The following is a 57,671-nucleotide window of genomic DNA, read 5'->3' as shown; positions in this document are numbered from 1 at the left end:
TAATTGGCTGTCAATTCCAACCAACTCCTTTTTGTCGCGCATTAGCCTTAAAAAATCGGAAGCGGAAATCGGGTCTAAACCTTTATATTTCCTATGCTCGTTAACAACGGTTTTCATGAAGTTTACCATGCTAACTCCAGGGATTTCAACAGGATACTGAAAGCTAAGGAAAATTCCCTCGCGGCTTCTTATTTCGGGAGCCATCTCTAACAGGTTTTTGCTTTTATATCTGATTTCACCTTGTGTTACCTGAAAACGGTCGTTACCGGTTAATACTGCTGATAGTGTGCTTTTGCCTGAGCCGTTTGGACCCATTATTGCATGAACTTCGCCAGCTTTGACTGATAGGTTTATTCCTTTCAATATCTCTTTTCCATCGATACTAGCGTGTAGATCCTTTATTTGGAGCATAATATTATCTGTTTTATATTTATCAATTATTAAATTATCCGACACTTCCCTCTAAGCTTATTTGTAATAGTTTTTGCGCCTCTACTGCAAACTCCATTGGCAGTTTATTTAATACTTCGCGTGCATATCCGTTGACTATCAGTCCTATGGCTACCTCGGTGTCAATGCCACGTTGGTTACAATAAAAGAGCTGGTCTTCGCCAATCTTTGATGTCGTTGCCTCATGCTCAACTATTGATGTATCGTTCTGAATATCAATATATGGGAAAGTGTGTGCGCCACATTTGTCTCCGAGTAGTAGCGAGTCGCATTGGCTGAAATTTCGGGAATTGTCGGCTTTTTTGGAGACTTTTACTAATCCTCGGTAACTGTTTTGGCTCTTCCCTGCCGAAATTCCTTTTGAAACTATTGTGCTTTTGGTGTTTCGCCCAAGGTGAATCATTTTTGTTCCTGTGTCGGCTTGTTGAAAATTGTTTGTTACAGCAACTGAGTAAAACTCGCCTACGCTGTTGTCGCCTTTTAAAATGCAACTGGGATATTTCCAAGTTATTGCCGAGCCTGTTTCCACTTGCGTCCACGATATTTTCGATGATTCGCCACGACATATACCACGTTTTGTAACGAAATTGTAAATACCACCTACTCCGTTTTTATCACCCGGATACCAATTCTGAACGGTGGAGTATTTAACCGAAGCTCTTTCCTCAGCAAATATCTCTACTATTGCGGCGTGTAGCTGGTTTTCGTCTCGCATAGGAGCGGTGCAACCCTCAAGATAGCTAACGTATGAGTCGTCGTCGGCAATAATCAGTGTGCGCTCGAACTGACCTGTGTTTATGGCGTTTATTCTAAAATAGGTGCTTAGCTCCATTGGACAGCGAACCCCTTTTGGAATATAGACAAACGAGCCGTCGCTAAATACCGCCGAATTGAGTGCTGCAAAGTAGTTGTCGTGCGGAGGAACAACTTTTCCCAAATATTTTTTAACCAAATCGGGATGCTGCTGAACAGCTTCGCTAAATGAACAGAAGATAATCCCCTTTTCGGCAAGAGTTGTTTTAAATGTGGTTTTTACCGATATGCTGTCCATTACGGCGTCAACAGCTACTCCTGCAAATATTTTCTGCTCTTCAAGTGGAATCCCTAATTTATTGAAAGTCTCTATAAGAACAGGGTCAACTTCGTCTAACGATTCATATTTTGCTTGTTGTTTTGGTGCAGCATAGTATATAATATCTTGAAAATCAATCTCCGGGATATCTAAATGTGCCCAATCGGGACATTTCATAGTTAAAAATTTATGATAGGCTTTTAGGCGAAACTCCAACATCCATTCGGGTTCGTTCTTAATCTTTGATATTTGTCGAACAGTCTCTTCTGAAAGTCCTTTTGGAATTGTTTTAGTCTCAATTTCAGTGGTAAAGCCGTATTTATATTCCGATTGTGTTAGGTTGTCTATTATTTTGTCGTTATCGGTAACCATTATTCTGTTTTTTGCTATTCTTTTTCTTTAACAACTATTTTGTTGTATTGTTCAGAGGGTGTTTTGGAATAGCGATTAGTTGATATGTATTTTAATAGTGAGTGCAAAGCTAATTAAAAAAAAGATAGAATGGCATGCCACTCTATCTTTATATTGTTTTTTGGAGGGAATAACGTGTTCGTGTAGTGTGAGTACTTAGATGAGTTGGCAAAAAAAACAATTAGTACTTTATAATTTTTTGAAAATATGTTTTATTAGTTTTTGTATCTATTGCCACTATAGCATATATTCCTGTTGGCAAATCTTTTATATCCAACTCATAATTAATTCCACCCTGTATATTTGCTGTATGTACAAGAGTCCCTGTTATAGTTTGAACAGTAATTGTACCTGTAAATCCATTGACAAAACTTAGTGTCACTTTATCAGTAGCAGGGTTAGGGTAAACAACAAATTTTTCTGTTTCCCTAATTTCCGGTTCAAGTCCTACGAAACCGTCAGGGTCTGTTTTTACAAGAAACATATACCAACGAACATTTTCAGGATCATTGCAATTGAGACAGCCTGAGGTAAAAAAGACTACACCTCCATCGTCGGCTTCGGCAACACTTTTGTATGCCAGCTCGCGAGAGATGGTGTGAGGGGCATAACCTCTCCGCCAAACCATATTGCCGTCTCTATCAGCTTTTACTAACCAAACTGTATGAAAGAAAAGATTTGATATCTCACCAGCCAATATAAAGCCACCATCGCTTGATGATGTAGTTGCCTTAAATACAATTGCATCTACCCCTGTCATCAGGTAATCAGTATACTCGTGTGCCCAAAGCGAATCCATATTATCGTCGTATCTGATAAGGTATTTGGGACTCTCGTTAATATTTGCCCAGTAGTTGCCTGGTATTCGATAATATCCAAACTCTTTGTGTGGGAATATCATTGAGTAAGAGGAGTGTTTTTTTTCTTGAATAGGATTAAAGTCATAATCACTAAAAAAATTTCTTGGTTTACCGTTACCTTGTGGTTGAGGAGGATAACTTATAAACAGTTGATTTCCATTTACATTTTCGGTTGAAAAGTCCATACCCCCCCCTATACAACATCTGTGTAAGGTATCTATCTTTACTAATTCCCCCCCCCATCAACAATTAGAGGATATGAATAATAATTAGTAGAATCTTCGTACATAACTCTAAAATAGTATCCATATCGTTCAGGTGTTCCAAAACTAAAAGCTTTGTAACTCGAAAAAAAATTCGCTGTTGGCCACATTGAGTGATCTGGCACATAATGAAAATGTTTGTTTCCATCGCTATACATCTTAAAAAGTTCACCTTCTCCCGTAACCATAAAGCCTCCGTCTTGTGTTTTTATAAAGTCTCTGGGGAATCTGGGAGCATCGGGGTGTTCTCTGTACCAAAGCAGTTCTCCGGTTTTGGAGTATTTATAAAAGGTGAATACCCAAGTTTCAGAGTCGGGAGATAAGCCACTTCTAGCATATAGAATATAGCCATCTTCAACCTCTAACATATATCTTACTCTTCCGTAATGTGGTAGTTGTACTACCCAAAAGTCGCCTTTGGTTTGAGGTGTGTCTGTTTGGGAGTTAGTAGAAAATTGGCTAAAGAGGTCTGTGCATGTTAGTAACAAACATGTTGTTAGTAGTGAAAGTATATGTAGATTTTTCATTTCTGATTTTTTAGTGGTTTTGAAATACTATAAATAGCATTACGTTTGCAATGTTATGTTTTATTTTTTTTAATAAAGTTACTTTTTGGTGAAGAAGCTGTAATTTTTTCATAATTTAATAATTTTATCTATCAATGAATGATTGTTATTTAAATATACCGTAAGGAAATAAACACCTTTGCTTAAGAAATTCAAGTTAAGTGTATTGTCACTTGGAAAATCTTCATGTAGTAGTATTTTCCCATCAATACTGCTTATTGTTACTTTAGTTGGCTTTTCATATTGTGGTAGCTGTATTGAAATCCAATCTTTAAAAGGATTAGGATATACATTCAACTTATTATTAAAGTGCTCTTTTTGAGGAATACCTATTATTGAATCACCATTGTTTGTTGTGTAAATATAGTTTTCAGCTGCTATCCAACCCTTTTTGGTAGAGACCATACAAATATCTAAAAATGGACTTAGATAATGGTAGCTATCCGTAGCAGGATTGTATCCATCGTAAGAATAGTTATAAAATTGCAGAAACCAAATTGAACCCCCATCTTTTGTTACAAAAACATAACTTTCAATTCCTTCTATATTATCAAAATCATCATATATTGTACGGTTACAAATAATCCACCCTAAAGTGTCATTAATAAACTGAATATCTCTCAATTTTTCCCTTACTTCATATTTGTAATCCGGAAAAGGGAGTTTTTTTTCATTCCATGTATATCCCCCATCAACAGTTTGACTTAAAAAAATACTGTCTGAAGGCGAAAGTCTCCCAAGTGCCCAGCCATTTTGTTCATTTACAAAATAAATTTTATCAATATAACAGCCCTCTGGCCAACTAAAAATACTATCCCATTCACTTCCTCCATTATCTGTTTTCCATACACTGCGTTTACTATCTCCTTGGGCTGAAACTTTAGCCCAACCTGTATTGCTATTTAGAAAATGAACGGACACATGTGTTGGTGTAATAGAATCACTAACAACTTGTACGGTCCAATTCTCGCCGCAATCATCAGTATGAAGTATTTCTCCCCCATAAACTTGAGCCCATCCATTGTATTCATCTACAAACTGTAAATTATATATAAGTTTATTTGTAGGAGTCTGAATATCACGCCATGTTTGCCCACCATTAACGGTTTTTCTAATAATACCATCCCAGGTTGACAAAAAGCCAATATCTTGGCTGACAAAGAAAACATCAATGCCACTGGTGGCACCTGGTAGCAGATACCAGTTTTTTCCTCCGTTAGTTGTATATAAACACTCATAAGCTCCTTCTATTAATCCCCCTGTTGTCCAACCGTGTGTTTCATTTACAAAGTGAATTCTACCAGCACCAGCATACATGTTTAAGTTTAACTGTAGTTCCCATTGTGCGTTTGCGTGTCCTATTGTGAAAAATAGGAGAAGTAGTAATGTGTGTAGTTTTGTTTTCATAGTATTTTGAGTTTATTTAATTATGTCCAGTTGCCATTACAGTGTATTGAAAAAATCAACTGTAATTGACAGCGATGTTATACCAATTGTAAATACCGATGTTGCAGATACATAGTCCAAGCAAACGGTAGTGAAGTTTGGATTATAGTAGATGTTCAATCGGTATAAACAACAAAACTGACAAAAAACCAAAAGTTTTCTGTTAAACTAATTTCCCCATTAAAACCAAGCTAATGACAACGTTATATTGTCATTATATCTTTCTCTTTTTGAACTAAAAGTGCGTCAATTTTTTCTATAAACTTGTCTGTAATCTCTTGGACTTCAGTTTCGGCACTTTTGGCAATATCTTCCGACAATCCCTCTTTTTGTAGTTTTTTTATCTCTTCGTTGGTGTCACGGCGAGTATTACGAATACTTATGCGTGCAGTTTCCCCTTCGTTTTTTACTTGTTTAACAAGGTCGCGGCGGCGTTCTTCAGTTAATGGAGGAACATTTATTATTACAACTTCGCCATTGTTTGTGGGGTTAAAGCCCAAATTGGCTGTTAAAATTGCCTTGTCAATCACTGCAACCATGTTTCTTTCAAAGGGTTGAACTCTTATTGTTCTAGCATCGGGTGTATTTATTGTTGATATTCTATTTAGCGGAGTAGGAGTTCCATAATAGTCAATCAACACTCCGTCTAAGATTGCGGGATTAGCACGTCCTGCACGTATTTTTGCCAAATTTCTATCAAGGTGATCAATTGTAGCATTCATGCGCTCTTTGGCATCTTCGAGATATAGTTCTAATTCTTCGTTCATAATTATTCTGTTTTTAGGTCAAACTCAGATTTTTCAAAAGTGCGTTAAAATTATAAAAAAACAGAGGATTTGACTAATAATATTGTGTTATTTTAGATTTATTGCTTTTTATAGCGTGTGGTTAAGTAGGGTTCCTGAGTCAATTAGTTTTTTGAAATGTCTGTTTCCCAAAACAGTTTCAACTATTTCTAAATGTTGGATTCTGTGACAATCAGTGCCTACGAAACTGCACAGGTTTTTGTCAATAAACATGTAGGACATTTTTTGAATATCGGGCCCATAGTATCCAGATATGCTGTTAAGGTTTACCTGAAACAGTATGCCTCTGCTGTGTAGCTCCTCGTAAAACCCGAAGTTGTTGAACCAATAAGCATATCTTTCGGGATGAGCTAAAACAGGTTTATATTGCTCTAACTGAAGTTCAAACAATATTTCAGGCAATTTGTCCGGTGGATTAAAAAACGAAACTTCAACAAGAATATAGTTTTTTCCAAAGGTTAGAAAAGGGAATTTGTTTTTTATGTTTTGAACAAACTCAAAATCAATATAGTATTCAGCTGCGACTTCTATTGTCAGGGGAATATTGTTTTTTGCAGCTGCTCTTTTTAAAATATTTAATCCCGCATTTATTGTTGAATTGTCATTCCGAAAATAGTCGCTGTTCACATGCGGAGTAGTTATAACTTTGTTAAATCCTAAATCAGCAAGTTTTTGCAGCATCACTATACTCTCTTCAAGAGAGGTTGAACCATCGTCGATACCAGATATTAGGTGTGAATGAAGGTCCACACCCAATACGCTAAAATCTTGGTAGCTTTTGTTTTTAGTGTTACTGCGAAACAGCATTTTGTTTTATCTAAGATGATATTGTTTTTTATAATATTCTTGATATTCGCCCGAAATAATTGCGTTTAGCCACTCTTCGTTTGCTAAATACCAATCGACAGTTTTTTCCAATCCTTTTTCAAAATCGACTGATGGCGCCCAACCCAACTCATTCATAATTTTCGAGGAGTCTATTGCATACCGCAAATCGTGTCCGGCTCGGTCTTTAACAAACGTAATGAGCTTTTTGCTTGTACCTTCGGGGCGTCCAAGTTTTTTATCCATAATAGAGCATAGCAGATGAATTAGATCAATATTTTTCCACTCATTTTCACCACCAATATTGTAGGTTTCACCGATTCTGCCTTTATGGAAAATTAAATCAATAGCCACTGCGTGATCTTCGACATATAGCCAGTCGCGCACGTTTTCGCCTTTCCCATATATAGGCACTGAACGATTTTGTTTGATATTGTTAATTGCAAGAGGAATAAGCTTTTCAGGGAATTGATTTGCACCGTAATTGTTTGAACAGTTGCTTATTACTATTGGCAATCCATAAGTATCGTGATATGCTCTTACCAAGTGGTCTGACGAGGCTTTCGATGCCGAATAGGGGCTGTGTGGATCATAGGGTGTTGTTTCAACAAATTTGCCAGTATTGCCGAGAGCTCCGTAAACTTCATCTGTTGATACATGGTAGAACAGTTTGTTTTCGTAGTTTTCTCGCCACTCTTCGCGTGCAGCATTTAAAAGAACTACGGTACCTACAATATTTGTCATAATAAATGACATGGGATTTGCAATTGAACGGTCAACATGCGATTCGGCAGCAAGGTGTATTACACCGTCAAAATGGTATTTTTTGAAAAGTTTTGTAACAAAATCACTATCACAAATATCACCTTTTTCAAAAGTATAATTACTTGATTTTTCAATATCCTTAAGGTTTTCGAGATTTCCAGCGTAGGTTAAATTGTCGAGATTTACGATGGAATAATTCGGGTAATTCTTAACAAATCGGCGAACTACATGCGAGCCTATAAAGCCCGCTCCTCCAGTAATTAGAATGTTTTTTTTCATTCGTTTTATTTTTCTATCTAAAATTAATTGACTTTTTTAAAAGCGGTTAAAATTACAAAATAAATAGTAATTAGCAATTAGCAATGAACAATTAGCAATGAGCAATTAGCAACTAGTTGAATATAAGGATATTGTAGGGACATCATATTACGGCGTCTCTCATAAAGTTGAAAGTAATTATAAATTCCTAAAAATCAATAGTGGTTGATTTTTAAATATTTAGAATGGTTCTATTATGATTATTTTTACGTTCTTTTGTCTCTTTCGTTAATTTAATTTGCCTACAAAACACATCAAACTTTTTTAAACCATAAAAAATAGTGAAATTTGTAACTCTATTTTAAGTAGTGTGAACATATAAATACATAATAATGAGTAAAATTGCTGTATTTCCGGGATCATTCGATCCGATAACTTTGGGACACGAATCGGTTGTACTCAGAGCTGTTGCGCTGTTTGATAAAATAATAGTCGCAATTGGACACAATTCGGATAAAACCGGTTTTTTTACTGTTGATGAGCGGGTTGAGATGGTAAAAAAAACGTTTGAGAATGTTAAGAAGGTCGAGGTGGCTGTATATGAGGGTTTAACAGTTAAGTTTTGTAAAGATGTTAATGCCAAATATATTCTAAGAGGGTTAAGAACAAGTTCAGATTTTGAATTTGAACAAGGAATTGCCCAAATGAACAAAAAAATGTATCCCGAACTTGAAACTGTCTTTATTTTGTCGGTACCCGAACTAATGCCTGTAAGCTCTACCATTGTACGCGATATTTATCGCAATAACGGGGATATTTCTATTTTTGTCCCTGAGACAGTTGTACCAATAATTAGTAATAAGCGGAAACAAAAAAATTATTAACGCCGTAATTTTAATAAATTCTGAAAACAATTAATTATATATCAGTGTTTAACAGGGTATCGCTAACATATTTTTTTCTGTTTTTATCAGTAGTTTTGTACAGTCAAACGAAACCGACTATTGTGCGAGGTTGTCATAAATCGTTTGCTAATCAAAAAGTTACAATCACAACTGAAGATGATTTTATTACTGAGACTCCCAAGGTACTCTGTTCGGTTGTTGCCGATACAAATGGGTGTTTTTCGGCAAAACTTGATTTAACAGAAATTGCTGAATTGAAAATAGCATTTGGGAAGTTTATAGGATTACTATACGCCGAACCTGAGCGTGACTACGATCTGCTTTTGCCCGAATTTGAATCCAAAACAATTGTTGATAGTTTAAATCCATATTTCGAGCCTATAGGCTTTTACTTCAAAATAAAAAACCCGGTTTTGCCTGAGTTGACCGATGTTATAGCCAATTTTGACAATATCTTCAATCAGTTTCTAAATCAATATTTTTTGCATATCTCGTTGAACAGATATTACAACACTCAAATAGATACTTTGCCAGCTTTTATTGATTCTTTGTTTAGCGATGTCACGCATCAATATTTTATTGATTATAAGAACTATAGCATAGCTAGCTTATACGCTCTTACGTTGATAAAAAATCATCATACAACCATAAAAGACTATTTCTCACACAGGCAGATACTATACAATAATCCTGCATACACAGATTTGTTTAATGAGCTTTTTAAGGATTATTTGCCTTATTATGCCGATACTCGGCAGGGTAAGAGATTGGTTGCCGATATTGCTAAAGCAAAAAGCTACTCGTTTGCAATGGAAACACTTGGTAACAATCCGTTACTGACGGATTCAACTTTTCGCGAATTAGTTTTGATAAAAAGTATACACGACGCTCTATCAATGGAACAGCTTCCCGTTTCAAGTTGTTTTCAAACTCTCGACTCGATTAAAATTTACACTAAAAGTGATATTCATAAAGGTATAATTGATAACATCAAGCAAAAAACAATGAATTTGGCTATTGGAACTAAAATTCCACAATTTGAATTGGTTGATGTTGATGGGAATGCAGTAAAAACCAGAGACTTACAAGGCAAGTATGTTTATCTGAATTTTATAAACGTAAAAAGTTTTACAGCGGACGAAGAGCTTAAAGCACTTAAATTTTTATATAAGAAATATCAGGATAAGCTTAGAATTGTTACTGTGGCAACAGGGGCGGGAAATATGCCTTTGATATCAAAAATTTTTCGCGACAACAACTACGAGTGGCTGCTTTTAGATGGCACTAATGATGATGAAATTTTGGATAAATATAAAGTGGTTGCCTCTCCAACTTGTTATCTTATTTCCCCGGAATTGAGGTTTATACTCTCACCATCGCCTGCACCGAATAATCATTTTGAGTTCTATTTTGTTAAAGAGCTACGCGAAGATAGGATACGAAAACTTAGGCAAGAGGGTAGTCAGCCATCTTCAACCAGAGAGTACGACTTAAAATAAACGCTTAAATTTCAATCTCCTTAACGCTTAAAATTATTAGATTTGCAGATATTAATGAAGCTAAATTATTAATGCATGTTGGTAAAAACGTATGGCTCATCGGTTTACGGTATAAAGGCTACAAAAATTACGGTTGAAGTAAATGTCGTAACCGGCTTCGGACTTTTTCTTGTTGGCTTACCAGACAACGCTGTAAAAGAGTCGCAACATCGTATTGAGAGTGCTCTTATGGCTTATCGACATAAAGTACCCGGCAAAAAAATTGTAGTAAACATGGCTCCAGCCGATATTCGAAAAGAGGGTTCGGCTTACGATTTGACACTTGCTGTGGGTATTTTGGCAGCAGATGAACAGGTGAGTTCCGAAAAACTCTCAAAATATCTTATAATGGGCGAGCTATCTTTAGACGGAAGTTTACAGCCAATTAAAGGAATTTTACCAATTGCAATAAATGCTGTTGAGGAGGGATTTGAAGGGATAATAATTCCCGCACAAAATGCAAGGGAAGCTGCCGTAGTAGGCGATTTGAAAGTTTACGGTCTTGAAAATATCGGTCAGGTTATTGATTTTTTAAACGGAAAATCAAATTTTGAGCCTACGTTTGTTGACATTAACAAGGAGTTCGAGGCTGCAACATTCGAAAACGAATTAGATTTTTCTGATGTAAAAGGTCAGGAAAAAGTAAAACGAGCGTTAGAAGTGGCTGCCGCAGGCGGTCATAACGTTATTATGATTGGACCACCCGGAGCAGGAAAAACCATGATGGCAAAACGTGTAGCAGGAATTTTGCCTCCGCTGACACTTCAAGAAGCATTGGAGACCACAAAAATTCACTCAATAGCAGGGAAAATTAGCCAAGACACATCGTTAATAACTCACAGACCTTTTCGTTCTCCGCACCATACCATATCTGACGTTGCATTGGTGGGAGGGGGAACATTCCCTCAGCCCGGGGAGATTTCGTTAGCGCACAACGGTGTTCTGTTTTTAGACGAGCTTCCCGAATTTAGACGAGTTGTATTAGAGGTTCTAAGGCAGCCATTGGAGGATAGGAAAATTACCATAAGTCGCGCAAAATTTTCGATTGAATATCCAGCAAGTTGTATGCTGGTTTCAAGTATGAACCCATGCCCTTGCGGATATCACAATCACCCTGAAAAACAGTGTGTTTGTCCTCCAGGTATGGTAAAAAAATATCTGAACCGTATTTCAGGTCCACTGCTTGATCGTATTGACCTACATATTGAAATTGTGCCTGTCCCCATTAGCGACTTGGCTGTGACAACTCCTTCAGAATCAAGTGCAAGCATAAGAGAAAGAGTTGTAAAAGCACGTCAAATACAATCTGAAAGATTTAAAAAAGACAAAATATATTGTAATGCACAAATGAATTCCAAGCAGTTGTCTAAATACGTTAAGCTGAATGAAGCAGGGCAATTGATGTTAAGCAATGCAGTAGAAAAACTGGGATTGTCAGCACGTGCTTACGATAGGATTAAGAAAGTTGCACGGACAATTGCCGACTTGGAGGGTTCTGACGCAATTATGAACCACCATATTGCGGAAGCAATACAATATCGAACGCTTGACAGGGAAAGTTGGGCTGGGTAATACTATTTTAATTATGTTTGTAATTCAAAAGCCTTATTAATGCTCAAATCACCTGTTCTACATATTTTTTTGCTGTTCATTTCTTTCAATATCTCTGCGCAAGAGTTAACAGATACGATGTTTCGCGCGGATCAACCAAGCAAGATAGTCAGAACACGGATAAATAGAGACACAGTTATTCCCGAAACTCATATAACGTCATGGGTGTACAGCAGAACGTTTCAAAAAATAGAAGCACCTTTCGATACGGCTCAAATAAATTTCGTGTATATCGAGCCGGTAAAAGAGTCTAATATTTTTAATGTTAGCTTGGGCGAAATTGGACAACCTGTTTTATATGCCGAATTTGATAAGCGAATTAAAAACAATCTTTTACATTGGTCGGTGCAATGCTTTAAGCCCTACATAGTTACGCATCGTGATGTTGCGGTTTATAATACAAAATCACCATACACCAGACTTTACTACGTTAGCGGAAGTAATAAATATCAACAGTTTCACTTTGTTCATACACAGAATGTTAATCGTAATATTAACTTAGGATTAAAATACAATATTTATTCAACCGAAGGGTTTTTACTTTCACAAATGTCTCGAAATAGGTTAGGTTCCTTTTGGTTTGATATTCAGAACTATCGTTATCGGAATTTTACTACAGTTAATTTCCATACCATTAAAATTGATAACAATGGAGGGATTGTTGATGGTAGCTATATTTTTGATTCAACAGGCGTAGAGCTACGCAGAATGCCAACACGACTTACTAATGCAGGAAATGATATCAACCTGTTCAACGGATTGATGAATCACGAGTTTGCTATAGTGCAGGGAGATGAAAGGATAGCATTTTTTGAGGCTGGAATAAAGCACGAAATGATGTACTACAAAACACAAAGAAAATATTACGATCCCTCTAAAACCACATATTTGGATGTCACAAATACAGAGGTTGATTTTTTTACCAATAGATTTAATAAAAGAGGGACCTCCGATACTTTGTCTGTAAGAGAAATGACGAATAATGCGGGATTGTTTGTCAATATAGGAAAGAATAAAAGCCTGCAAATCAGCACTTTAGTAAAAAATAGACGGGAGCTTTACAACAATTATTATTCAGATACACTTTTTGAGTACAATAATGATACTGTAATTAAAACCTTTTATTCCATACACAGACTTTCTGGCAATTTTTTTAAAAACACATTGACTTTTTCATACGAAATATCAAGCGGTATCAGCAAAGGATATAGGAAAGAGGATTATAACACATATTTTGAAATAAACTACAGACATAGTCTCTTTTCCGATACAGCAACCGTAAGTTTGAACGCCGAAAAAAGTAAAACCACGCCCGACTATTTTCTTCAAAACTACTATTCAAATCACTATAAGTGGCAAAATCGTTGGGCTCCCCAGGAGCACTTTGGAATAGGTTTTCAATGGAGTTTCCCAAAACATCAAATAGACTTTTCGGTTAAATCGAACATAATAAAAAACTACTTATGGGTTGATAATCAGCAAGAATGGAATATTTACAGTGATAATCTCGATGTCTTGGGTGTAGGAGTCGAAAAAACACAGAAAATCTGGAAATATTTCTCTATCCGTGCGAAGTTGTTGTATCAAAATTCAAATGACACAATTATAGATATACCGCAATTTGCAGCTTCAACCACAATTTTATTCAATACTCCGCTTAACTTTAAAAGCACGGGTGGGCACGCAAACCTGAATGTTGGTATCGACTGTTGGTTTAACACACAATATTATTTACCGGATTTTGATCCAGCGTTAAATCAGTATTTTATGCAACGCGAAAAAAAATATGGGAACTACCCTCTTGTTGACATTTTTGCCAGCGCACATATAAAGAGATTAGTTTTATTTGTTAGATTTGAGCATCTTACATCATTAGCAACAAAAACAACGTATCTTAATGCTTTCAACTATCCCATAAGGGCATTTAATATAAAGTTCGGTGTTAGCTGGACATTTTACGATTAAAACAGAACAACATGTATAAAAAAATACTTCTTTTTGGAATACCGTTGGCTTTGATAGTGGTTGCGTATCTGATTTTCGGAAGAGAAACAACCGTTGATACAGCAAGCTTGACATTCACTGTTAGTCCGTCACAATTTGACATTATTGTGACTACGACGGGAGAACTTCAAGCTGAAAACTCTGAGGAGATTATGGGACCAGAGGGATTGAGACGGGCTAGAATTTACACCGTTAAAATAACCGATTTGATACCAGAAGGCACCGTTGTCGATTCTGGCGATTATGTGGCTTCACTTGATAGAACAGAGTTAACAAGATTGTTGAAAGAGAATGAGCTTGAAATACAGAAAGTTGAAAATCAACTTAAGTCAACCGAGTTGGATACAACTTTGTCGTTGCGAGGCTCGCGCGAGGAACTTGTAAATCTGAAGTTTGCCTATGAAGAGGGTAAGATTAAACTGGAGCAATCAAAATTTGAACCACCGGCAACAATACGTCAAGCCGAAATCGATCTGTTAAAATCTGAACGGTCGTTTGAACAGGCTGTTGAGAATTATGAAATAAAAACAGAACAGGCTGTTACGAAAATGAAAGAGGTTGAAAGTCAGCTTGCTAAAGTAAGACAAACCACGCAAGATTTGTTAGATATTGCAAATCAGTTTACTGTGCTGGCTCCGAAAAAGGGCATGGTAATTTACAAAAAAGAGTGGGGAGGACGTAAACGTCAGGTTGGCTCGGAGATAAATCCGTGGGATCCTGGTGTGGCAACCCTGCCTGACTTGTCAAAGCTAATATCGAAAGTCTATATTAATGAGGTTGATATAAGTAAAGTAAAAGTTGGTCAGGAGGCGATGATTGGAATTGACGCTTTCCCCGATAAAAAAATTAAGGGAGAGGTAATAAAGGTAGCTAATGTCGGAGAACAAAAGCCCAACAGTGATGCAAAAGTGTTTGAAGTTCAAATCCGTCTCGAACATTCAGATTCGATATTAAAACCCTCAATGACAACATCAAACCAAATATTTGTAAATTCGTTCGATTCGGTTCTTTTTGTTCCGATAGATGCGGTATTTGCCGACAAAGGACAAGTGGTAGTTTACAAAAAACGTTCAGGGAGTTTTAAAAAAACTGAAGTAAAAACAGGCGAATCAAACGAAAATTTTGTAGTAATTACAGAAGGAGTTGAAGCTGGCGATATTATTTCGTTAAATCGCCAAGAGTAAATAGCGAAAACAGCATGGAGAGCGAAAATAAAAAAGCGAAAATTTTTGGGATACCTCGTAAAGAGATTGACCTGTTTTGGCTCGATTTAGGCATTGCTGTTGAATCAATATTGGCTAACAAAATAAGGTCATTCTTAACGGCTTTAGGAATTATTTTCGGTGTTGCCGCTGTTGTTGCAATGCTTGCTATCGGCAATGGAGCTCAACAGGAGATTTTAGAACAGATGAAGATGGTTGGTGTCAATAATATAATTGTTGTGCCAAAAGTTGTTGAACAAGCTGAAGATAGCGATAAAACCAAAATTGCAAGCAAAAACTCGCCCGGGCTTACACTAAAAGATGTTAAAAGCATTGTAGAGATTGTTCCCAATCTGGCTCATGCGTGTGCACAAGTCTCGGTTGAGACATACGCAATGGCAGAAGGCAGACAAATTCCCGTAAAACTGACAGGTACCGATTTTGTTTATTTTGATTTGTTTGGTGTGGAGATTGCCGAAGGCTCATTTTTTAATGAAAGACATCAGAATAACAATCTTTCAGTTTGCGTTATTAGTGAGGGACTAGGAAAAAAACTCTTTAAAGGAAATTCGCCAATAGGTATGCAAATCAAAAGTCGTAATGAGTGGTTTCACATCATGGGAACTTACAAAGAGGTTGCAACCAAATCCGACTTGGAAGATATGGGCGTAGAGACCTCAAGTTCAGTGGTTTATATTCCTGTTGAAACAATGTTGTTGCGAATTGTAAACAGAAGTAGTGTTACGCAAGAGCAGATAAAAGCAGCTGCCGAAAAAAGGGACGATGACAGAGAAACAACAAGTACTGAAATTGCACAAATAAATACAAATCAGTTAGATAAAATAATTTTGAGTGTTTCTGATAGTAAATATCTCGACAATGTTCGAAATTTATTGGATAGAATACTATTTCGTCGTCACAATCAAGTAGCTGATTATGAAATCATTGTTCCCGAACTACTTTTAAAGCAGCAACAACGTACACGTGATATTTTTAATTTGGTTTTAGGGGCAATTGCAGGAATATCCCTTTTGGTCGGGGGTATTGGCATTATGAATATTATGTTAGCAAATGTTATGGAGCGGGTAAAAGAGATAGGAATACGCATGGCTGTTGGTGCGCGTAAGCGCGACATTGTTCTGCAATTTATTTCAGAAGCCTCATTAATTAGCCTTTTCGGAGGTTTTATCGGTGTTATTCTTGGTTTTGTAGGTGCAGGATTAGTAACTAAATTTGCCGATATCAAAACGGTTGTAACAACCAGTTCGGTAATAATTTCGTTTGCTATTAGTGTTGGCGTTGGAATAGCATTTGGATATCTTCCAGCTAAACGGGCAGCGGAGCAAGATCCGATAGTATCACTAAGAAGCGAGTAACTGGCAATGTGTAATTAGCAATTAGCAATGAACAATTGTTAATAGGATGATTATCAAATTAATATCCGTGAATATAAACAAGTTGTGTGCGTTTTGAAATAACAGTAAAGTATAGCTAACAAGTAGAAAGTATATATGAATACACAGGAATTTAAGTTAAAACTTAGAGCTTTGATGGGTGCAGATGATTCATTAAGACCTTTTGTTTGTGATGGAAATCCATTAAAATCTGAAATTTTTATTGTTGGAATTAATCCAGCAACTAAAATGGATTGCAGTTTTTGGGATTATTATCAAGATGATTATTTTGACAAATCGAGTTGGTTAAAAAGTTATCTAAATGAACGAAAAGGTAAAAGGACAAAATACAGTCCGACTAGATCTAAAATTGAATTTTTGATTAATAATGTGTTTTCGGAATATTTATGTTTAGAGACAAACATTTACTCAAAGCCCTCATATTCAGTTAATCAGTTAGATGAAGGTTCAAGAAAAACGGATATTTTTGATTTTTTATTTACTACAATTAGGCCAAAGGCTTTGTTTATACATGGGAGCGACCCTGCTGAATTTATTAAACGAGAGCTTGGCGTTAGATTTGGACTAAATAAGCCCATTGTTGCTAAATACGAGACCATGAATAGGATCTCTCCTCTTGAGATTGAATGGAGATTTGGGAAAGTTTATGTTTGTGCAACAAAACATTTAAGACTTATTAAGCAAGATGAGATATCTGCTGCTGCTAGCTCTCTGATAGACATGATGAGAAGGTAACTGAGGTCAGCTTTGGATATAATTGATAAGGATTTTACTAAGTAGTTAAATCCATTTCGAGCTATATAGATGCTATTTCCTAAATTATTTCGAAAATTTGACACAAATAGCTACTTTTGTACTATCCTGTGATTTTTCTGTTTTCATTATGAACATATTATTATAAAACGGATTTAAAATGAACCAACAAGCTCTCACATCACTTTTCGAGCAATTTAATTCAAAACGTATAGCAATTATTGGTGATGTAATGATAGATTCATATTTATGGGGAAAAGCCGAAAGAATATCGCCAGAGGCACCTGTACCGGTGGTTTCTGTTACCAAACGAGAAAATCGTATGGGAGGAGCTGCTAACGTTGCTATCAATATAAAATCGCTTGGAGCTGAGCCAATTATGATTGCAATTATTGGAGACGATATCAAGGGAGAGGAGTTTTTAAAGTTGATGAAAAAAGCTGAGATAGAGCAGTCAGGAATACTGATTTCAGACAGCCGTAAAACAACTGTAAAACACCGTGTTATATCTTCGAATCAGCACCTACTAAGAATTGATGATGAAGAATCAAATCCGTTGGACAAAAATCTGGAAGAGAAATTTATCTCACATTGTTTAAGTATGCTTAAACAATTCAAACCCGATGCTATTGTTTTTGAAGATTATGACAAGGGGAACGTTACTCCGCTAATTATCAGTAAGGTCGTTCAATTTGCAAATGAAAACAATATACCAACTTTAGTAGATCCTAAAAAGCGCAATTTCGAGCACTATAAAAATGTTACCTTGTTTAAACCTAATTTCAAAGAGTTAGTTGAGGGAATGAAACTTGAAGGAGTTCCTAGAAACAGTTCAAAAGCGGTTGCAGATGCTGCAAACAGTCTGTTGAAACATCTAAATGCAACCTATGTAATGGTAACACTATCAGAGCATGGTGTTTTGATTACTAATGGAAAGGAATACTTTCATATGCCTGCCCAAAAGCGCGAAATATCCGATGTTAGTGGAGCCGGTGATACCGTGATAAGTGTTTCGGCAGTTGCGTTAGCGTGTGGTATAAAAGCTGATGTAGTTGCCACCATTGCTAACATAGCAGGGGGATTGGTTTGTGAAAAACCGGGAGTCGTTCCAATTGAAAAAGAGAGTCTTTTGTCAGAAAGCATTGAGTATTTTGAAACGCAAGAGTAGTACAAACACTAAATAACATAGCCATCATGAATAAAACTTTAATAATCCTTTTATTGCTTGTCACAACAACACTTTTGGGGCAAACAAATCATCGCGATTCGATAGATGTTTTACACTATAATTTGCATATAGATATAACGCAAATCCCTCAAACAACTATAAGTGGCAAAGCAATTATTGAGTTTAGCCCACTTTTTAACTATTCGGATAATTTTGGTTTTGATTTACAGAAACTGACAGTTGACAGTGTCAAGTTTAACGGCAATGTTGTTGATTTTCAACACACAAATGATGTAGTGCGTTTTGTTACAACTCAAAACTATAATGTTACAGACACCTTATCAGCAGAGATATATTATCAAGGCGTTCCAGCCAAAGACCCGTCAGGTTGGGGAGGCTTTTATTTCAATTCGGGGCAAGCTTTTAATCTTGGTGTAGGCATGAGAGTTAATCCGCATGTTTACGGACGTTGCTGGTATCCATGTATTGACAATTTTACCGATAAAGCAACCTACGATTTCTACATCACAACAATTCCATCACATACAGCAACTTGTGGAGGAGTGTTCCAAAGTGTGGCTCCCGATGCCAACGGAAATAAAGTTTGGCATTGGAAAATTGAACAGCCGGTCGCAACTTATATCACTAGTGTTGTTGTAGGAGAATTAGAGAAAGTTGAGTTTTCGTATCAAGGTTTAAATGGTCAAATCCCAATTGATATTTATTGTAAACCATCGCAAGTATCTTCCGCAACTACTGCTTTTGCCGATGTGCCATTAATGCTTCAGATATATGAAAATGCTTTTGGACCATATCCATATCCTCGTGCGGGATATACAGTAGTAAATTTCAACAGTGGAGCCATGGAACACGTTATGAACATAGCTTATCCAAATGATGCGTTAACCACCTCATTGTCAAGTCAAACCCTTATGGCTCACGAGCTATCACACATGTGGTTTGGCAATAGCGTAACATGTGCAACCGCCGAAGATATGTGGATGAACGAAGGCTGGGCAACCTTTTGCGAAGGAATTTTTGTAGAGGGAAGAGATGGATATGAAGAAGGGAAAAATTATTTTCTCGATAATCATAGATATGCATTGACCTCCGCCCATACAAACGATGGAGGATTTATTCCTCTATACGGTGTTAGTCACGAAAACACTTATGGTACAACAGTTTACAAAAAAGGTGCTGATTTTGTCCGCTCTTTGCGTGGATATTTAGGCGACTCTGTTTTTTTCGCAGCCGTAAAGTTGTGGTTTTCAGAAAATGCACATACATCTAAAAATACTTACCAGTTACGCGATTTTTTAACAGAAAAAACAGGGACAGATCTTACTCCATTTTTTGACACTTGGATATTTAATTCAGGCTTCCCTCACTATGCAATCTCTAATTTCTCTACAGAAGGTAATCAGGCTACTGTCGAAATAACGCAAAGTCGTTTAGGTGGCAGATATATAGGGAACGCAAATAAGGTAAATGTTTCATTTTTTCAATCTCCCGAGGTTTACGAAACTCATTTAATTGAGTTTGATGGTAAGAGTGGAACATCAACATTTAATTTACCGTTTAACGCCAAGTACGCAATTGTCGACTACAATTCGCTTTTAGCTGATGCCACAATCAAAAATGAATATATGCTTTATGGTCAACAGCAATCGTTTAGTAGTCAGTCGTTTATTGTTTATCCGCAAACAACAACCGACTCGGCATGGATACATGTAACCTACAATTTTGTTAAACCCGAAGAGCACGGACAGATATTCGATGGGATAGAACTTACACCACACTATTATTGGACAATTAATATGGAGTCGTATGGAAATTTTCGTGGTCGTGCCCGATTTAATCATACAACATCTCAAAATCCCGCTGATAGCGTATGGAAACCTGAACCAAATGATAGAATAGAGATGTTATACCGTGCACTCCCTTCCCAACCATGGACAAAAATTGATATTCAGAATTATTTATCTTGGATGGGTGGATATGCGTTTGTTGACAGCTTGCGACCGGGAGAATATGCTTTCGGAATTTGGCGATATGACTCAGTGTCAACACCGGCACAACTAGAAAATCAAAAGTGTAAAGTTTTCCCAAATCCAGCAAAAAACAGAGTGACAGTTTTCGTAGGGAACACCAATTGTACTGAGATAGAAATATTCAGTATCAACGGATTACAAATAGAGAAAATTACTTTGGATAATGCAACTTATATTGAAATAGATACAAACAACTACAAAGAGGGAGCTTATATAGTTCGATTTATGAACAAATCAGCACTAATAGAGAGTCGTAAACTGATTATAGCTAAATAATAAATGTGTACATTAACTCTAAACGGAAAGCTAATAAAATACAGGTATTCAAAAAATGAAGGGCTACCAATAGTGTTCCTTCACGGATACCTTGAATCTATGGATGTTTTCACACAATTTATAGATACCTACATGCCCGAAATCCCAACTTTGATATTAGATATTCCCGGACACGGTTGTTCCGAATCAATAGAGAAACATCAAACTATGGAGCAGATTGCTAACCAAGTTGTTTCGTTATTAGATTACTTAAAAATAGAAACATTTATTATTTATGGTCATTCAATGGGAGGATATGTGGCTCAGGCGGTAGTAAAACAGGTTCCACAAAGAGCAAAACTACTAGGACTGCTTCACAGCAACGTTTTTGCTGACAGCACTGAAAAGAGGGAAAATCGCCTACGTGAAGTAGAAGCAATAGAGCAAGGGAAATTACCAACAATAGCGCAACTATTTTTGCCAAAAGTGGTAGCAGATTTTAATTTCCAGCGATTAGTAAGCATTGTTTCGGAGTGGATTGAACGAGTTAAAACCATGCAACCGCAGGGGATAATCTCTTGTTTGTATGCAATGGCGTATCGTCCAGACAATACAGAGATGTTAAATGGCTCAACACCTATTCATTTAATTGGCAGTGATTCGGATCAGTTTTTGACTCAACAAATGATTGATAAAATGACCAAAGGCAGTGCATTGCACGAGGTAACAGTGATAGAAAAGTGTGGGCATGCATCATTCGTAGAACAACCACAACAACTTGCCAGAGCAATCAAAAGGGTTTATAAAGAATTTTGTTGAAAAAGGGGAAATTTATTTTTCTTCAGATGCACATGTAGCTATACATTTGATAACTTGGCTTAATCTCTGGTGTTTCAGCTCATAATACATTTTTTTCCCATCTCTTTGACTTGTAACAATTCCATTATATTTGAGAATACCTAAGTGGTGTGATGTAGCTGACTGTGTTATATTAAGATGCTTTTGAATTTGACTTACAGTCATTTTTTCGTCATTTTGCAAAAGATTAACAATTTCAATACGTAAAGGGTGAGCAAGCGCTTTTAGCATATCGCTTGACCGCTCTAGTAATTCTAAATTTAAAGATATTTTTTCTGTCATTTTACTAAAATTTATACCACAAAGATACAAATTACTATCTGTTATATTTACATATTTAGTTATGTGTTATATAACATATCGTAGCGGAATCCATTTTATACTGTAAAAAATTGCTTTTGCAATAACTTTAGGTAGTTTTATTAACGATTTTTGTATATTAGCAGGGAGAAATCAAAAACATTTGTTTTCCATAACACATAAAACTATTTACCTATGAGAATACTTCTTTTCCCCTTTTCAATAATATATGGGTTAATAGTTAGAGTTCGTAACTTTATGTTTGATCATGGGATAATTAAATCAGCTGATTATAATATTCCCACGATAGGTGTTGGAAACATAACTGTTGGAGGCACAGGCAAGACACCACACGTTGAATATTTAATAAATTTACTTCATAAAACACACAATATTTCAGTTTTATCACGTGGGTATAAGAGAGAAACAAGGGGAATTGTTGAGGCCACTATAGATTCAACAAGTATGGAAATAGGTGACGAACCAAAACAGATAAAACAAAAATTCCCAGACGTATCGGTAATTGTTTCTGCCAGTCGTAGGAAAGCAATTAATAAAATAGTGTCAGGACAGATAGGGAATAATCCCGATGTGATTATTCTTGATGACTCTTATCAGCATAGATATGTAAAGACAGGCGTAACAATTCTTTTAATTGATTATAACAGACCAATATACGAAGATCATATTCTCCCTTACGGAAGATTAAGAGAGTCTGCTGCTGATATTAATAGGGCAAATATTGTTGTGGTAACAAAATCACCAATGGATTTGAAACCTATTGAACGAAGAATTATTTATAAAAACTTAAATCTATATCCATATCAAACACTACTATTTTCGAGTTTGAAATATGGGAAACTTACTCCGCTGTGGGGTAATTCTGATAGTATTCCTGATGATTTTAATATCGAAGATTATACGGTGTTACTTCTTACAGGTATTGCAAATCCAGCACTTTTAAGAAAACATTTGGAAAATAGCTGCAACGAAATTATTGACTTGCGTTATTCGGATCATTATAAATACGGTGATAAAGATATAGCAAGGATTGAGACTGTGTTTGAGAAAATTGAAGCAACAAATAAAATTATTATTACAACCGAAAAAGATGCTGTTCGATTAAAAGATCTTCAAAGTATGAAGGATTCAACACTACCTGTTTTCTATATCCCAATTGAGATTGTTTTTCTCGACAATATGTCGGAAGAGATTGACAGGAAAATAATCTCTTATGTAAAAACAAATAGGGCTCAAAACACTCTAAACCATACAACATGGTATGATTCTTTTGATAAATTATAGTTTTATAATGTCACTAGATACAAAAAAGCCACCTGTCTAAAAAGGTGGCTTTTTTTGTATATTTAAGAATGTTGTCTTAGAATCTAACAACTGCTCCTATTGTAATTGCTCCTGTTGTTGCAAGTTCGTTAAGGCCAACTCCAGCTCCAAATGCGTTATTACTATCTTTCACTTCAACATCTGTTCCACCAATATTAACAGTTTGTTTTAAAGTCGTTTTTACGTATCCGATATTAAAGCCATCGATTTGTGCTAATAAAGATATATTATCGTTCAAATCATATGATACTCCTGGGAAAATAGTAACGCCAACTGCTGACATTTTTGGTCCATCAACTGTGACATTACCAATTGTAGTTTTTGATGAGCCTGAAGCAAACAATACACCACCTTGGAGAAAAACGCCAAACTTATCCATTTTAATAGGATAGTATCTAGCAAAAGGAGTTAATCCAAAACCTGAAGCTTTGTACTCTTCTGCTGGGTCAACAGTTGGGTCTTTTTCTTTACTTGTCATAAAGGAAAGTTCTAAACCAACTTCAAAGTTGTCAGAAAACCCAAATCCGATAATGGGAGCAAAAGCGAAATCAGTCGCTGATGGTTGTTCTACGGTAACTGTACCACTTTTGACCTTACCACTAGTGCTGCCAAAGCTAATTTCACCACCCACAAAAAGTTGTGCATTAGTAAAGCTTGCTAAAGCAAACGTTACAACTGTAAGTAAAAAAATTCTTTTCATAATTCTTCTTAATTTAATTAACAGACTCAGTATTTTTATGTTCATCACTGTGGAGTCTTTTACACAGCTTTAGTTAATGATGCAAATATAACAAAAATATTAGTAATTTGTTTAAATGGTGTTAGAGGTTCTTTATTGTTTTGTTTTTATATTAGTTGTTTAATTTATAATTGAAAAATATTTTTGTTATTTGTTGTACTAAAAAAACAAAAGACTGTTTAATTTTAATAACAGTCTTTTGATGTTTGTGACATAATTAATCAAGTATTGTAACCCAATTATGTTTGTCTGGTAAATCACCATATTGAATTCCCACTAATGTTTCATAAAGTTTTAATGAAATTGGTCCGGGTTTTCCATCTTTACAGAATCTGTAAACGATACCCTTATCCATATCATTAATTTCATTAATGGGTGATATAACTGCTGCTGTACCGCAAGCTCCAACTTCTTCAAATGTCGATAATTCTTCGATATCTACCGGTCGTCTTTCAACCTTTAATCCCATGTCCTCTGCTAGTTGTATAAGGCTCATGTTTGTAATAGATGGTAGAATTGAAGTTGACTTAGGTGTAATATATGTGTTATCCTTAATTGCAAAGAAGTTAGCAGCTCCAATTTCGTCGATATACTTTCTTTCGCACGAGTCGAGATACATTGGCGAGCTATACCCTTGGCTTACTACTTTAACTGTACCGCGTAAGCTTGCTGCGTAGTTTCCGCCAACTTTTAGAGTACCTGTTCCAAGTGGTGCCGCACGGTCACTATCTCTAACTACTGCAATTTTTACAGGGGTAAGACCTCCCTTAAAATATGGACCAACCGGAGTTACAAATATTACAAACATATACTCTTTGGCAGGTTTTACTCCAACTTCTGCTCCTGTTCCTATTAGTAAAGGCCTTATGTACAAAGATGCTCCGTGCCCGTATGGGGGAACAAATCTTTTGTTGAGTTCTATTGTTTTTACTAACATTTCATAGAACAGTTCTAATGGTACTTCTGCCATGTGAGTTCCACGAGCTGAGCGTTGCAATCGTTTTGCATTTTCGTCCCATCTGAACAGACGTATTTTACCATCTTTTCCACAGTATGCTTTCATTCCTTCGAAAGCTTCTTGTCCGTAATGTAGAGCAGAGGCAGCCATATGCATTGGGATATACTCTGAACTTGAGACTTCTATTTCGCCCCATTTTCCATTACGATAATAACAGCGAACATTGTAATCGGTTTTTATATAACCGAATCCAAGTTTGCCCCAATCAATATTATTCTCCATATATTATTGTTTTAAAGTTATCAATACACAAAGATAGCATAATGTATTATAAAAAAAAACTGTTTCGTAACTAGTTTTTATATTCAGTTGCGAAACAGTAGTGCTTTTATGTTGTTACTTTATGAGCCAATTAGGCTAATGCGCCATATTTAATTAAATCGCTTCTGGGAGGTACTATCATAATAGGTGAAGAGGTGTTCAATTTTTCTTCCCTGCTTATCCATTTATTGTATTGTTTAAGCATCATTACGATTATGTCGGCATCAATAAGTTCTGTAAATCTGAATGTTTCAGCTTTGAAAGGTTGTTTTCTCTTAGCTGTTTTAATACCGTAAACCACACCATGCTTGTCTAACATTTTTTTTGTGAAATAGATATTATTTGCCATATCTTTTTTCATAAAAGGATCGGTAATAAACGGTTTTATCATATTAACGTTGCAGTTATAATAACGCGATAGGTATAAAATCCATGCTAACGATTCTTTATACTTTTTGTCGTGGTCAACAGGTACAACTAATTCTTTGTAATAGTCGTGTCGTGGACGTTTACTGGTTACGACGAACGGAATGTTAGACTCTGTTATAATGGAATTAAACACCGAATTTTTATATCGTTTGCCAACAAGAGGGTATCTATACGGCAAAACTACAAGGTTTGCATTTGCTGATTTTATTTCATTAATAACCAATCTTTTTGAGTCTCCAGGTTTTACTAGTGCAATCGCGTCTAATTTGGTGGTTTCTTTAATCTCTTTTGCTTTAGCTTCCATTTTTTCTTTTAAAGTGGCCACTTCATTTGTAGAGACACTCTTTTTTGAACCTAAAAACCCCTTCTTTGTACTGATAATTTTTAGAAGCAAAATACCATTGTTCATCACACGTGCTAACTGAATTGCATGAGCCAGCGAGTACTCTGAACTTTCTGTAAAGTCCCAAGGTACAACAACATATTTCTTTTCTGTATCCATGTCTATTTTTTTATCTATGAACCCTATAAGAATTATTCCGCTAAGTTACGAATATTTTCTAATTGTTTATGCTTATTTACGTCACGTAATTTTTTTGCTGATTGTGTAAAATATTGGTGCTTTGAAATAAATTCAATTTGCACGTTATTCCATTTTTCAATATTGTTTTCAATTGCCTCATTTTCAACAAGTTCTCGAAACAGCATATTGGAAACAGGGACAAAGTCTACTCGACCTAAGTAATCTAAGTCGGCGTCACAAATAATTTCTTCAAGCTTATTTTTTGGCATTGGTGGCATTCTTGTTGCAAATATTAAATCACAAATTTTTGTTATTTGTTCTTCTGAATAGTTATAACGCGGAAGAATCTCTTTTGTTCTCTGAATTCCCAATAATTCATGATCTTTATATCCGCGAGTGTAACCTATATCGTGAAACAGTGCAGCTGTTTTTAGTAATAACAACTCCTCTTCGCTGACCTCTTCACGACGTGCTATTATTTCAACTTGATTGACAACATCTATTGTATGTTTAACATTGTGGTAATATAGATTTTTAGGTAGCTCATGTTCCAAAATATCTAAGATCTCCTCTTCTAAATCGTCGAAACGAATAAAAGCTAACTTAATTTGGAAATCATGATTTGGGACCAATCCTTCCCCTTTAACTGACAAGTGTGGGCGAAATCCTTCAATTACATATAAATCGGCATCGCCCTGATATTTAACAGGAAGTTTTCCATAATATTGGCAAATGAAATAGTCTCGAACTAATTCATAGGTACTGCCTGAAATATTTACTCTATTTAAATCACCGGTAGCTTCAACTCTGCTAGCAATATTAACCGTTTCTCCCCAAATATCGTATTTTAGATCTTTCTCACTTTCAAATTGTGCAAATACGTGACCTGTATGGATACCCATTCTCAGCCCCCATATTTTCTCCTCTTCTTCTGGATATCTGCTTTTTAAATGTATCATATATTGTTGCATTTCAAAAGCTGCTAATACTACTTCAATAGGGTTAGTCCTGTTTTTCTTTGGAATTCCACCAGCGCAAACATATGTGTCGCCAATGGTTTTTATTTTTTTTATATTTAAGTCTTTAACTGTTTCATCGAAATGATAGTAAAATCTATCTAAATCATCAATTAGCTTTTCAGCTTTATCTTGTTCTGTAAGTTTAGAGAACCCAACTACGTTACTAAACAAAACAGTAACCATTTTATACCTAACACCTTTATTTTTTTGCCGTTTATCTGATTCAACATAATCTGATTCTTTTTTTGCCAACGCCATTTCATATCTCTCTTGCTCTTTAATAAAAGCCTCCGTTTTCTCATATAGAAGAGACTTTAGTTTTTTTCGTTCATGGGCAAAACGGAATCTGATACTAAAATAAATCAGCAAAATAAAGCTTATTATAAGAGAAATTCCTAACAGTAAAGCTTTTCCTGTTAATAACGAATTTGTTACAATTAAATGTCCTTGAATTCTTTGACCATCAGGACTAATGTAAACAATATCGTATTTGCCCTTATCTAAGCTTCCCAAATAAAGATTTTCATTGTTGTCTACGAGGAATATTTTATTGTCTCCTAAAACTTCAATATTTGCATTATGTGGGACCTGCAATACAAAAGTATTGTTTTGTACCTCAACAACGCAATTTAATGAGTCGGGTTCTATTCGTACTAACTGATGTGAAAACAGACTAAGTGTATCACAGCAGCATAGCAAAACCAAAAGCAGAACTACAATATGCTTTTTCAAACGTATTTAGGTGTTATGTTACGTAAATCAGACGTTAAAAATAAGATTTTAACAAAATAAACAGAATAATTTTTAATAAATTTTGGCTAACATACTATATTTTTTGATCAAAATAAGGTATTGTGTGAGCAAAGTTTTATCGTACAGCAAAGTATTTTTATTTGACAGGGGCTGATTTTTGAAACAAAACAATTACACCGGATTATTTTTTTGTTTTGTAAGAAAGCATTCCACATGCTGCAGAAATATCTTCACCCCGTGATTTTCTGATTGTAGTGATAATATTGTTATCCGATAATTTATCTCTAAAATATATTAATTTTTCGCTGGGCGAAGGTTTGTAGGGGAGTAGAGGGGTTTCGTGATACCTTATAAGATTAACTCTGCAAAACAGCCCGTTCAGAAGTTTCGTTAATTCTTTTATGTGATTGTCGCTATCATTAATTCCGTCGAACATTATGTATTCGAACGATAATCTGCGTTGTCCCCGCCAATCGTATTTGCGCAATATATTTATTACTGATTTAATGTTGTTTGATTTCTGTACGGGCATCAACTCCTCACGTTCATTTTCAAAAGGAGAGTGTAATGAAATTGCTAAATGACAATTACTTTCTTCGAGAAATCGTGTAAGTTTGTTTGTTATCCCAACAGTAGAGACAGTAATACGTCTTGGACTCCACCCAAAACCCCAATCGCTAGTCAAAACATTACAAGCTTTTAATACTTCATCTAAATTGTCAAAAGGTTCGCCCATTCCCATAAACACAATATTTGTTAATTGGGGAAATTCTGGGAGTGAATATACTTGGTTAACTATTTCGGCAGCCGAAAGGTTTGAATCGAATCCTTGTTGACCAGTCATACAAAATTTACAGCCAAGTTTACAACCCACCTGCGATGATACACATAGTGTGGTCCTATCTTCTTCGGGGATATAAACTGCTTCAACCCCCAATCCTTCCGATGTTTTATACAAATATTTTATTGTTCCATCAATCGATGTTTGGTACATGTCAGGATCTTTAGTTCCGACAACAAAATTATTGTTCAAAATTTTTCTGTGATTAGCAGAGATGTTTGTCATTTTGTCAAAATTCGAAACGCGTTTCTTGTAAATCCATTCAACAATTTGTTGGGATGTATATTTAGGCATTTCAAATTTTGTAATTTCACCGCGAACTTGTTCAGGAGATAGGGCGAGAAGTGTTGTTTGCCGACTCATGTTTTTATTTGCAAAAGTACAAAAATATATTTGTTAGTTGTGTTTTATGAGTTGCATGAATTTCAGTTTGATTTGTTGTGTAGCTATTTATGAAAAAACAGAGTATCTTTGGGCTCAAATAATCAAAAATAACGATGAAACAAGTAAAAAATATTTGCTGTATAGGAGCAGGTTATGTTGGAGGTCCAACAATGGCTACTATTGCACAAAAATGTCCAGAAATAAAGATAACAGTTGTAGATATTAATGCAAAGCGTATTGCCGACTGGCAAACCGATGAGCTGCCAATTTACGAGCCGGGTTTGCTCGAAGTAGTTAAGGAGTCGCGCGGTAGAAATCTGTTTTTTAGTACCGATGTAATTAATGGCATTAAGGAAGCCGAAATGATTTTTATAAGTGTTAATACGCCCACAAAAACATACGGTGTTGGTAAAGGTCGTGCAGCTGACCTTAAGTTTGTGGAATTGTGTGCACGCCAAATAGCAGAATATGCAGAAAGCGATAAAATTGTTGTTGAAAAATCGACAATACCGGTTCGTACTGCAAGTGCAATTAAAACAATTTTGGCGCAAAGCTCGTCGAAAGTTAAGTTTCAGGTTTTGTCAAATCCGGAATTTTTGGCAGAAGGTACCGCAATAAGAGATTTGCAAAACCCCGACAGAGTTTTGATAGGGGGAGACCAAACCCCGGAAGGATTAGAAGCTATCGAAGCACTTACCTCAATATATGCACGTTGGGTTCCACGTGAAAGAATTATACAAACAAACATATGGTCGTCAGAGTTAAGTAAATTAACAGCGAATGCCTTTTTGGCACAAAGAATATCTTCAATCAATAGTATTTCTGCACTTTGTGAAGTAACCGATGCAGATGTTGATGAAGTAGCGAAGGCAATTGGCTCAGACAGTCGTATTGGTCCAAAGTTTTTGAAAAGTTCGGTAGGATTTGGAGGTAGCTGTTTTCAAAAGGATATTTTAAATTTGGTTTATCTATGCGAACACTTTGGTTTACCTGAGGTTGCCGCTTATTGGAATCAGGTAATAATTATGAACGATTATCAGAAACGTCGTTTTGCAGATAAAATAATAAAAACATTGTTCAATACGCTATCAGGGAAAAAAATTGCCATGCTTGGCTGGGCATTTAAAAAAGATACAAACGATACCCGTGAGTCTGCCGCTATTTATGTTTCTGACCATTTAATGGAGGAGCAAGCAGAAATACATGTTTACGATCCCAAAGTTCCGGAGAAAGCAATGCAAAACGACTTGAATAACTTAGGAACGAGATCTTCAGAGGAGAATGAGAGATTATTAAATGTTCATAAGGATCCTTACAAGGCATGCAAAAATGCCCATGCAATAGCAGTAGTAACGGAGTGGGACGAGTTTAAGACCCTTGATTGGAAACGCATATACGATAATATGTTAAAGCCTGCATCGCTTTTCGATGGCCGTAATATATTAAATCACGATGAGTTGAGAAAAATTGGATTTAATGTGTATGCGATAGGAAAGGGCAATGTCGAAAAATAAAAGATTAGATATTAAAAAACAAAATATATAACAATCACAGAGGCTGTTAGAAATATCAGCCTCTGTTTTTTTGTGTTAAACGTCTGATGTTTTGAGAACAATGACATCAGATATTTTTTCAAATTCTTTTATAACCGACATATCGGAAGTGTCGTAAATTGTCAAGCCTTGTTCGGCGGCTTCGCCAACTTCTATAACCAAAGGGATCTGTGCTAAGAGGGATGTTTTTAATTCTTTTGCAAGCATTTCTCCTCCACCTTTGCCGAAAATATAATATTTTTCTTCGGGGTGAGGTTTTGGTGTAAACCACGACATGTTTTCAACTACTCCAAAAATTGGCACGTTTAACTCTTTGTTCCCAAACATCGATGCAGCTTTGCGAGCATCGTTGAGTGCAACCTCTTGTGGAGTTGTAACCATTACTACTCCGTCAAGTTTAAGCTTTTGCATAACGGTTAATTGAATATCTCCTGTACCAGGTGGAAAGTCGGCAATCAGATAGTCAAGTTCGCCCCATTGAGTATTTTCAAACAACTGCAAAATGGCATTTGCTGCCAATGGTCCGCGCCAAATAAGGCCTTGATCTTTTTTAATGAAAAACCCTATTGATATGATTTTCATTCCATATTTTTCGATGGTGAAAAAAGTCTCTTTACCGTTTGATTGTTCCACTAAAGGCTTTTCGTTTTCAATACCCAACATTTTTGGAATTGAGGGACCGTAAATATCAGCATCGACCATGCCTACTTTAAAACCTTGGCGTGCTAATGTAGCAGCCAAATTGACTGATACTGTTGATTTTCCGACACCTCCTTTGCCTGAAGCTACGGCTATAATATGTTTTACGTCGGGAATTTTAATTTTATTAAAATTGTTCATCTTTTTGTTTTATGATATATTAAAAATAAAAAATGTTATTTATATGTCCACTAATTTGCATGCTGTATTTTATTAAAAATCTCTGTTATAATTTTTGAGACTTTTGATTTAGGCTGGTACTCTATAATGCTTTTGCAATTCATCATAGCTTCAACCACTTGTTTGTCAAATGGAATTTTTCCGGCAAATGAGATGTTGTTTTCTTTGCAGTAACTTTCAATTTTGTGCGACATTGATGTATTAAGGTCATATTTATTGATTATTACCCAAGTTTTTAGGTCGAATTTAGATGCTAATTCCACCGTTCGTTTTAAATCGTGTATTCCCGAGAGCGTTGGTTCGGTAACTATAACAACACGGTCAACACCCGTAATTGATGATATTGTAGCACAGCCAATTCCCGGAGGTCCATCAATAATGTGTATTTTAAATTTTCCCTTGATAATTTCGGTTTTGGCTTTTTCGCGTATCATACTAACCAATTTGCCAGAGTTTTCTTCTCCTGGAGCCAATCGTCCATAAACCATTTGCCCATTTCTGAAAGTACCGGCGTACATTCGGCTTTTATCGTTGTCGAGCATAGTTATAGCATTTTCTGGACATATGCGTACACAAAGGTAACACCCATCACATAACGTTTCGTTAATAACTACTCTGTTCTCTTTAGTTGACATGGCATCAAATCGGCAAAAATTGACACAGTAGCCACAGTTTGTGCATTTGTCGTAATCTATTTCGGCTTTTTGACCTGCAATGTATATCTGTTCAAAATTAATTTCGGGCGAAAAAATCAGATACAGGTTGGCTGCATCAACATCGCAATCAGACAAAAAAACTCGTTCAGGAATTGTGGCAAATGCTGCACTCACAAACGATTTCCCTGTCCCCCCTTTACCACTAATTACTGCTATTTCCATATTCATTAATTATTTTATTTACAGTTTTATAAAGAGTATTGCCAAAATTGGTGTTTGTTTTGGCATAAATTTCTCCCTGAGAATATTGTTTTGCTATATCTCTATCGAATGGTATTTCAAGCAATAACGGTATTTTATTTACTTGTAAGTAGTTGTGTATGTCTCGGTAATCATCATCAGCGCGATTAATTACAACCCCGAAATGTTTGTTTAAATCTTTTAATATCTCAATTGATTGTTTTAAGTCGCTTAATCCAAATGGTGTAGGTTCGGTAACTAGAATGATGTAATCGGCACTGTCAACCGTATGAATAAACGGACACGAAGTTCCGGGCGGGGCATCGAAAAGTATAATTCCGCGGTTACCCGACTCTTTAATTGCCCGTTTTATAAGCGGAACAGGAGTATAAACTCCAACTTTAGTGCGCGATTCAATTATTTGTGAATTTTCGCTAATGTCGATAAAGTTAATTTTGCCGAGAGAAACCTCTTTTTCGTTAATAGCCTTAAATTTACATGCCTCGAAACATGCCCCACAGCCGTGACAAAGGTTGTCAAGAACGCTAATTACTTTTTGCTCAGATAAGAAGAAAATAGCATTATAGTTACACCACTCACTACACTTTCCACAATACTTGCACTTTTCAAGGTCGATAATCGGGTTAATCTGTGTTACATCAATTTGTTTGCTTTGTCTTCCGTTGAAAAACAGATTGGAATTAGGCTCTTCTGCATCACAGTCAGTAAGAGTGACTTTATGTCCCTTTTTATCAAGTACATAAAAAAGATTTGTTGAAAAGAATGTTTTGCCTGTCCCTCCCTTTCCACTCGCTATTGCAATTCTCATATTATAAGTAATTATAAGGTTGTTATAGTGTTTCTAACAATGTCTAAAATAAAAAGACAACCCCGAAATTTGTATCCGTATCATAGTATAGTGCAATTTTCGGGGGTAATTTGTCACAGTTTGAAACAATCTTAAGCTGTTATTATCCGCATTGATGACTGCCTCCACGCTTGTGGTCGCAGTAATTTGCAGTTAATTGCAATCGGTTGTTAATAAAATCGTTAACTAACTCTTCGGCAGGTTTCAAAGGTGCGCCAATAAAAACATTGATGTTTTGTTGATGAAACAGGTCAATAGCTTTTTGTCCCATTCCTCCACCGATTACATCAGTAACACCGTGTTGGGCAACCCATTTTGGGTATAGTCCTGGCACATGCTCGGGAGGTGTTAACATTTGTGTGTTTGTAATTTTGCCGTTGTTTACTTCAACAATTGCAAACTGTTGGCAATGTCCGAAATGGGCGCATAGTAGCCCGTTTTCCATAGGAAGTGCAATTTTTTTGTTCATATATCTATATTTTATTGGTTTAACCTCATACGAAAATTACACATTCCGTAATTTCTTCTTTGTGCGTTGGCTTCTGATTGTTCAGTTTGCTCCATAAATCGAAATCCTCTGTTTCGATTGTTTCCTTGCCAACCACCTCTAAAACGACACTGTCTGCCCATACCACCTCCGCGGTAACCACGCCCCATCCCGAGACCTCGTCCCGTTGGCTCTGTTCTATTAAATTCCATCATAATAATTCCTTTCCGCTTTAAAAATTTATATTCTTGGTCTGTCCTAATCATTTTTAATGATTTAACATCTCTATTATCTCTCCAATATTTTTCTCTTGATCTTTAAGTGTTATCATTTGAATTTGAAGATTTTCCAATATAGGTTTTACCTTTATTCCAAAATCGCCAGACACCACTTTGCTTACCTTTCGAGATGCAATAAACTGTACCGATGCTGGTCCTGCTCCGTCTGGAGCATCTTTGTTTGGATTTGGAAAGTACTCAGTTGATTTGGTTTCTGTATCGTAAATTACGAAATAAGCGCAACGTCCAAAACGTTGGTCAAGCTTTGATTCTAAACTGTTTCCTGTTGATGTTATTGCTACCTTCATTGTTAATTTAAATATTTATAGGTTTTATTTATAATTCAGTGTTGCAGTCGGCGCAAACATTTTGCGAACGCAGTTGTCCGCGCCTTTTTGCAATTTTATGGCCACATCTGATACAATAACAATATTCTGTTACCTCTTGAATATCAGATTGGCTATTCTCTTTTAGTGCTTCGATATTTTTCGAGCCACATAGTGCACATTCGGTTATTTCAACACTTTGGTTTTGATTATTAAACTGACATTTGCACGATTTGCAGTAATACCAATTACTATCAAAATAAATCTTCCCCCCCTCGATTGATATTGTGCGTCCTTCGACAAAAGCTTTTGCCAATTTTTGACGCACTGACATATAGATTCTTGTAAAAGTAGAGCGAGAAATATTCATCAACTCCGCTGCCTGATGGTGGTTTAAACCATCATAGTCGCAAAGTTTCAATGCTTCATACTCCTCAACCAACAAAAGGACTGGTTCGGTTTGGGGTTTTATTTGTCCTCCAAATGGCATAAAACCATTTATCGGTGGCATTTCTATAACTTTTCTCCAATTTCTACGACGTAACTGCATAATACAAAATTATGAACATATGTTCATGCAAATATAATAAACATATGTTTATTATGCAAATTTTATTCGGTTTTATACTTTTTCTTTTTTATATCTAGAGACACAGAAAGCCAACTGTTTTATTATAAAACAGTTGGCTTTCTGTGCTCAAGCATATATCACAAACTATTTCAGCTGTACCTTAGAAGTTAAAAAATATTGCTATCCGATAAAGCAATATTTGGAAAACTATTCGATAAGAAATGTTGTTAACAAACTATTTCTTAGTTGTAAAACTGATTGCGGGAGCGTAAACCATCCCTACATCGTTAATAGCGTATGCCCTTACGTAATATGTAGTAGCAGGTGTTAATTCTGTCATCAGACAGAAAAAATCTGTGTACTCTCCTAAGCCTGCAATTTTATTATCTTTAATTGTTGGGGTGGAATGAGTTGCCCAGCATACTCCAAACTCTGTAGGAGGGCTTACTTTTGTATTAGCAAATTCGCCGCCTGTTATGGCTGAGTTGGAGGTAATACTGGTTGCTCTTTTAGTTCTTACTGTAAACTTATTTTCTTTGCTACAGCCGTACAGAAGCAGCAGAATCAAAGCACTTGAAAGTAATGATAAAAATATGTTTTTCTTCATCTCTATTGTTTTTTAAACTATTATTTTACATGAAACATTATAAATGTTGTTTATGTTTACTGTGTCAAAGTTATTGAAAAATAAATAAATAAAGAATTTATTCAATTATATTTAATGGTTTATATTTCAACTCAATGTCAAAAACAATCATTTCGGCATTATGTTGTTGATAAATATACTTTTTCTATTTTAATTTGCTTAACGGTCGTAACTGTTCAAAAATTATTAAATAAGAAATAAATTTGTATATTATTTTAAATAACACTTGTATATTAAAATGAAAAATAACGAGTTACATTTTATAAGTCGGTTATCAACCTATACTTTTAAAACCACGTTAATTCGTGTTTTATTGGTTTCTTTTGTAGGAGCGTTCTTTCTGTTTCTTGCAGAAAACGTTACGACTGAAATAGATGTTAATGTACCGTCATATGTTTACGCTCAGGCTATTGCAGTATTTGTTGTTTTAACCGAAGCTAATGTTTTATTTGATAATTTATCAGAACGTTTTTTCCCTATCCCATCAAAAATCAAAATAAGAGTATTTATACATTTTTGCTTGAGCTTTGCAATCGGATTTTTTGCATTACTATATTTCGATAATTTTAGTGTTTTTGAAGATATTTTTAAGCAAAGAATTGTGTGGCTTATGGTGGTATTGGGACTAATTTTTGTCTTTTTTCTTGTCATGGTTTCCATAACTATTAGAATTACAGAAAAATGGATTTTTTCGCAAAAAGAGATCGACCGACTAAAAGAGGCAAAACTTAAAAGCGATTACAATTCGTTGCAAGATCAATTAAATCCACACTTTTTATTTAATAACTTAAGTGTGCTGAAATCTATGATAATATATGATCCTAAGTCGGCAGTAACTTTTACGCAGAACTTCACCGATGTATATCGTTATGTGCTTCAAAGTGCGCAAAAAACGACTATAGCCCTGACAGATGAGTTAGAGTTTATTAAAGCATATTTGGCTGTCCATAAAGAGCGACTTGGCGATAAGTTGGAAGTTGTATTTGATATTGATCCAGAATCGTTAGATAAACATTTGCCGCCACTATCTCTTCAGCTTCTTGTCGAGAATGCAATAAAACATAATGCTGCCACTCAAAAAAATCCTTTGATGATTGAAGTTACATCCACTAGTGATGAAATTACAGTGAGAAACAATATTTTGCTAAAAGAGACAAGTGACTCGACGGGTAAAGGGTTGACAAACCTTGTTCTACGTTTCGAAATGTTAACAGAAGAAAAGCCCAAGATCGTTTCCGATGATGAGTATTTTACAGTATCGTTACCGTTAATTGAACAAAATTAAAATATAGTATAACCATGCATGTGCTAATAATTGAAGACGAAAAACATAATCAGCGGCTTTTGCAAGGTATGATTAATTCGCTTAGACCGCAATGGACAATAGTTGAGTTGCTTGAGAGTGTCGCCGACAGTATTGAGTGGCTGCAATCTAACAGTGCTGATATTATTTTTATGGACATTCAATTGGCCGACGGTGTATGCTTTTCGATTTTTGAAAAGATTGATGTAACAACACCTGTAATTTTTACCACTGCGTATGACAATTATGCAATTCAAGCATTTAAAGTAAATAGTATAGATTACCTGCTTAAGCCAATAAAAGAGGAGGAGCTGTTGAAATCTATCGAGAAGTTTGAGAGAAATATAGCTTTAATAAGCAAAACCCCAAATTACAAAGAGCTTTACGATATTATTGCAAACAGAGAGAAAAAATATCGTACACGAATTTTAATACATGGAGCCAGAAACTATTTTAAGATAGATGTAAGTTCAGTTGCCTACTTCTATAGCCAGAGCAAACTTACATTTGCAAGAATGAAAGACAGGTCTGAATATCGGGTTGATATGACCCTTGAGTCATTAGAAAAAGAGTTAGATAGCAATGTTTTTTTCCGTACGGGAAGAAACATGTTGGCAAATATCGACTCGATAGTAAGTTTTGAGGACTATTTTGGAGGAAAACTTGTTCTGAAACTCAATCCCCCTTTTGACGAAACAGTAACCGTTAGCCGCCTTAAAAACAGTGCCTTTAAAAAATGGATTGGAAAATAAGTAAAGACGGAGCATGCTCCATCTCTACAACACATTGTTAATTGTTCATTGCTAATTGCTCAGTCCGCTACGCTTTAAAAAAGCCTCAATAGACGGTTCTTCCCCCTTAAATTTTACGTAGAGTTGCATTGGGTGTTCACTTCCTCCTTTTGAAAGGATATTGTCGCGAAAACGCCTAGCAGTCTCTTTATCGAAAATACCGTTTTGTTTGAACAGCGAATAAGCGTCAGCATCTAAAACTTCAGCCCACTTATACCCGTAATATCCTGCTGCATAGCCTCCAGAGAACAGATGTCCAAAAGTAGTACTCATACAAGCACCCTCGACATCGGGGAACAGTTCAAACTTGCTCATTGCCTTATTGTTAAAACTTTCAACATCTTCGTTTAACGGATTTGTTAGCGAATGCCAAGCCATATCAAGAGAGGCAAAACTTAACTGCCTGTCGTTGTAATATCCTGTCAGAAAATTATCGGCTGAAATTAGTTTTTCAATCAGTTCGGTCGGAATTTTTTCACCTGTTTTGTTGTGTGTGGCAAATAAATCGAGCCACTCTTTTTCAATAGCCCAGTTTTCCATTATTTGCGACGGCAATTCAACAAAATCGCGATAAACCGAAGTTCCCGATAAACTTTCATAAGTTACGTCCGATAACATTCCATGCAAAGCATGTCCGAACTCGTGCAAGAAAGTCTCGACTTCACTAAACGTTAATAATGAGGGATTTGAATCTGTTGGTTTAGTAAAATTACATACTAATGAAATCAAAGGTCTTATATCTTTTCCATTACGTACAAACTGTTTTCTAAACGATGTCATCCAGGCACCACTGCCTTTTGATGGACGTGGATGAAAGTCTAAGTAAAGCACTGCCATAAAACGGTTGTCGCTATCGGTTACTTCGTAAGCTTTAACATCGGGGTGATAAACTTCAATTTCGGGATTGTATTTAAAATTTAAACCATATAGTTTATTAGCCAAATCGAAAATGCCCTGCTGAGTTTTTGACAGTTCAAAATATGGCTTTGTCATTTCGTCGTTGATATTGTGCAGATGCATTTTCATTTTTTCTGCGTAATACAACCAGTCCCAACGTTGTAATTCGCCTTCAAACCCTAATGAACGGGCAAATATTTCCATTTCCACTTTCTCTTTTTTAGCAATAGGATGACTGGCTTCGAATATTTCGTTGAGAAAACTGTTGACATTTGTGGCACTTTCTGCCATTCGGTCTTCTAAAACATAGTCGGCGTAAGAGTTATAGCCAAGCATCTTTGAACGTTCAAGCCGTTTGTTTACAATATCTTCGACAATTTTTTTATTGTCGTGTTCATTATTATGGTTACATCGTGAAGCATAAGCCTTGTACATTTGTTCACGTAATTGGCGATTGTCAGCATACTGTATAAACGGATAATAACTGGGTAGGTGTAAGGAAAATACCCATCCCTCCATTTTTCGCTCTTTGGCCTCAAACGCAGCTGCTTCAATAACGCTTTCGGGCAAACCGGAAAGTTGATTGCTGTCGGTAATATGAAGGATAAAATCATTGGTTTCCGCCAAATCGTTTTCATTGTATTGTAGTGATAGTTGTGACAACTCTTTATTTATCTCGCGAAAACGCTCACGCAGTTCAGGAGCCAAGTTAGCACCATTCTTAACAAATCCTTCGTATCTCTTTGTTAAGAGCATTATTTGCTCGTCATTTAGCGATAATTTATCACGATTATCATAAACTTCTTTTATCCGTTTAAATAGGTTTTCGTTTAGGCTGATATCGTTGCTATGTTCAGTTACTAAGGGTGATATTTCTCTTGCAGCTGCCTGCATTTCAGGCGATGTCTCAGCTTCATTCAGATTATAGAAAATACCTAACACCCTTCTTAAAAGTTGACCAGACTCTTCCAAAGCGAGTACAGTGTTCTCAAATGTTGGAGTCTCTTTGTTGTTGGTTATGGCATCAATCTCCTTTTTTGCCTCTGCGATAGCAGCTTTAACAGCCGGGACATAATGTTCGACCTTTATTTTGCTAAATGGGGGAGTTTCGTGAATTCCACTAAAATCGTTTAAAAGGGGGTTGTCGTTTGTGGTTTGATTTGTGCAAGCAGCCATAGCTGTCAATAATGATATGTTAATCATAAATGTTTTGAATTTCATTGTAGTAAATATTTTGAACGAATTAAAAGAATTAATTGTGATAACAAATATTATACAAAATTAATCAAAATTTGTTGGTTATATCTAAAAACAGCGTATTGAGTAAATTAAATATGAAGTATGAGTTTTTTAAAAAATCAATTTTATTTAAAGCTGTTGTTCTAAATTAATTGAGCGACTTATATAAGTTATCAACATGAAATGTTAATAAATAAATTCTCTTTTAAGCCTTAAAAGTTTTAATTTTGAAGAAACGAACATGACAATCTAAACTTAACAAACACAATTATAAAATCCATTAATTTTATAAAACGTATTAGTACTCTATAATCACATTAAAAGATTGTCACGTAAAACATTAAAACATTATTCCAAGTTATGACTTCGTTTACACATCTGCATGTACACTCGCACTACTCTGTTTTAGATGGAGCTTCGCAAATTAAGAAACTGATACTTAAAGCCAAAGCTCTAGGCATGGACAGTATTGCCTTGACCGATCACGGTGCAATGTACGGTATTAAGGAGTTTTATGACACAGCTATTAAAAACGAAATTAAGCCAATAATAGGTATGGAAACCTATGTGGCACGGCGCACACGTCACGACAAGGAGGGGAAGCACGATTCAAGCGGATACCATCTTGTTCTATTGGCAAAAAATGAAACAGGTTACAAAAATTTACTTAAACTCTCTTCGCGTGCCTTTACCGAAGGATTTTACTATCGACCCCGTATTGATAGGGAGCTGTTGGAGCAGTATCACGAAGGACTTATTGCTTCGTCAGCTTGTTTGGGTGGCGAAATACCTCAATTGATTTTGCAAGGCAACGAATCGGCTGTTGATGAGTCAATAGAGTGGTATAAAAACCTGTTTGGAGATGACTTTTATTTAGAAATTATGCTACATCCGGCTGAAGATCCGGCTATCAGACAAGATGTTTACGAAAGGCAAAAAATTGTAAACGAGGCTATTAAGAGACTTGCAGAAAAGCACAATATAAAAGTCATTGCCACTAACGATGTCCACTTTATTGAAGCAGATGACGCCGAATCGCATGACCACCTGCTTTGTATTATGACTGCCAAGAAGTATGATGATCCCACAAGAATGCGATATACGCGTCACGAGTATTTGAAAAGTACGGAAGAGATGCTTGAACTTTTTGCCGACTATCCGCAAGCTATTGAAAATACACGTGAAATTGTAAATAAAATAGAGCATTTTGAATTAAATTCAGAACCGATAATGCCCGATTTTCCTCTACCCGAAGGATTTTCAGACTCAAACGATTACTTGCGGCATATTACATTCGAAGGGGCTTTCGAGCGTTGGGGGAACCCTTTGTCGCCAGAAATTGAAGAGAGGTTAAATTTTGAACTTGACACCATTAAGAAAATGGGCTATCCCGGATATTTTCTTATTGTTGCCGATTTTATCAAAAAAGCACACGAAATGGGGGTAATCGTAGGTCCCGGGCGCGGTTCAGCGGCAGGTTCGGCTGTGGCGTATGCCTGTAAAATTACGAATATCGACCCATTGAAATATGACCTGCTGTTTGAAAGATTTTTGAATCCCGACAGAATTTCAATGCCCGATATTGATATCGATTTTGACGACGAGGGTCGTGAAAAAGTTCTAAACTATGTGGTTGAAAAATACGGCTATAACAGAGTTGCACACATTATAACATTTGGTACAATGGCTGCCAAAATGGCTATTAGAGATGTGGGAAGAAACCTGGATTTTAGTTTGCCTTCTGTAAATCAAATAGCTGGATTTATCCCAGATAGGGTCGATTCTATCGAAAAAGCCATTCAAGAGAGTCCCGATTTGAGTAACATAATGAAAGGGGACGATGAGGGTAAGAAAAAACTTATTTCGATTGCACAAGACCTAGAAGGCACAATCAGACAAACAGGAACACATGCTTGCGGTATTATAATCGGCAAAGATGATTTGGAAAACTATCTCCCAATTTGCAAAGATTCAAGAGCCAATCTCCTGATAACCCAATACGACGGTTCGTATGTAGAGTCTGTGGGAATGCTGAAAATGGACTTTCTAGGATTAAAAACATTGTCGATAATAAAAGAGTGCCTTGAATATATTGAAGCTACCACAGGTAAAGTTATTGATATTGACTCAATTCCATTAGATGATAAAAAAACCTTTGATCTGTTCGGTCGTGGCGAAACAACAGCTCTGTTTCAATTCGAGTCTGCGGGAATGAAAAAGTACTTAAAGCAGCTGAAACCAACTGTTTTCGAAGATTTGGTTGCTATGAATGCTCTTTATAGACCGGGACCAATGGCTTACATACCATCTTTTATAAACCGAAAGCATGGTAGGGAAAAAATCGTTTATGACCATCCGCTTATGGAATCACACTTGCAGTCCACTTATGGGATTACTGTATATCAGGAACAGGTAATGCTTTTGTCGCGAAAGTTGGCAAACTTTACACGAAGTCAATCCGACAACCTTCGTAAAGCAATGGGCAAGAAAGATATCGCCACAATGAGCAGACTCAAAGATAACTTTATTGAGGGGTGTTTAGCAAATGAGAAGTTTATCGAAGGATGTAAGCAAAACAACTCAGAGGCGGAAAAATTAATTGAAAAAATATGGCACGATTGGGAAACGTTTGCACATTATGCATTTAACAAGTCGCACTCTGTTTGCTATGCTTACATTGCTTATCAGACAGCATATTTAAAAGCGCACTATCCATCGCATTTTATGGCAGCTGTGTTAAGCTCGAACCTCAACGATATCAGCAAAATCACAACCATTATGGACGAAGCCCGAAGAATGGGAATTGAAGTTTTTGGACCCGATATCAATATAAGTGTTAAAAAATTTACCGTTGATGAAGATAATAACGTTCGTTTTGGATTAGCTGCAATAAAAGGGGTTGGAGAAAACGTGGTTGAACATTTTGTGCAGTTACGTGAGGAAGATGGACCATTTAAAGATATTTATGATTTTGCCGAACGAGTTGATTTCCACATTGTTAACAAGAAAAATATTGAAGCCTTGGCTGCCGGAGGAGCGTTCGACTCTTTTGGAATATCTCGCAGCGCATACTTTTCTGATAATACAGAAAACAGTTTTATTGATATTTTGACGAGATATGGGACTGCCGTTAGAAACGAAAAAAACAATAAACAGCCTACACTTTTTGGCGATATCAAGGAGATGGAAATACCTAAGCCCAAACTGCCTGAAATTCCGGAGTGGACAAAATCCCACACCTTAAAGCTCGAACGTGATGCTATTGGGATATATTTATCGGCGCACCCATTAGACGATTATAAGTTTGAAATAGAACACTTCACAACTTGTGAAACTGCGGATCTTCAAAATATTGAAAACTTTGTAAATTCAGATGTGGCAATTGCCGGCATTGTTACCTCTGAGCAAGTTAAAGCAACCAAAAATAACGAACCGTATGGCAGGTATGAAATTGAAGACTACACAGGAACGTATGAATTTGCCCTATTCCGGGACAATTATAAAAATTTTAGTCCTTTGTTGCGAAAAGACTTTTTTGTTTTAGTAAAGGGCAGAGTTGAGATTCCCAGGTGGAAAAAAGGTGACGATGTCAGACCTGAATTTTTTGTAAAAGAGATAATAATGCTGTCAGAGATACGCGAAAAATATATAAAACGTGTTAGAATGAAAGTACCCCTGACAGAAATAACCGATGATTTTATTGAAGATTTTGCGAAGATTATTGATAAAACAAAGGGTAATGTAACTGTCACTATTGTCGTAGAAGATAAGGATGACAACCTATTTACTGAATTATATCCAAAAAGAGAAAAAATTATTTTTAATAATAATTTTCTGAAATTTGTAAAAAACTACGATATTGAACTTTCAATAAATTAATATTATGGCAAAGTTATTGTGACAAATATCAGAACGAAAAAATAAATAATTATATAAAGTTTAAACGTTAAAACTATGGCACTTGAATTAACTGAAAGCAACTTCGAAAACGAAGTATTGAAATCTGATAAACCAGTATTAGTAGATTTTTGGGCAGAGTGGTGTGGACCATGTCGCATGATTTCTCCAATTATTGAAGAGATGCATACTGAATTTACAGGCAAAGCAGTTTTGGGTAAAGTTGATGTTGACGCAGCTCCCTCAATTGCAGTTAAATACGGAATTAGAAATATCCCTACCATTCTGTTTTTCAAAAACGGCGAGGTTGTTGATAAACAAGTAGGAGCCGTTTCTAAGGCTGTTTTAACAGAAAAACTTACATCTCTTTTATAGAGAAAAAAAATAAATAATTATAGGCGGTGTCTCATAAGCGCCCAACTGCTGCGTTACTTCGATATTCGGGCTCAGTCACGTACTTCATGTACGCTCCTTCGCCCTTAATCTCAGTGCCTTGCATTTGGACACTTCTGAGCCACCTTACTGCTTTTTTGTAAAATGAGACTTTTGAGACAGCCTCTTTCTTTGTTGGTTGATATAAATGACAGATAATACCGATTGAATGGCTATAATAGTCAAAATTTCGCTATCGCTCTTTTAAACTATGTATCTGTAACATTGGTATAATAATTTTGTATACCATAAAATTATTATTTACAATATGTTGCATTTGTGGTTGTTTTGATGTAGATTTGTACAGACCGAATGTTATGAAACGGACACGACATAATGATTTGAGTTTCATATAACTTTTTTAAAATCAAATAACATTCAAGCGTATGAAAGCAACTTTTACATTAGCACTATTTATGTTCATAGGTATGTTTGCCTTTGGACAAACGGATACAGTCTATTACACTTCTGGTTGTGATAGATCTTTCTATAATGAAGTATATAATTTTCACTTGGGAAATAATACGTTTTTTGCAGAAGGAAGAACCTATGAGAACTGTTGTGGTCAAAACTATCTTGTATATACTATTACCGAAAACGTAATAAAAATCAAAAAAGTGCAAGAGTGTGACTATGCTAATTGCTTGTGTTACTATCCTTTTGATTTTAGTATTGAGGGGTGTACTTTACTTTGCTACAGGGTTATCGTTGAAGGGACTGATGTTGATACAACTGTATGTCAAACATCTAATGTGGGTATTGCAAACAAAGTCCGGAAACCATCAGTTTTAGTTTATCCAAACCCAGCCACGACAAAAGTAACTGTTATGTTGACAGAAAAAGAAAAAGGTAATGCTACATTTGAAATATACAATATTATAGGGCAGAAAGTTTATTCAAGAGAAAAAGTTACAGATACTTTTGAATTTGAAAGAAGTAATATTTCAAAAGGAGCCTATTTCTACAAGCTTATCTGGAAAAATGGTGCGGTTTTGACAGGAAAGATAATTTTCGAGTAGAACTATTGTTGTCTATTTTATAGTTCCAAAGTATCTTTTTATCTGTTGTTCAAGAGATAGTATGAGGTTAGGATTTAGCGCATCTGCGATGATGTGTGCTTTTGAATAGACCGCTTCACGTTTTGCTAATATTTTTTCAACATACTTTTCTAATTCTATTCCCCTAAGATTATCAACAAGAGGGCGTTTTTTTTGCGATTGTGATATCCGTGAAACAATCTCTTTTGGTGGCATTCGGAGATATATACATAGACCATTATTAATGATTATATCCATGTTGTTGTAAAAACATGGTGTTCCACCTCCTGTTGAAATAACCGTATTCTGAAACGATGTTGTTTTGATAATAACTTTTTGTTCATATTCACGAAACCACTCTTCGCCAAGTTGGTCAAACACTTCCTGAACAGTTATTCCTAACTCCTTTTCTATGATATTATCGGTATCGACAAACGACCATCGCATTTTGCGGGCAAGTCGTTTACCCACGGAAGTTTTACCTGCACCCATAAATCCTATCAAATAAACCCTCGACATTATAAATCAAGAGTTAATTGAATAGGCTCGTTACTGTCAGGGTCTTCTCCATTTTCAGTGTTGTCATCAGTTTTATCTTCTATTTCCGGAAGAGGTGCAGAAATTTCGGTAATTTTGGCAATCTTGTAGTTTGAAAGTCGCTTTCCTTTGGCTTTGTCGCTCTTAACTGCAATGAACTCTTCTGCAACTACCTGTTCATCCGGACGATTTTTGTTGCTACCGCCAAACTCAATATTGAACACGGCTTGTGGGTGGTTGCTGATAATCACAATATATGAATCCTCATGCTCCCCAACAATAGAGGATGGTTTGTTTATAGGTTCGGCAGAGAAACGTTTTAAATAAAAGAGTGATAGCTCGGCATCGTAAAACACGCATGAGTAGATTTTTTCCGGCGAGAATTTCTCAATCAAACAGATATTGTCCTCGTAGCGATTTGTGAGTTCGAAGCTTGTAGTTATATATTTTCCGTTTTTGTAAAAAACAATAATTCGGTCTTCGCCCTTAAATTCTCCGAGATAATTTCCGTTGCCATCGTTGTTAAGGCGCATTACAGCAGGGTCGAACCAGGTTTTAAGTCCGCCTAATGTTGATATACCTTTTTCTTGAAGTTGTATTTTATGTATCTCGTTTTTTGATAAAATATTTCCCCTTGCTTGTCGTCCTTTTATGCTAAGAGAACTAAAATCGAATTCGAACGACAGCTTTTTAAGTTTTAATTTCGGTTTTAGAAATATCTTAACCACCTCGGCTTCTCCATTGGGATTTGCAGTGAAATACAATATTTTAGAGCCTTTTTTGCCCATCGTTACATCATACTCTGTATTTCTGCTAACACTACGTACGTTAAAGCGTTTAACGTAGTATGTTCCGCCCATTCCATCGCGGTAAATGGCATTGTATGTTGTTCGGCTGTCGTTCCTACGCCAAACATCAACGTGAATAATATCTTTTCCAATAAATACCTTTGAATCGACTTTAACAACTTTGTATGTGCCGTCGGCGCAGAATGCGATAATGTCATCAATATCAGAGCAGTCGCAGACGTATTCGTCTTTCTTCAACCCTGTTCCAATAAAGCCCTCTTTGTAATTACAGTATAGTTTTTCGTTGTTTGCAACAACCTCTGTAGCTTCAATGGTTTCAAAGTTACGTATTTCGGTTTTACGCTCGCGACCCTTGCCATATTTTTTAGCAATCTGTTCAAACCAGCGGATTGTGTAGGGAACAATATGAACCAAATTGTTTTCCACCTCGTCGATTTCCACCTCAACATCTTTTATATGTTCGTCAGCCTTTTTTATATCAAATTTTGATATTTTTCTAACGGGTTTTTCGGTTAGTTTTAGTAAATCATCTTGTGTGATTTCACGTTTAAGTCTGTCGCGGAATGGGTCAAAACCTCTGTCGATAGCCTCGATTACCTGTTCCCAGGTGTCAGTATCTTTTTCTAAAAGTCTATAAATGCGCTCTTCAAAGAATATTTTTTCCAACGAAGACAGGTGCCAATCCTCGTTTAGTTCAGCTAACCGTATCTCTAATTCGGATTTCAGCAGGTTTAGAGTTCTGTCGGCGGAGTATTTAAGTATCTTGCTTACAGGCAGAAAATGGGGTTTGTTGTCGAATATAACACACGAGTTTGGAGATATGCTGCTTTCGCATGTGGTAAAGGCGTATAATGCATCAATTGTTTGGTCAGGCGAGGTTCCGGATGCAAGATGTACCAAAATTTCTATTTTGTCGGCTGTATTGTCGTCAACCTTTCTAATACGGATTTTGCCACTATCGTTTGCTTTTACAATTGAGTCAATGATTGAGCCAGAGGTGGTACCAAACGGTATTTCAGTAATTTTTAATGTTCTGTTGTCCTCTTTTACAATTTTTGCTCTTACTTTAACTGTTCCACCTCTTAAACCATCGTTGTATTTTGATACGTCAATTAAACCTCCTGTCGAAAAATCGGGATATAGCTCAAAGGGTTGATTTTTAAGATATTTTATACTAGCATCTATCAGTTCGTTAAAGTTATGTGGCAATATTTTCGATGCCAAACCAACTGCAATTCCTTCAACGCCTTGTTCTAGTAACAATGGGAATTTAACGGGAAGCGTTATAGGCTCTTCATTTCGACCATCATAGGAGAGTTTCCACTCGGTAGTTTTGGGATTAAAAACTACGTCGAGTGCAAATTTGCTCAGTCGGGCTTCGATGTATCGAGGTGCTGCTGCGCTGTCACCGGTCAATATATTTCCCCAGTTTCCTTGCGTATCAATTAACAGCTCTTTTTGACCTAATGTTACCAAAGCGTCACCGATTGAGGCATCGCCGTGTGGGTGGAACTGCATTGTTGACCCGATAATATTGGCAACCTTGTTGTATCTGCCATCTTCCATACGGCGCATGGCGTGTAAAATACGCCTTTGTACGGGTTTTAAACCATCGTTTAAGTAGGGAACAGCTCTTTCTAATATAACATACGACGCGTAATCCAAAAACCAGTTTTGATACATACCGGTAAGTTTGGTTGTTTTATCCTGTTCGACCGATTCAGCAGGTTTGTTGGGGTTATCTGAGTCGGACTCTTCAAGATATGGAGTGGTTTCGTCGTACATTCTTAATGTTTTTGATTAAAAATTAGCTGTAAAAATTATATTGCTTCGGGAAGATCCTCCTCAATCCGAAGGTTTTCGACAATAAAATCTTGTCTGTCGGGCGTATTTTTCCCCATGTAAAATGATAGTAGTTCTGATATTTTATCGCCCTTCTTAATGGTCACTGGTTCAAGCTTGATATTATCATCAATAAAAGAACGGAACTCGTCTGGTGATATCTCACCAAGGCCTTTAAAGCGAGTTATTTCGGGCTTTCCCTTCAATTCCGCAATTGCACGTTGACGCTCTTCGTCGTTATAACAATATATGGTTTTCTGTTTGTTCCTAACTCTGAACAGGGGAGTTTGCAGAATATAAAGGTGTCCATTCCGAATCAAATCGGGGAAAAATTGTAAGAAGAAAGTTATAAGTAGCAAGCGTATATGCATTCCATCGACATCGGCGTCAGTGGCAATAATAACCTTATTATATCTTAGGTCGTCTATTGATTCCTCTATGTTAAGTGCCGATTGCAAAAGGTTAAACTCTTCGTTTTCGTAAACAATCTTTTTGGTTAAACCATAGGTATTTAGCGGTTTTCCCCTTAGGCTGAATACTGCTTGAGTGTTAACATCACGTGATTTTGTAATAGAACCACTTGCCGAGTCTCCCTCGGTAATAAAAATTGATGTTTTTTCGTTAAGGGGGTCTTTATCTCCGTAGTGGATACGGCAATCGCGTAGCTTGCGGTTGTTCAGGCTTGTTTTTTTTGCTCTCTCACGCGCTATCTTTCGTATCGATTGCATTGCCTTTCGCTCGCGCTCGGCTCCAAGTATTTTTTGTTGCAACTCTTCTGCAACTTCAGGGTTTTTATGCAAATAGTTGTCGAGATTTTCTTTTACAAAATCTATAACAAAGTTTCTTACCGAAGGACCGTCAGGACCAATATCTTTTGAACCAAGTTTGGTTTTTGTTTGTGATTCAAACATAGGCTCTTGTACACGAATAGCTAAAGCAACTGCAATACCTTGACGAATGTCGGAAGCATCATAATCTTTATTGTAAAACTCGCGTACGGTTTTTACTAACCCTTCGCGCAGAGCCAAAAGATGAGTTCCTCCCTGAACGGTGTTTTGACCATTTACAAAGGTGTGATAATATTCACCATATTGACGAACGTGGGTTAAAGCAAGCTCTATATCTTTACCTTTAAAGTGTATAATTGGATAAATTTTTTCCTCGCTAATGTTTTCTTCTAGTAAATCGGCTAATCCGTTTTTTGATTGGATTTTTGTACCGTTGAATATCAAAGTAAGCCCTGTATTTAAATAGGCGTAGTTTCGTAGTAACGCTTCAACGTGCTCGTAGTTATAACTATAGTTTTTAAAGAGGGAGTCGTCGGCAACAAACAAAACTTCGGTGCCGTTTTTATCTTTACTGGCTTGTATGTCGCTATCAGAAGTTAACTCTCCCGCGCTATAGGTAATATGTCGTTTTTCTCCTTCGCGGAACGATGTAAGTTCAAATTGTGTTGAAAGCGCGTTTACCGCTTTAATACCAACTCCGTTTAATCCAACCGACTTTTGAAAAACTGAGCTATCGTATTTTGCACCTGTGTTCATCTTAGAGGAGACTTCAACAAGTTTCCCGATGGGGATCCCACGTCCATAATCACGAACACGAACGCTGTTTTCGTTAATATCTACTTCGATAGTTTTGCCATAGCCCATCATAAATTCGTCAATAGAGTTGTCAATGACCTCTTTGATAAGTACGTATATGCCGTCGTCGTATGATGTTCCGTCACCGAGCTTTCCGATATACATACCGGGACGTTTTCGGATATGTTCGTTCCATTCGAGTGTTTTAATGCTATCTTCGGAGTATTGTGGGACAGTCATATTATAATATAAGGAAAATTATTGTACCGTGCAAAGATAGCGATAATTGAAGGTTTCTGGAAAATGAGTTTTCAACAAGAAATTCACAATTGCAATGACCAATTAGCGACTTTCAATGAACAATTAAAAATGTATAAATGAAAATTAGTGAGCTAAAATTCAGTTAATTGTGAAGAGAAAATTAGAAAAGCTTGTTTTTATTTCTTAATTTTTTGACAAAAAAAGCTGCCTTTTGGGCAGCTATATGCTTGATTATATTCAATTAACTAATTTGGGTTCTCCTTGTTTTCTGTTGGCACAGGTAGTGTAGGCTGTGTCGTTGGGTTAGTTGTTTGAATATTTTGTACTTTATCTTCTATTGCTGATTTGTACTCTGTCTCTGTTTTTGGAATTGAAGCAACAGACAGAACACAAAGAACAAAGAAAATTCCTGCTAATGTCCATGTTGCCTTTTCAAGAAAATCGGCTGTTTTGCGAACGCCCATAGTTTGAGTGTTGCCTGTAAAGTTTGCTGCTAAACCACCTCCTTTTGAGTTCTGTACTAGCACGATAAGAATAAGCAGGATACAAACTATAAAAATAAGTATGGTTACGAAAATGTACATAATAGTATGCTTTTATTGGTTTTTATTAATTGATTGTTTTATTTTTTCAATCTGGGTTGCAAAGTAACTACTTTTTTCGGGATATTTCAAACTTAATTTTGAATAAATTGCAATTGCTTTGTCAAATAATTTCTGTTTTATGTAAATGTTGGCTAAAGCTTCGGTTAAAAATTCGTGTTTTTCTGTTACTGAATCTTTACTTATGTCTATTTGCGGAGTCTGTTCAGATACTGGTTTTGGAGTTATTTTCGGCTGTTCATTTATAAACTTATCTATCAAAGATAATTGCTGCTCTTTTTGTGAACGGTTTTCGTCTTTATCGGTTGTTTTTATCTTTTTAGGTGGCAATTTTTCGAGCTCTGCAATTGGATCAAAACTTTTAATCTTAGTTGTATCGGGTTTAAAAGAGTGTGATATTTCAAAATCGAAATAGAGCATATCATTCTCTTTTATAAATGCTTCGATCTCAGCAATTTTTAGCCGTGCTTCAATGGAATTGTCAACAATAGTAGTTTCTATTTTAACTGTCCCTGCTTCAGTTGGGTGTAAAGGGCTTGTTTTTGATTGTGGTTGTTTTTGATTTAATAAGCTTACCACAGAGTGCAGGGTTTCGTAAAGCTTTTCTCTGTCGGGCAGATGTGTGGCTGCGAGATGAAGCCTGTTTTTAAATCTGATATCGTGGCGTATATGCAACGTTTTAGCCATTAGCAGATGTGCTGCCTGAAACCAAGGGTATTCAGCCAAAACAGTATCGAGTTCTGAAACAAATTCGTTTTCGATATTGTTAGGATTTTGTAAAATACTGAAAAATTGGTCTGCTTGCATCTGTGTTTTACTCCTAATACTTGTGATAACAAATTACCAATTAACAAATGCCTTGTTAAATATGTCTGTTACTAACTTTTCGACAATCTGCTCTGTTAACGTCTGCTCAACTGATATCAAATCTACACCAGAATCGAAATCTTCATATTGTGAAAAATTGGTTTCAAAATCATTCTTTGGCTCGTATCGGTTTTGAAATTTTACCTTTATCGTAATTGTAAGCCTGTTTTTAGCTGCTACAGTAACTTCTCCTCCCTGCAATGCAACAGGAGAGATGCTGTATCCAACAATGGTGCCTTCAAATTGCATGTCGCCATCAACTCTTGCACTAATTAATGAGGTTGCCGACATTATTTGGTCATTAAGCTTTTCGCTCAATAGTGGCGCCAATTGTGGATTTACAGTCGGAGCCATATTTGAAAATGGTTTTATATAAAATGTTTTTGCCTCTATAGGTATTGACGCTCCTGTAAATGAGTAGTTTACTGTACACGTAGAAAACAAGACAGCGCACAAAACAGTAACTATTGGAGTAACGAAACGTTTATTTGATATCATACTCTTTGATTTTTCTATAGAGTGTTCTTTCTGATATTCCTAACTCTTCAGCGGCAAGTTTTCGTTTACCGTTATGCCTGTTTAGAGCTTTTTGTATCAACTCTTTCTCTTTATCAATTAATGAAAGTGACTCTTCTTCAACCTCTAAAGTGTCCTCAATTATCGAATCTTTTGGAATAATTGACTCGGGTTGGGGAGTTGGTTGAAAAATTGGTGTTTCAATAGGTTTAACAGGCAATTTGCTTATTTGAGTATCAAAAATTTCAGCTTGTGGCTCATATGTTGGCTTTGTGACAGGCTCTTTGCCGTCTAGCATTGAGTAAACCATTTGTCTAAGATCGTGAACCTCTTTTCGCATATCGAACAAGATTTTAAACAATATTTCACGTTCGGTATGTGATTCGGGTTCTCGCCCTTGTGTACTTAAGGTTGGTAGGGTTGTGGTGTTTATCTCAGGGAGATAATTAGCTATTTTTTCTGGAGTTAGTAGTCTCTCTTTTTCAATAATTGACATTTGCTCCACAACGTTTTTTAACTGTCTGATATTTCCTGGCCAACGATAGTTTTCAATCATATGAAGTGCTTCGGGGGTCAATCTTATGGGATCAAATTTATATTTATCAGCAGTTTCACTTGCAAAGAATGTAAACAGGGCAAAAATATCTTCCTTCCTTTCCCGCAGTGCCGGAAGCCTTATGGGTACAGTATTAAGTCTGTAATAGAGGTCTTCGCGGAACTTTCCCTGTTGAACGGCTTTTTCAAGGTTTACGTTTGTGGCAGCAACAATACGTGTATCTGTTTTTTGTACTTTAGAAGAGCCTACACGTATATATTCGCCAGTTTCTAAAATTCGTAGAAGTCTTACTTGGGTTTGTGCCGGAAGTTCTCCAACTTCATCAAGGAAAATAGTTCCTCCGTCCGCTACTTCAAAATATCCTTTTCGCGCATCAATTGCTCCGGTAAATGCTCCTTTCTCATGTCCAAATAGTTCGGAATCGATTGTGCCTTCGGGTATTGCGCCACAGTTGACAGCAATATATTGTTTATGTTTTCGGATACTGTGTTGATGTATTATTTTTGGAAAAAACTCTTTTCCTGTGCCACTTTCTCCCACAATCAGGACAGACATTTCGGTAGGTGCTACTTGCAATGCGGTTTTTATAGCACGGTCAATTCCGGGACTGTTTCCAACAATTCCAAACCTTTGTTTAACACTTAATAATTCTCGACTCATAAAATGATTTTATTACTGACAAAATTACATGTTTTATATTAAAACTCAAAAATAATAATTTGGTTTATTAGGTATCAGGTCGTGTGTTAGGATAAAAAAGGTTGCCCGTTATTTTTTCGAGCAACCCTTTTGAGATATATTTAAGTTTAATAATGAACTGGGATTACATCATGTCCATTCCGCCACCCATTCCGCCGCCCATTGGAGGCATAGCCGGTTTGTCTTCAACCTCTTCAGCAATTACACATTCTGTTGTTAAGAACATTCCTGCTATTGATGCAGAGTTAATAAGTGCAACGCGTGCTACTTTAGTTGGGTCAATAACACCAGCTTTAAACAGGCTTTGGTATTCGTTTGTACGAGCGTTGTATCCGAAATCGTCTTTACCCTCTTTAACTCTTTGTACGATTACTGCTCCCTCTTCTCCTGCATTGGCAACTATTTGACGTAGAGGCTCTTCGATTGCACGGCGAACAATTGAAATACCTGTGGTTTCGTCAGTCGTATCGCCAACAACGCCTTCAAGCTCTTTTATTGCTCTGATATATGCTGTACCACCGCCGGGGATAATTCCCTCTTCAACAGCTGCGCGTGTTGCGTGTAGAGCATCGTCAACGCGGTCTTTTGCTTCTTTCATCTCTACCTCACTAGCTGCACCGATGTAAAGAACAGCAACGCCGCCTGCTAATTTAGCCAAACGCTCTTGTAGTTTTTCGCGATCATAGTCTGATGTTGTTGTTTCAATTTGTTTGCGAATTTGTGCAACTCTTGCTTGAATTTGCTCTTTTGCTCCTGCTCCGTTGACAATTGTTGTATTCTCTTTATCAACAGTAATTTTTTCTGCTTTACCTAACATGTCGAGGGTTGTGTTTTCCAATTTCATACCCTTTTCGTCGCTGATTACAACGCCACCTGTAAGGATAGCAATATCTTCTAACATCTCTTTGCGGCGGTCTCCAAATCCAGGAGCTTTAACAGCAGCAACTTTAAGCGCACCACGAATACGGTTAACTACTAATGTAGCAAGAGCTTCGCCATCAATATCTTCTGCAATAATCAAAAGAGGTTTTCCTTGTTGTGCAACAGGCTCTAAAATTGGAAGTAAATCCTTCATAGTGCTGATTTTCTTGTCATAAATCAAGATTAAAGGATTATCCAAATTAGCTTCCATTTTATCGGAGTTGGTTATGAAATACGGAGATATATATCCACGGTCGAATTGCATTCCCTCAACAACTTCAACAGTCGTATCGATTCCTTTTGCCTCTTCAACTGTTATAACACCCTCTTTTTTAACTTTTTGCATTGCTTCGGCAATTAATTTACCTATTGCAACATCGTTGTTTGCTGAGATACGTGCAACTTGTTCAATTTTTTCTATATCTTCACCAACTTCTTGTGACATCGATTTTATTTTGTCAACAACTATCTTCACAGCTTTGTCAATACCACGTTTCAACTCCATTGGATTTGCGCCTGCGGTAACGTTTTTCAAGCCTTCATGAATCATTGCTTGTGCAAGTATTGTTGCTGTAGTTGTTCCGTCACCTGCGTCATCGGCGGTTTTTGAAGCAACCTCTTTAATCATTTGTGCTCCGATATTTGCTAAAGGATCTTTTAGTTCAATCTCTTTTGCAACAGTTACACCATCTTTTGTGATTTGAGGTGCGCCAAATTTCTTTTCGATAACTACGTTGCGACCTTTTGGTCCAAGTGTTATTTTTACTGCATTCGCCAACTCATCAACACCTACTTTAATTGATGAACGTGCATCTTGATTAAATTTTATTTGTTTTGCCATAATTTTTTAGATTTTTAATTTTTTGGTTACTACTCAATAATTACATGATAAACAGTATGTCGCTTTGGTTCATCAATAAATACTTGTCGTTATTGATAGTTATTTCAGTACCTGAATATTTGCCGTAAAGAACAGTGTCTCCGACTTTTACTTCAACCTGTTCGTCTTTTTTAGCTGCGCCAACCAACATTATTGTTCCTTGTTGTGGTTTCTCTTTTGCGCTGTCGGGAATATATATCCCACTTGCTGTTTTTTCTTCGGCTTCCATTGGTTTAACAAGTACTTTCCCTGCCAAAACTTTTCCTTTTATTTCTGCCATTGTTTTAAATATTTTAAGTTAAACATTAATTTTTAATCTACGATTGGGATTATTTCACAATTTGTGCCAATACGGAAAATCGACAATTTTGCACTGTTTGACTGACAATTTAGCAGGAATTGGGTTTTGGGAGACTGACTAATCTACTTATAGAAGAGGTACAAGGGATAAGGAGAAAGGTAAATGCAATTAACAATTGATAATGGGTGATTGATAAATAAATTGTTGGGAAATTTAATGAGTGGTGGGTATTTGGGGGTGTAGAGACGGAGCATGCTCCGTCTCTACGTTGAAAACGTTACCCATAATATTGTTAATTGCTTTAGACAAGGGATAATTTCAAAACTTCCTCAATTGTCTTTACAAAGTGAAACTTTAAGCCATCGAGATAGACATCTTTTATCTCGAACAGATCTTTTTTATTCTCTTCCGACAAAATTATCTCGACAATACCTGCTCTGCGTGCAGCTAAGATTTTTTCTTTTATTCCTCCGACCGGAAGTACCTTTCCGCGTAGGGTTATCTCACCTGTCATCGCAATATTCGATTTCACTTTTTGTTTTGTCAGTGCAGAGGCTATTGATGTAACCATTGTTATCCCTGCCGAAGGTCCATCTTTTGGTATAGCGCCTTCTGGAATATGAATATGTACGTTCCATTGGTCTATGGTATCGTCTTCAAGATTAAGCAGGTAGGAGTGTGATTTCAGATATTCTAAAGCAAGAACGGCACTCTCTTTCATCACATCGCCGAGGTTTCCAGTCATGGTAAGGTTTCCTTTGCCTTTGCTAACAGCGGTTTCGATAAATAAAATCTCGCCTCCTGCGGCAGTCCACGCCAAACCTGTGACTATTCCAGGCATATCGTGATATGTGTATTTTTCGGGCACATACCTTGGTTGTCCTAAGTATTTAGGTATATCGGCTTTCTTTACGCTGACATTATACTCCTCGGAAGTAGCAATTTTCAGAGCAACCTTACGCACAACTTGCGACAGAGTCTTATCTAACATCCTTACACCAGATTCACGTGTATAGGATTCGATAATTTGCATAATTATTCTGTTCGAGAATTTAAGCTCTTTGGGTTTTAACCCATGGTTTTTAAGTTGTTTTGGAATTAAGTGACGTTGTGCTATTTCCACTTTTTCTTCGGGGAGATATCCACTCACTTCAATCAGCTCCATTCTGTCTAACAGTGCAGGATGGATGTTGTTGATAGTGTTTGCCGTGGCGATAAACATCACTTTTGATAAATCGTAATCTATCTCTAAGAAGTTATCATGGAAAGCTGAATTTTGCTCAGGATCAAGCACTTCCAACAGGGCTGATTCGGGGTCGCCGTGTATGTTTTTGTTTAATTTGTCGATTTCATCTAAAACAAACACAGGATTGCTCGACCCAGCTTTTTTGATATTTTGGATTATTCGTCCGGGCATTGCGCCAATGTACGTTTTTCTGTGACCGCGTATCTCCGACTCGTCGTGGAGTCCGCCGAGTGACATTCTTACATATTTACGTCCAAGTGCTGTTGCAATGGATTTGCCCAACGATGTTTTGCCAACCCCCGGAGGACCATAGAGGCAAATAATTGGCGATTTCATATCGTTTTTAAGTTTCAACACTGCTAAGTGTTCCATTATCCGCTCTTTAACCTTTTCGAGTCCGTAGTGGTCTTTGTCTAATGTTTTTTGCGCTCTGCTCAGGTCAAAGTTATCTTTGGTATATTCATTCCAAGGCAGTTCGAGCAACGTATTCAGATAATTCAACTGAACAGAATAGTCAGGAGCCATGGGATTCATTCTCCGTAGCTTTGCAAGCTCTTTTTCGAATGTTGCCCCAACTTCTTTTGACCATTTTTTTGTTTTTACCCGTTCGTTCATCTGTTCAATCTCATTTTGAACGGGATCGCCTCCAAGCTCGTCTTGCAGAGTTTTTATCTGTTGATTAAGAAAATATTCTCGTTGTTGTTTGTTGAGATCTGTTCTGACTTTCCCCTGAATGTCGTTTTTTAGCTGCGTTAGTTGTAACTCCTTGTTTAGCAGTTCTAACAGATTTAAAGCTCGCTCTTTGTAGTTTTGTGCATTTAATAAATTCTGTTTGTCGTCTGGCTTAAGATTGCTGCT

At 36.4% G+C, this 57,671-nt stretch carries 50 protein-coding genes (2 of these 50 cut by a window edge); 17 read left to right on the top strand and 33 right to left on the bottom strand.

What is annotated here, in order from left to right:
- The 8 genes from sufC to rfbB all read right to left on the bottom strand — a co-directional run.
- A protein-coding gene (sufC, locus tag GX311_04945) for a Fe-S cluster assembly ATPase SufC (GenBank protein NLK15726.1) crosses the window boundary here: on the bottom strand, nucleotides 1-411 show its 5' portion. Its footprint begins 327 nt before the window's first position; the window shows 411 of its 738 coding nt (coding positions 1-411); it begins with the start codon at nucleotides 409-411; the stop codon falls past the left edge of the window.
- Nucleotides 412-445: 34 nt separating this feature from the next.
- The gene (gene sufB, locus GX311_04940) at nucleotides 446-1,894 is read right to left on the bottom strand and encodes a Fe-S cluster assembly protein SufB (GenBank protein ID NLK15725.1); all 1,449 of its coding nucleotides are present in this window, start codon (nucleotides 1,892-1,894) and stop codon (nucleotides 446-448) included.
- A 220-nt stretch (nucleotides 1,895-2,114) separates the two neighbouring features.
- Complete coding sequence (locus tag GX311_04935; GenBank protein NLK15724.1) at nucleotides 2,115-2,978, bottom strand: T9SS type A sorting domain-containing protein; 864 nt, start codon at nucleotides 2,976-2,978, stop codon at nucleotides 2,115-2,117.
- 41 nt (nucleotides 2,979-3,019) lie between these two features.
- Nucleotides 3,020-3,583: a hypothetical protein gene (locus GX311_04930; protein ID NLK15723.1), complete on the bottom strand. Its 564-nt coding sequence runs from the start codon at nucleotides 3,581-3,583 to the stop codon at nucleotides 3,020-3,022.
- Nucleotides 3,584-3,691: 108 nt separating this feature from the next.
- Nucleotides 3,692-5,029, bottom strand: a complete 1,338-nt coding sequence (locus tag GX311_04925; GenBank protein ID NLK15722.1) for a T9SS type A sorting domain-containing protein — start codon at nucleotides 5,027-5,029, stop codon at nucleotides 3,692-3,694.
- A 242-nt stretch (nucleotides 5,030-5,271) separates the two neighbouring features.
- Nucleotides 5,272-5,835: a ribosome recycling factor gene (frr, locus tag GX311_04920; GenBank protein NLK15721.1), complete on the bottom strand. Its 564-nt coding sequence runs from the start codon at nucleotides 5,833-5,835 to the stop codon at nucleotides 5,272-5,274.
- Nucleotides 5,836-5,943: 108 nt separating this feature from the next.
- A complete protein-coding gene (locus tag GX311_04915) occupies nucleotides 5,944-6,681 on the bottom strand; it encodes a capsular biosynthesis protein (GenBank protein ID NLK15720.1) in 738 nt (245 codons plus the stop codon).
- Between the two features lie 6 nt (nucleotides 6,682-6,687).
- On the bottom strand, nucleotides 6,688-7,743 hold the full coding sequence (gene rfbB / locus GX311_04910) for a dTDP-glucose 4,6-dehydratase (GenBank protein ID NLK15719.1): 1,056 nt from the start codon (nucleotides 7,741-7,743) through the stop codon (nucleotides 6,688-6,690).
- Between the two features lie 371 nt (nucleotides 7,744-8,114).
- Here rfbB and coaD point away from each other — a divergent pair, with 371 nt between their 5' ends.
- The 10 genes from coaD (at nucleotide 8,115) to GX311_04860 (ending at nucleotide 21,443) form a co-directional block, all read left to right on the top strand.
- Nucleotides 8,115-8,606: a pantetheine-phosphate adenylyltransferase gene (coaD, locus tag GX311_04905; GenBank protein NLK15718.1), complete on the top strand. Its 492-nt coding sequence runs from the start codon at nucleotides 8,115-8,117 to the stop codon at nucleotides 8,604-8,606.
- A gap of 122 nt (nucleotides 8,607-8,728) precedes the next feature.
- Nucleotides 8,729-10,126, top strand: a complete 1,398-nt coding sequence (locus tag GX311_04900) for a TlpA family protein disulfide reductase (GenBank protein NLK15717.1) — start codon at nucleotides 8,729-8,731, stop codon at nucleotides 10,124-10,126.
- A 75-nt stretch (nucleotides 10,127-10,201) separates the two neighbouring features.
- The gene (locus GX311_04895; protein NLK15716.1) at nucleotides 10,202-11,737 is read left to right on the top strand and encodes a YifB family Mg chelatase-like AAA ATPase; all 1,536 of its coding nucleotides are present in this window, start codon (nucleotides 10,202-10,204) and stop codon (nucleotides 11,735-11,737) included.
- 39 nt (nucleotides 11,738-11,776) lie between these two features.
- Nucleotides 11,777-13,741: a putative porin gene (locus GX311_04890; protein ID NLK15715.1), complete on the top strand. Its 1,965-nt coding sequence runs from the start codon at nucleotides 11,777-11,779 to the stop codon at nucleotides 13,739-13,741.
- A gap of 11 nt (nucleotides 13,742-13,752) precedes the next feature.
- The gene (locus tag GX311_04885) at nucleotides 13,753-14,964 is read left to right on the top strand and encodes an HlyD family efflux transporter periplasmic adaptor subunit (GenBank protein ID NLK15714.1); all 1,212 of its coding nucleotides are present in this window, start codon (nucleotides 13,753-13,755) and stop codon (nucleotides 14,962-14,964) included.
- Nucleotides 14,965-14,978: 14 nt separating this feature from the next.
- Nucleotides 14,979-16,358: an FtsX-like permease family protein gene (locus GX311_04880; GenBank protein NLK15713.1), complete on the top strand. Its 1,380-nt coding sequence runs from the start codon at nucleotides 14,979-14,981 to the stop codon at nucleotides 16,356-16,358.
- A 135-nt stretch (nucleotides 16,359-16,493) separates the two neighbouring features.
- Nucleotides 16,494-17,132: a hypothetical protein gene (locus GX311_04875; GenBank protein ID NLK15712.1), complete on the top strand. Its 639-nt coding sequence runs from the start codon at nucleotides 16,494-16,496 to the stop codon at nucleotides 17,130-17,132.
- Between the two features lie 178 nt (nucleotides 17,133-17,310).
- On the top strand, nucleotides 17,311-18,318 hold the full coding sequence (locus GX311_04870) for a D-glycero-beta-D-manno-heptose-7-phosphate kinase (GenBank protein NLK15711.1): 1,008 nt from the start codon (nucleotides 17,311-17,313) through the stop codon (nucleotides 18,316-18,318).
- Nucleotides 18,319-18,344: 26 nt separating this feature from the next.
- Nucleotides 18,345-20,645, top strand: a complete 2,301-nt coding sequence (locus tag GX311_04865) for a T9SS type A sorting domain-containing protein (protein ID NLK15710.1) — start codon at nucleotides 18,345-18,347, stop codon at nucleotides 20,643-20,645.
- 3 nt (nucleotides 20,646-20,648) lie between these two features.
- The gene (locus GX311_04860) at nucleotides 20,649-21,443 is read left to right on the top strand and encodes an alpha/beta hydrolase (GenBank protein ID NLK15709.1); all 795 of its coding nucleotides are present in this window, start codon (nucleotides 20,649-20,651) and stop codon (nucleotides 21,441-21,443) included.
- Nucleotides 21,444-21,455: 12 nt separating this feature from the next.
- Here the strand turns inward: GX311_04860 and GX311_04855 are convergent, their stop codons facing one another.
- Complete coding sequence (locus GX311_04855; protein NLK15708.1) at nucleotides 21,456-21,764, bottom strand: winged helix-turn-helix transcriptional regulator; 309 nt, start codon at nucleotides 21,762-21,764, stop codon at nucleotides 21,456-21,458.
- A gap of 213 nt (nucleotides 21,765-21,977) precedes the next feature.
- On the opposite strand from GX311_04855, the gene lpxK reads away from it, so the two are divergent.
- Nucleotides 21,978-23,087 (top strand): tetraacyldisaccharide 4'-kinase, encoded by a 1,110-nt coding sequence (gene lpxK / locus GX311_04850; protein NLK15707.1) that lies wholly within the window; start codon nucleotides 21,978-21,980, stop codon nucleotides 23,085-23,087.
- 76 nt (nucleotides 23,088-23,163) lie between these two features.
- Here the strand turns inward: lpxK and GX311_04845 are convergent, their stop codons facing one another.
- The 5 genes from GX311_04845 to rlmN form a co-directional block, all read right to left on the bottom strand.
- Nucleotides 23,164-23,826, bottom strand: coding sequence for a porin family protein (locus tag GX311_04845; protein ID NLK15706.1), 663 nt, complete (start codon nucleotides 23,824-23,826; stop codon nucleotides 23,164-23,166).
- Nucleotides 23,827-24,082: 256 nt separating this feature from the next.
- Nucleotides 24,083-25,105, bottom strand: coding sequence for a branched-chain amino acid aminotransferase (locus GX311_04840; GenBank protein ID NLK15705.1), 1,023 nt, complete (start codon nucleotides 25,103-25,105; stop codon nucleotides 24,083-24,085).
- A gap of 130 nt (nucleotides 25,106-25,235) precedes the next feature.
- Nucleotides 25,236-26,075 carry a universal stress protein gene (locus GX311_04835; protein NLK15704.1) on the bottom strand — a complete coding sequence of 280 codons (840 nt, stop codon included), beginning with the start codon at nucleotides 26,073-26,075 and terminating at the stop codon, nucleotides 25,236-25,238.
- A gap of 32 nt (nucleotides 26,076-26,107) precedes the next feature.
- The gene (locus GX311_04830) at nucleotides 26,108-27,847 is read right to left on the bottom strand and encodes an HD domain-containing protein (protein NLK15703.1); all 1,740 of its coding nucleotides are present in this window, start codon (nucleotides 27,845-27,847) and stop codon (nucleotides 26,108-26,110) included.
- A gap of 202 nt (nucleotides 27,848-28,049) precedes the next feature.
- Nucleotides 28,050-29,072, bottom strand: coding sequence for a 23S rRNA (adenine(2503)-C(2))-methyltransferase RlmN (rlmN, locus tag GX311_04825; GenBank protein NLK15702.1), 1,023 nt, complete (start codon nucleotides 29,070-29,072; stop codon nucleotides 28,050-28,052).
- A gap of 134 nt (nucleotides 29,073-29,206) precedes the next feature.
- Here rlmN and GX311_04820 point away from each other — a divergent pair, with 134 nt between their 5' ends.
- Complete coding sequence (locus GX311_04820) at nucleotides 29,207-30,607, top strand: UDP-glucose 6-dehydrogenase (GenBank protein NLK15701.1); 1,401 nt, start codon at nucleotides 29,207-29,209, stop codon at nucleotides 30,605-30,607.
- A 75-nt stretch (nucleotides 30,608-30,682) separates the two neighbouring features.
- On the opposite strand, the gene GX311_04815 is transcribed toward GX311_04820, so the two are convergent.
- The 8 genes from GX311_04815 to GX311_04780 all read right to left on the bottom strand — a co-directional run bounded on the left by GX311_04815 (nucleotide 30,683) and on the right by GX311_04780 (nucleotide 35,558).
- Nucleotides 30,683-31,486: an Mrp/NBP35 family ATP-binding protein gene (locus GX311_04815; GenBank protein ID NLK15700.1), complete on the bottom strand. Its 804-nt coding sequence runs from the start codon at nucleotides 31,484-31,486 to the stop codon at nucleotides 30,683-30,685.
- Nucleotides 31,487-31,536: 50 nt separating this feature from the next.
- Nucleotides 31,537-32,403, bottom strand: a complete 867-nt coding sequence (locus GX311_04810; protein NLK15699.1) for a P-loop NTPase — start codon at nucleotides 32,401-32,403, stop codon at nucleotides 31,537-31,539.
- Nucleotides 32,384-33,250, bottom strand: a complete 867-nt coding sequence (locus GX311_04805; GenBank protein ID NLK15698.1) for a P-loop NTPase — start codon at nucleotides 33,248-33,250, stop codon at nucleotides 32,384-32,386. Before GX311_04805 ends, GX311_04810 begins: the two co-directional genes overlap by 20 nt.
- A gap of 142 nt (nucleotides 33,251-33,392) precedes the next feature.
- Nucleotides 33,393-33,758, bottom strand: a complete 366-nt coding sequence (locus tag GX311_04800) for an ATPase (GenBank protein ID NLK15697.1) — start codon at nucleotides 33,756-33,758, stop codon at nucleotides 33,393-33,395.
- Nucleotides 33,759-33,769: 11 nt separating this feature from the next.
- Nucleotides 33,770-34,042, bottom strand: coding sequence for a hypothetical protein (locus GX311_04795; protein NLK15696.1), 273 nt, complete (start codon nucleotides 34,040-34,042; stop codon nucleotides 33,770-33,772).
- Nucleotides 34,043-34,044: 2 nt separating this feature from the next.
- A complete protein-coding gene (locus tag GX311_04790) occupies nucleotides 34,045-34,362 on the bottom strand; it encodes a hypothetical protein (protein NLK15695.1) in 318 nt (105 codons plus the stop codon).
- A 28-nt stretch (nucleotides 34,363-34,390) separates the two neighbouring features.
- A complete protein-coding gene (locus tag GX311_04785; protein ID NLK15694.1) occupies nucleotides 34,391-34,930 on the bottom strand; it encodes a DUF134 domain-containing protein in 540 nt (179 codons plus the stop codon).
- Between the two features lie 256 nt (nucleotides 34,931-35,186).
- Nucleotides 35,187-35,558 carry a hypothetical protein gene (locus GX311_04780; GenBank protein NLK15693.1) on the bottom strand — a complete coding sequence of 124 codons (372 nt, stop codon included), beginning with the start codon at nucleotides 35,556-35,558 and terminating at the stop codon, nucleotides 35,187-35,189.
- 277 nt (nucleotides 35,559-35,835) lie between these two features.
- Here GX311_04780 and GX311_04775 point away from each other — a divergent pair, with 277 nt between their 5' ends.
- Both GX311_04775 and GX311_04770 read left to right on the top strand, forming a co-directional pair.
- On the top strand, nucleotides 35,836-36,882 hold the full coding sequence (locus tag GX311_04775; GenBank protein NLK15692.1) for a histidine kinase: 1,047 nt from the start codon (nucleotides 35,836-35,838) through the stop codon (nucleotides 36,880-36,882).
- Nucleotides 36,883-36,896: 14 nt separating this feature from the next.
- Nucleotides 36,897-37,652, top strand: coding sequence for a response regulator transcription factor (locus GX311_04770; protein NLK15691.1), 756 nt, complete (start codon nucleotides 36,897-36,899; stop codon nucleotides 37,650-37,652).
- Nucleotides 37,653-37,703: 51 nt separating this feature from the next.
- On the opposite strand, the gene GX311_04765 is transcribed toward GX311_04770, so the two are convergent.
- Nucleotides 37,704-39,809 carry a M3 family metallopeptidase gene (locus GX311_04765; protein NLK15690.1) on the bottom strand — a complete coding sequence of 702 codons (2,106 nt, stop codon included), beginning with the start codon at nucleotides 39,807-39,809 and terminating at the stop codon, nucleotides 37,704-37,706.
- Nucleotides 39,810-40,187: 378 nt separating this feature from the next.
- Here GX311_04765 and dnaE point away from each other — a divergent pair, with 378 nt between their 5' ends.
- From dnaE to GX311_04750, 3 genes are all read left to right on the top strand, one after another.
- Entirely contained in the window at nucleotides 40,188-43,706 is a 3,519-nt protein-coding gene (dnaE, locus tag GX311_04760; GenBank protein ID NLK15689.1) for a DNA polymerase III subunit alpha, read from the top strand.
- A gap of 75 nt (nucleotides 43,707-43,781) precedes the next feature.
- Nucleotides 43,782-44,099: a thioredoxin gene (gene trxA, locus GX311_04755; GenBank protein NLK15688.1), complete on the top strand. Its 318-nt coding sequence runs from the start codon at nucleotides 43,782-43,784 to the stop codon at nucleotides 44,097-44,099.
- A 443-nt stretch (nucleotides 44,100-44,542) separates the two neighbouring features.
- Complete coding sequence (locus tag GX311_04750; GenBank protein ID NLK15687.1) at nucleotides 44,543-45,175, top strand: T9SS type A sorting domain-containing protein; 633 nt, start codon at nucleotides 44,543-44,545, stop codon at nucleotides 45,173-45,175.
- Nucleotides 45,176-45,187: 12 nt separating this feature from the next.
- On the opposite strand, the gene GX311_04745 is transcribed toward GX311_04750, so the two are convergent.
- The 10 genes from GX311_04745 to lon form a co-directional block, all read right to left on the bottom strand.
- Nucleotides 45,188-45,712, bottom strand: a complete 525-nt coding sequence (locus GX311_04745; GenBank protein NLK15686.1) for a shikimate kinase — start codon at nucleotides 45,710-45,712, stop codon at nucleotides 45,188-45,190.
- On the bottom strand, nucleotides 45,712-48,324 hold the full coding sequence (locus GX311_04740) for a DNA gyrase/topoisomerase IV subunit A (protein NLK15685.1): 2,613 nt from the start codon (nucleotides 48,322-48,324) through the stop codon (nucleotides 45,712-45,714). The genes GX311_04745 and GX311_04740 overlap by 1 nt, the downstream gene beginning before the upstream one ends.
- A 35-nt stretch (nucleotides 48,325-48,359) precedes the next feature.
- Entirely contained in the window at nucleotides 48,360-50,204 is a 1,845-nt protein-coding gene (locus GX311_04735; protein NLK15684.1) for a type IIA DNA topoisomerase subunit B, read from the bottom strand.
- A 266-nt stretch (nucleotides 50,205-50,470) separates the two neighbouring features.
- Nucleotides 50,471-50,809, bottom strand: a complete 339-nt coding sequence (gene secG, locus GX311_04730) for a preprotein translocase subunit SecG (GenBank protein ID NLK15683.1) — start codon at nucleotides 50,807-50,809, stop codon at nucleotides 50,471-50,473.
- A 12-nt stretch (nucleotides 50,810-50,821) separates the two neighbouring features.
- Nucleotides 50,822-51,634 carry a hypothetical protein gene (locus GX311_04725; protein NLK15682.1) on the bottom strand — a complete coding sequence of 271 codons (813 nt, stop codon included), beginning with the start codon at nucleotides 51,632-51,634 and terminating at the stop codon, nucleotides 50,822-50,824.
- 33 nt (nucleotides 51,635-51,667) lie between these two features.
- Nucleotides 51,668-52,192 (bottom strand): LptE family protein, encoded by a 525-nt coding sequence (locus tag GX311_04720; protein ID NLK15681.1) that lies wholly within the window; start codon nucleotides 52,190-52,192, stop codon nucleotides 51,668-51,670.
- A complete protein-coding gene (locus GX311_04715; protein NLK15680.1) occupies nucleotides 52,179-53,426 on the bottom strand; it encodes a sigma-54-dependent Fis family transcriptional regulator in 1,248 nt (415 codons plus the stop codon). The genes GX311_04720 and GX311_04715 overlap by 14 nt, the downstream gene beginning before the upstream one ends.
- Nucleotides 53,427-53,589: 163 nt before the next feature.
- A complete protein-coding gene (gene groL / locus GX311_04710; protein ID NLK15679.1) occupies nucleotides 53,590-55,227 on the bottom strand; it encodes a chaperonin GroEL in 1,638 nt (545 codons plus the stop codon).
- 40 nt (nucleotides 55,228-55,267) lie between these two features.
- A complete protein-coding gene (locus GX311_04705; protein ID NLK15678.1) occupies nucleotides 55,268-55,546 on the bottom strand; it encodes a co-chaperone GroES in 279 nt (92 codons plus the stop codon).
- Between the two features lie 322 nt (nucleotides 55,547-55,868).
- Nucleotides 55,869-57,671, bottom strand: partial view of an endopeptidase La gene (gene lon, locus GX311_04700; GenBank protein ID NLK15677.1) — the 3' portion only. It continues 600 nt past the right edge of the window; only the last 1,803 of its 2,403 coding nucleotides appear in the window; its start codon lies off the right edge, out of view; its stop codon occupies nucleotides 55,869-55,871.

Source organism: Bacteroidales bacterium, assembly GCA_012519055.1.
GTDB lineage: Bacteria > Bacteroidota > Bacteroidia > Bacteroidales > Salinivirgaceae > JAAYQU01.
This window is presented reverse-complemented; position numbering and strand designations above follow the sequence as displayed.

Excerpts from the sequence above, each read along its gene's own strand:
- sufB (NLK15725.1), bottom strand. The coding sequence starts at position 1,894 with ATGGTTACCGATAACGACAAAATAATAGACAACCTAACACAATCGGAA.
- GX311_04935 (NLK15724.1), bottom strand. The coding sequence starts at position 2,978 with ATGGACTTTTCAACCGAAAATGTAAATGGAAATCAACTGTTTATAAGT.
- GX311_04930 (NLK15723.1), bottom strand. The coding sequence starts at position 3,583 with ATGAAAAATCTACATATACTTTCACTACTAACAACATGTTTGTTACTA.
- GX311_04925 (NLK15722.1), bottom strand. The coding sequence starts at position 5,029 with ATGAAAACAAAACTACACACATTACTACTTCTCCTATTTTTCACAATA.
- frr (NLK15721.1), bottom strand. The coding sequence starts at position 5,835 with ATGAACGAAGAATTAGAACTATATCTCGAAGATGCCAAAGAGCGCATG.
- GX311_04915 (NLK15720.1), bottom strand. The coding sequence starts at position 6,681 with ATGCTGTTTCGCAGTAACACTAAAAACAAAAGCTACCAAGATTTTAGC.
- rfbB (NLK15719.1), bottom strand. The coding sequence starts at position 7,743 with ATGAAAAAAAACATTCTAATTACTGGAGGAGCGGGCTTTATAGGCTCG.
- coaD (NLK15718.1), top strand. The coding sequence starts at position 8,115 with ATGAGTAAAATTGCTGTATTTCCGGGATCATTCGATCCGATAACTTTG.
- GX311_04895 (NLK15716.1), top strand. The coding sequence starts at position 10,202 with ATGTTGGTAAAAACGTATGGCTCATCGGTTTACGGTATAAAGGCTACA.
- GX311_04890 (NLK15715.1), top strand. The coding sequence starts at position 11,777 with ATGCTCAAATCACCTGTTCTACATATTTTTTTGCTGTTCATTTCTTTC.
- GX311_04885 (NLK15714.1), top strand. The coding sequence starts at position 13,753 with ATGTATAAAAAAATACTTCTTTTTGGAATACCGTTGGCTTTGATAGTG.
- GX311_04880 (NLK15713.1), top strand. The coding sequence starts at position 14,979 with ATGGAGAGCGAAAATAAAAAAGCGAAAATTTTTGGGATACCTCGTAAA.
- GX311_04875 (NLK15712.1), top strand. The coding sequence starts at position 16,494 with ATGAATACACAGGAATTTAAGTTAAAACTTAGAGCTTTGATGGGTGCA.
- GX311_04870 (NLK15711.1), top strand. The coding sequence starts at position 17,311 with ATGAACCAACAAGCTCTCACATCACTTTTCGAGCAATTTAATTCAAAA.
- GX311_04865 (NLK15710.1), top strand. The coding sequence starts at position 18,345 with ATGAATAAAACTTTAATAATCCTTTTATTGCTTGTCACAACAACACTT.
- GX311_04860 (NLK15709.1), top strand. The coding sequence starts at position 20,649 with ATGTGTACATTAACTCTAAACGGAAAGCTAATAAAATACAGGTATTCA.
- GX311_04855 (NLK15708.1), bottom strand. The coding sequence starts at position 21,764 with ATGACAGAAAAAATATCTTTAAATTTAGAATTACTAGAGCGGTCAAGC.
- lpxK (NLK15707.1), top strand. The coding sequence starts at position 21,978 with ATGAGAATACTTCTTTTCCCCTTTTCAATAATATATGGGTTAATAGTT.
- GX311_04845 (NLK15706.1), bottom strand. The coding sequence starts at position 23,826 with ATGAAAAGAATTTTTTTACTTACAGTTGTAACGTTTGCTTTAGCAAGC.
- GX311_04840 (NLK15705.1), bottom strand. The coding sequence starts at position 25,105 with ATGGAGAATAATATTGATTGGGGCAAACTTGGATTCGGTTATATAAAA.
- GX311_04835 (NLK15704.1), bottom strand. The coding sequence starts at position 26,075 with ATGGATACAGAAAAGAAATATGTTGTTGTACCTTGGGACTTTACAGAA.
- rlmN (NLK15702.1), bottom strand. The coding sequence starts at position 29,072 with ATGAGTCGGCAAACAACACTTCTCGCCCTATCTCCTGAACAAGTTCGC.
- GX311_04820 (NLK15701.1), top strand. The coding sequence starts at position 29,207 with ATGAAACAAGTAAAAAATATTTGCTGTATAGGAGCAGGTTATGTTGGA.
- GX311_04815 (NLK15700.1), bottom strand. The coding sequence starts at position 31,486 with ATGAACAATTTTAATAAAATTAAAATTCCCGACGTAAAACATATTATA.
- GX311_04810 (NLK15699.1), bottom strand. The coding sequence starts at position 32,403 with ATGGAAATAGCAGTAATTAGTGGTAAAGGGGGGACAGGGAAATCGTTT.
- GX311_04805 (NLK15698.1), bottom strand. The coding sequence starts at position 33,250 with ATGAGAATTGCAATAGCGAGTGGAAAGGGAGGGACAGGCAAAACATTC.
- GX311_04800 (NLK15697.1), bottom strand. The coding sequence starts at position 33,758 with ATGAACAAAAAAATTGCACTTCCTATGGAAAACGGGCTACTATGCGCC.
- GX311_04795 (NLK15696.1), bottom strand. The coding sequence starts at position 34,042 with ATGATTAGGACAGACCAAGAATATAAATTTTTAAAGCGGAAAGGAATT.
- GX311_04790 (NLK15695.1), bottom strand. The coding sequence starts at position 34,362 with ATGAAGGTAGCAATAACATCAACAGGAAACAGTTTAGAATCAAAGCTT.
- GX311_04785 (NLK15694.1), bottom strand. The coding sequence starts at position 34,930 with ATGCAGTTACGTCGTAGAAATTGGAGAAAAGTTATAGAAATGCCACCG.
- GX311_04780 (NLK15693.1), bottom strand. The coding sequence starts at position 35,558 with ATGAAGAAAAACATATTTTTATCATTACTTTCAAGTGCTTTGATTCTG.
- GX311_04775 (NLK15692.1), top strand. The coding sequence starts at position 35,836 with ATGAAAAATAACGAGTTACATTTTATAAGTCGGTTATCAACCTATACT.
- GX311_04770 (NLK15691.1), top strand. The coding sequence starts at position 36,897 with ATGCATGTGCTAATAATTGAAGACGAAAAACATAATCAGCGGCTTTTG.
- GX311_04765 (NLK15690.1), bottom strand. The coding sequence starts at position 39,809 with ATGAAATTCAAAACATTTATGATTAACATATCATTATTGACAGCTATG.
- dnaE (NLK15689.1), top strand. The coding sequence starts at position 40,188 with ATGACTTCGTTTACACATCTGCATGTACACTCGCACTACTCTGTTTTA.
- trxA (NLK15688.1), top strand. The coding sequence starts at position 43,782 with ATGGCACTTGAATTAACTGAAAGCAACTTCGAAAACGAAGTATTGAAA.
- GX311_04750 (NLK15687.1), top strand. The coding sequence starts at position 44,543 with ATGAAAGCAACTTTTACATTAGCACTATTTATGTTCATAGGTATGTTT.
- GX311_04745 (NLK15686.1), bottom strand. The coding sequence starts at position 45,712 with ATGTCGAGGGTTTATTTGATAGGATTTATGGGTGCAGGTAAAACTTCC.
- GX311_04740 (NLK15685.1), bottom strand. The coding sequence starts at position 48,324 with ATGTACGACGAAACCACTCCATATCTTGAAGAGTCCGACTCAGATAAC.
- GX311_04735 (NLK15684.1), bottom strand. The coding sequence starts at position 50,204 with ATGACTGTCCCACAATACTCCGAAGATAGCATTAAAACACTCGAATGG.
- secG (NLK15683.1), bottom strand. The coding sequence starts at position 50,809 with ATGTACATTTTCGTAACCATACTTATTTTTATAGTTTGTATCCTGCTT.
- GX311_04725 (NLK15682.1), bottom strand. The coding sequence starts at position 51,634 with ATGCAAGCAGACCAATTTTTCAGTATTTTACAAAATCCTAACAATATC.
- GX311_04720 (NLK15681.1), bottom strand. The coding sequence starts at position 52,192 with ATGATATCAAATAAACGTTTCGTTACTCCAATAGTTACTGTTTTGTGC.
- GX311_04715 (NLK15680.1), bottom strand. The coding sequence starts at position 53,426 with ATGAGTCGAGAATTATTAAGTGTTAAACAAAGGTTTGGAATTGTTGGA.
- groL (NLK15679.1), bottom strand. The coding sequence starts at position 55,227 with ATGGCAAAACAAATAAAATTTAATCAAGATGCACGTTCATCAATTAAA.
- GX311_04705 (NLK15678.1), bottom strand. The coding sequence starts at position 55,546 with ATGGCAGAAATAAAAGGAAAAGTTTTGGCAGGGAAAGTACTTGTTAAA.